General features: G+C 56.4%; 50 protein-coding genes (1 of these 50 running past the window's edge). 24 read left to right on the forward strand and 26 right to left on the reverse strand.

Annotation, left to right across the window (positions count from 1 at the left end; translation table 11 throughout):
* Positions 1-224: 224 nt before the first annotated feature.
* Positions 225-1,007 (reverse strand): YiiX/YebB-like N1pC/P60 family cysteine hydrolase, encoded by a 783-nt coding sequence (locus A3GO_RS0106610; RefSeq protein WP_029132734.1) that lies wholly within the window; start codon positions 1,005-1,007, stop codon positions 225-227.
* 477 nt (positions 1,008-1,484) lie between these two features.
* Between A3GO_RS0106610 and A3GO_RS0106615 the strand changes: the two genes are divergently transcribed.
* The 9 genes from A3GO_RS0106615 (at position 1,485) to A3GO_RS0106655 (ending at position 11,252) form a co-directional block, all read left to right on the forward strand.
* Positions 1,485-3,248, forward strand: a complete 1,764-nt coding sequence (locus A3GO_RS0106615) for a SulP family inorganic anion transporter (protein WP_029132735.1) — start codon at positions 1,485-1,487, stop codon at positions 3,246-3,248.
* A 274-nt stretch (positions 3,249-3,522) separates the two neighbouring features.
* Complete coding sequence (locus A3GO_RS0106620; protein WP_029132736.1) at positions 3,523-4,959, forward strand: DNA-3-methyladenine glycosylase 2 family protein; 1,437 nt, start codon at positions 3,523-3,525, stop codon at positions 4,957-4,959.
* Between the two features lie 6 nt (positions 4,960-4,965).
* The gene (locus A3GO_RS0106625) at positions 4,966-5,463 is read left to right on the forward strand and encodes a methylated-DNA--[protein]-cysteine S-methyltransferase (RefSeq protein ID WP_029132737.1); all 498 of its coding nucleotides are present in this window, start codon (positions 4,966-4,968) and stop codon (positions 5,461-5,463) included.
* 237 nt (positions 5,464-5,700) lie between these two features.
* Positions 5,701-6,291 carry a hypothetical protein gene (locus tag A3GO_RS0106630; RefSeq protein WP_029132738.1) on the forward strand — a complete coding sequence of 197 codons (591 nt, stop codon included), beginning with the start codon at positions 5,701-5,703 and terminating at the stop codon, positions 6,289-6,291.
* A 408-nt stretch (positions 6,292-6,699) separates the two neighbouring features.
* Positions 6,700-8,685 carry an SLC13 family permease gene (locus A3GO_RS0106635; protein ID WP_029132739.1) on the forward strand — a complete coding sequence of 662 codons (1,986 nt, stop codon included), beginning with the start codon at positions 6,700-6,702 and terminating at the stop codon, positions 8,683-8,685.
* Between the two features lie 369 nt (positions 8,686-9,054).
* A complete protein-coding gene (locus A3GO_RS0106640; RefSeq protein ID WP_029132740.1) occupies positions 9,055-9,552 on the forward strand; it encodes a retropepsin-like aspartic protease family protein in 498 nt (165 codons plus the stop codon).
* A gap of 276 nt (positions 9,553-9,828) precedes the next feature.
* Complete coding sequence (locus tag A3GO_RS0106645) at positions 9,829-10,389, forward strand: PRC-barrel domain-containing protein (protein WP_029132741.1); 561 nt, start codon at positions 9,829-9,831, stop codon at positions 10,387-10,389.
* 146 nt (positions 10,390-10,535) lie between these two features.
* Positions 10,536-10,712 (forward strand): hypothetical protein, encoded by a 177-nt coding sequence (locus A3GO_RS26060; RefSeq protein WP_157606744.1) that lies wholly within the window; start codon positions 10,536-10,538, stop codon positions 10,710-10,712.
* Between the two features lie 267 nt (positions 10,713-10,979).
* Positions 10,980-11,252, forward strand: coding sequence for an EH domain-containing protein (locus tag A3GO_RS0106655; protein ID WP_029132742.1), 273 nt, complete (start codon positions 10,980-10,982; stop codon positions 11,250-11,252).
* Positions 11,253-11,456: 204 nt separating this feature from the next.
* Here A3GO_RS0106655 and A3GO_RS0106660 read toward each other — a convergent pair whose 3' ends face one another.
* From A3GO_RS0106660 to A3GO_RS26065, 3 genes are all read right to left on the reverse strand, one after another.
* Entirely contained in the window at positions 11,457-11,723 is a 267-nt protein-coding gene (locus tag A3GO_RS0106660) for an RNA recognition motif domain-containing protein (RefSeq protein ID WP_029132743.1), read from the reverse strand.
* A 108-nt stretch (positions 11,724-11,831) separates the two neighbouring features.
* Positions 11,832-12,032 (reverse strand): cold-shock protein, encoded by a 201-nt coding sequence (locus tag A3GO_RS0106665; protein WP_029132744.1) that lies wholly within the window; start codon positions 12,030-12,032, stop codon positions 11,832-11,834.
* A gap of 278 nt (positions 12,033-12,310) precedes the next feature.
* Positions 12,311-12,991 carry a hypothetical protein gene (locus A3GO_RS26065; protein ID WP_051301908.1) on the reverse strand — a complete coding sequence of 227 codons (681 nt, stop codon included), beginning with the start codon at positions 12,989-12,991 and terminating at the stop codon, positions 12,311-12,313.
* Positions 12,992-13,234: 243 nt separating this feature from the next.
* On the opposite strand from A3GO_RS26065, the gene A3GO_RS0106675 reads away from it, so the two are divergent.
* Together A3GO_RS0106675 and A3GO_RS0106680 are read left to right on the forward strand one after the other, a co-directional pair.
* A complete protein-coding gene (locus tag A3GO_RS0106675) occupies positions 13,235-13,636 on the forward strand; it encodes a phasin family protein (protein ID WP_029132745.1) in 402 nt (133 codons plus the stop codon).
* Between the two features lie 286 nt (positions 13,637-13,922).
* Positions 13,923-14,642, forward strand: coding sequence for a ZIP family metal transporter (locus tag A3GO_RS0106680; protein ID WP_029132746.1), 720 nt, complete (start codon positions 13,923-13,925; stop codon positions 14,640-14,642).
* Positions 14,643-14,683: 41 nt separating this feature from the next.
* On the opposite strand, the gene A3GO_RS0106685 is transcribed toward A3GO_RS0106680, so the two are convergent.
* The 7 genes from A3GO_RS0106685 to A3GO_RS22865 all read right to left on the reverse strand — a co-directional run bounded on the left by A3GO_RS0106685 (position 14,684) and on the right by A3GO_RS22865 (position 22,929).
* Positions 14,684-15,265 (reverse strand): DUF3501 family protein, encoded by a 582-nt coding sequence (locus A3GO_RS0106685; protein ID WP_211245086.1) that lies wholly within the window; start codon positions 15,263-15,265, stop codon positions 14,684-14,686.
* A gap of 65 nt (positions 15,266-15,330) precedes the next feature.
* A complete protein-coding gene (locus A3GO_RS0106690; RefSeq protein ID WP_029132748.1) occupies positions 15,331-15,618 on the reverse strand; it encodes an encapsulin-associated ferritin-like protein in 288 nt (95 codons plus the stop codon).
* A gap of 26 nt (positions 15,619-15,644) precedes the next feature.
* Entirely contained in the window at positions 15,645-16,976 is a 1,332-nt protein-coding gene (locus A3GO_RS0106695; RefSeq protein WP_029132749.1) for a heterodisulfide reductase-related iron-sulfur binding cluster, read from the reverse strand.
* Between the two features lie 81 nt (positions 16,977-17,057).
* Complete coding sequence (locus A3GO_RS0106700; protein ID WP_029132750.1) at positions 17,058-17,474, reverse strand: rubrerythrin family protein; 417 nt, start codon at positions 17,472-17,474, stop codon at positions 17,058-17,060.
* Positions 17,475-17,734: 260 nt separating this feature from the next.
* Positions 17,735-18,274 carry a DUF3750 domain-containing protein gene (locus A3GO_RS0106705; protein ID WP_029132751.1) on the reverse strand — a complete coding sequence of 180 codons (540 nt, stop codon included), beginning with the start codon at positions 18,272-18,274 and terminating at the stop codon, positions 17,735-17,737.
* Positions 18,275-18,452: 178 nt separating this feature from the next.
* Positions 18,453-21,020 carry an acyl-CoA dehydrogenase gene (locus A3GO_RS22860; protein ID WP_157606745.1) on the reverse strand — a complete coding sequence of 856 codons (2,568 nt, stop codon included), beginning with the start codon at positions 21,018-21,020 and terminating at the stop codon, positions 18,453-18,455.
* A 280-nt stretch (positions 21,021-21,300) separates the two neighbouring features.
* Positions 21,301-22,929, reverse strand: coding sequence for a methyl-accepting chemotaxis protein (locus A3GO_RS22865; RefSeq protein ID WP_051301909.1), 1,629 nt, complete (start codon positions 22,927-22,929; stop codon positions 21,301-21,303).
* Positions 22,930-23,463: 534 nt separating this feature from the next.
* Here A3GO_RS22865 and A3GO_RS0106720 point away from each other — a divergent pair.
* Positions 23,464-24,663: a hydrogenase small subunit gene (locus A3GO_RS0106720; protein ID WP_029132752.1), complete on the forward strand. Its 1,200-nt coding sequence runs from the start codon at positions 23,464-23,466 to the stop codon at positions 24,661-24,663.
* 10 nt (positions 24,664-24,673) lie between these two features.
* On the forward strand, positions 24,674-25,057 hold the full coding sequence (locus A3GO_RS0106725) for an EF-hand domain-containing protein (RefSeq protein ID WP_029132753.1): 384 nt from the start codon (positions 24,674-24,676) through the stop codon (positions 25,055-25,057).
* Here the strand turns inward: A3GO_RS0106725 and A3GO_RS22870 are convergent, their stop codons facing one another.
* On the reverse strand, positions 25,058-25,783 hold the full coding sequence (locus A3GO_RS22870) for a DUF169 domain-containing protein (RefSeq protein WP_051301910.1): 726 nt from the start codon (positions 25,781-25,783) through the stop codon (positions 25,058-25,060). It abuts the gene before it with no gap.
* A gap of 246 nt (positions 25,784-26,029) precedes the next feature.
* A complete protein-coding gene (locus A3GO_RS0106735; RefSeq protein WP_029132754.1) occupies positions 26,030-26,701 on the reverse strand; it encodes a cysteine hydrolase family protein in 672 nt (223 codons plus the stop codon).
* 208 nt (positions 26,702-26,909) lie between these two features.
* Here A3GO_RS0106735 and A3GO_RS0106740 point away from each other — a divergent pair, with 208 nt between their 5' ends.
* Positions 26,910-27,881: a calcium/sodium antiporter gene (locus tag A3GO_RS0106740; protein WP_029132755.1), complete on the forward strand. Its 972-nt coding sequence runs from the start codon at positions 26,910-26,912 to the stop codon at positions 27,879-27,881.
* A gap of 212 nt (positions 27,882-28,093) precedes the next feature.
* Here the strand turns inward: A3GO_RS0106740 and A3GO_RS0106745 are convergent, their stop codons facing one another.
* The 7 genes from A3GO_RS0106745 to A3GO_RS0106775 form a co-directional block, all read right to left on the reverse strand.
* Entirely contained in the window at positions 28,094-28,795 is a 702-nt protein-coding gene (locus A3GO_RS0106745) for an MgtC/SapB family protein (RefSeq protein WP_037374826.1), read from the reverse strand.
* 115 nt (positions 28,796-28,910) lie between these two features.
* A complete protein-coding gene (locus A3GO_RS0106750; protein ID WP_029132757.1) occupies positions 28,911-29,240 on the reverse strand; it encodes a hypothetical protein in 330 nt (109 codons plus the stop codon).
* 48 nt (positions 29,241-29,288) lie between these two features.
* Complete coding sequence (locus A3GO_RS0106755) at positions 29,289-29,627, reverse strand: hypothetical protein (protein ID WP_029132758.1); 339 nt, start codon at positions 29,625-29,627, stop codon at positions 29,289-29,291.
* Between the two features lie 143 nt (positions 29,628-29,770).
* Positions 29,771-32,827, reverse strand: a complete 3,057-nt coding sequence (locus A3GO_RS0106760; RefSeq protein WP_029132759.1) for an AAA family ATPase — start codon at positions 32,825-32,827, stop codon at positions 29,771-29,773.
* A gap of 1 nt (position 32,828) precedes the next feature.
* Entirely contained in the window at positions 32,829-33,974 is a 1,146-nt protein-coding gene (locus A3GO_RS0106765; protein ID WP_029132760.1) for an exonuclease SbcCD subunit D, read from the reverse strand.
* On the reverse strand, positions 33,971-37,072 hold the full coding sequence (locus A3GO_RS0106770) for an efflux RND transporter permease subunit (RefSeq protein ID WP_029132761.1): 3,102 nt from the start codon (positions 37,070-37,072) through the stop codon (positions 33,971-33,973). The genes A3GO_RS0106765 and A3GO_RS0106770 overlap by 4 nt, the downstream gene beginning before the upstream one ends.
* Before the next feature lie 9 nt (positions 37,073-37,081).
* The gene (locus tag A3GO_RS0106775; protein WP_245621682.1) at positions 37,082-38,317 is read right to left on the reverse strand and encodes an efflux RND transporter periplasmic adaptor subunit; all 1,236 of its coding nucleotides are present in this window, start codon (positions 38,315-38,317) and stop codon (positions 37,082-37,084) included.
* Between the two features lie 395 nt (positions 38,318-38,712).
* Here A3GO_RS0106775 and A3GO_RS22875 point away from each other — a divergent pair, with 395 nt between their 5' ends.
* Both A3GO_RS22875 and A3GO_RS0106785 read left to right on the forward strand, forming a co-directional pair.
* Positions 38,713-39,672, forward strand: a complete 960-nt coding sequence (locus A3GO_RS22875) for a diguanylate cyclase (RefSeq protein WP_037374828.1) — start codon at positions 38,713-38,715, stop codon at positions 39,670-39,672.
* Positions 39,673-39,795: 123 nt separating this feature from the next.
* On the forward strand, positions 39,796-42,792 hold the full coding sequence (locus A3GO_RS0106785; RefSeq protein ID WP_029132763.1) for an ATP-binding protein: 2,997 nt from the start codon (positions 39,796-39,798) through the stop codon (positions 42,790-42,792).
* A gap of 2 nt (positions 42,793-42,794) precedes the next feature.
* On the opposite strand, the gene A3GO_RS22880 is transcribed toward A3GO_RS0106785, so the two are convergent.
* Positions 42,795-43,505: a GntR family transcriptional regulator gene (locus tag A3GO_RS22880; protein WP_051301911.1), complete on the reverse strand. Its 711-nt coding sequence runs from the start codon at positions 43,503-43,505 to the stop codon at positions 42,795-42,797.
* 453 nt (positions 43,506-43,958) lie between these two features.
* Here A3GO_RS22880 and aceE point away from each other — a divergent pair, with 453 nt between their 5' ends.
* The 7 genes from aceE to A3GO_RS0106825 all read left to right on the forward strand — a co-directional run bounded on the left by aceE (position 43,959) and on the right by A3GO_RS0106825 (position 53,045).
* A complete protein-coding gene (gene aceE, locus A3GO_RS0106795; RefSeq protein WP_029132764.1) occupies positions 43,959-46,646 on the forward strand; it encodes a pyruvate dehydrogenase (acetyl-transferring), homodimeric type in 2,688 nt (895 codons plus the stop codon).
* Positions 46,647-46,674: 28 nt separating this feature from the next.
* On the forward strand, positions 46,675-47,994 hold the full coding sequence (aceF, locus tag A3GO_RS0106800; RefSeq protein ID WP_029132765.1) for a dihydrolipoyllysine-residue acetyltransferase: 1,320 nt from the start codon (positions 46,675-46,677) through the stop codon (positions 47,992-47,994).
* A gap of 34 nt (positions 47,995-48,028) precedes the next feature.
* Positions 48,029-50,113: a dihydrolipoyl dehydrogenase gene (lpdA, locus tag A3GO_RS0106805; RefSeq protein WP_084609866.1), complete on the forward strand. Its 2,085-nt coding sequence runs from the start codon at positions 48,029-48,031 to the stop codon at positions 50,111-50,113.
* Positions 50,114-50,130: 17 nt separating this feature from the next.
* Entirely contained in the window at positions 50,131-51,093 is a 963-nt protein-coding gene (gene lipA / locus A3GO_RS0106810; protein WP_037374831.1) for a lipoyl synthase, read from the forward strand.
* Positions 51,094-51,269: 176 nt separating this feature from the next.
* A complete protein-coding gene (locus tag A3GO_RS0106815) occupies positions 51,270-51,779 on the forward strand; it encodes a c-type cytochrome (RefSeq protein WP_029132768.1) in 510 nt (169 codons plus the stop codon).
* 76 nt (positions 51,780-51,855) lie between these two features.
* Positions 51,856-51,996, forward strand: a complete 141-nt coding sequence (locus A3GO_RS26070) for a hypothetical protein (protein ID WP_157606746.1) — start codon at positions 51,856-51,858, stop codon at positions 51,994-51,996.
* Between the two features lie 275 nt (positions 51,997-52,271).
* A complete protein-coding gene (locus A3GO_RS0106825; RefSeq protein ID WP_245621683.1) occupies positions 52,272-53,045 on the forward strand; it encodes a TSUP family transporter in 774 nt (257 codons plus the stop codon).
* A gap of 25 nt (positions 53,046-53,070) precedes the next feature.
* On the opposite strand, the gene A3GO_RS0106830 is transcribed toward A3GO_RS0106825, so the two are convergent.
* The 4 genes from A3GO_RS0106830 to A3GO_RS0106845 are packed head-to-tail and all read right to left on the reverse strand — an operon-like array spanning position 53,071 to position 56,122.
* The gene (locus A3GO_RS0106830; RefSeq protein ID WP_029132770.1) at positions 53,071-53,754 is read right to left on the reverse strand and encodes an ABC transporter permease; all 684 of its coding nucleotides are present in this window, start codon (positions 53,752-53,754) and stop codon (positions 53,071-53,073) included.
* On the reverse strand, positions 53,754-54,446 hold the full coding sequence (locus tag A3GO_RS0106835; protein ID WP_029132771.1) for an ABC transporter permease: 693 nt from the start codon (positions 54,444-54,446) through the stop codon (positions 53,754-53,756). Before A3GO_RS0106835 ends, A3GO_RS0106830 begins: the two co-directional genes overlap by 1 nt.
* Before the next feature lie 53 nt (positions 54,447-54,499).
* Positions 54,500-55,276 (reverse strand): ABC transporter substrate-binding protein, encoded by a 777-nt coding sequence (locus A3GO_RS0106840; RefSeq protein WP_029132772.1) that lies wholly within the window; start codon positions 55,274-55,276, stop codon positions 54,500-54,502.
* Positions 55,277-55,333: 57 nt separating this feature from the next.
* Positions 55,334-56,122 (reverse strand): ATP-binding cassette domain-containing protein, encoded by a 789-nt coding sequence (locus A3GO_RS0106845; RefSeq protein WP_037374833.1) that lies wholly within the window; start codon positions 56,120-56,122, stop codon positions 55,334-55,336.
* A gap of 189 nt (positions 56,123-56,311) precedes the next feature.
* On the opposite strand from A3GO_RS0106845, the gene A3GO_RS22885 reads away from it, so the two are divergent.
* The gene (locus A3GO_RS22885) at positions 56,312-57,199 is read left to right on the forward strand and encodes a DMT family transporter (RefSeq protein WP_037374835.1); all 888 of its coding nucleotides are present in this window, start codon (positions 56,312-56,314) and stop codon (positions 57,197-57,199) included.
* A 14-nt stretch (positions 57,200-57,213) separates the two neighbouring features.
* On the opposite strand, the gene A3GO_RS0106855 is transcribed toward A3GO_RS22885, so the two are convergent.
* A protein-coding gene (locus tag A3GO_RS0106855) for a DMT family transporter (protein ID WP_029132774.1) crosses the window boundary here: on the reverse strand, positions 57,214-57,671 show its 3' end. It continues 475 nt past the right edge of the window; the window shows 458 of its 933 coding nt (coding positions 476-933); its start codon lies off the right edge, out of view; its stop codon occupies positions 57,214-57,216.

Here is a 57,671-nt window from a genome sequence, read left to right on the forward strand (position 1 = left end):
GTAGCGGTAGGAGCGGCGCCCTCGCCGCGAATTCGGCCCGGGGCGGGCCTCCTACAGATCAAACCCACACCGGCGACCAAGCGTAGCGGTAGGAGTAGCGCCCTCGCCGCGAAGTCGGCCCGGGGCGGGCCTCCTACAGATCAAACCACTCCGGCGACCAAGCGTAGCGGCAGGAGCGGCAGCAAACCCTGGCCGAGTTTGGCGGGGAATCCGGAAACGATATATCAGGAATCTCCATGCTCATTGTCCGCGGGATCACCCCAGGTCAGGGTATGGGGATCGAACTCGATCTGCAGCATCGGCTTGATGATCTGAAAATAGGGCGAGATATCAAAATCCCGCGGTGCGAACAGGCTATGGTGACGAATGTGCAGCATCTCCTGGTAACAGTCCTGACACGCCTGGTCCGGCGATTTCATGAGAACGCTATCGGGAAGAATCGGATACTGTACCGACTGATACGCCAGGGCGATGAGTGAAGAGCAGATAGCCCGAGTGGGATCACCACTGCCCAGCGCCAGCATACGGCGGCGCCAGCGGGAAGGCACGGGAGGTGTCTGGATCAGATAGCGCGCCAGATCGAGAACATTCTTCAGATCGTACTGATGGCCGATTCTGGATACACCATACTCCACCACCGCATCGATCTCGGTCGGGGTAAGGCCGATCGGACGACAGATACGTGTGTGCAGGTTCCAATAGTCACTCAGCGGGACCAGCCGCACGCCCTCGAGCACATCCGCTTCCAGAAGCGTTCCGCCTTGTAGGATTGCATCCGGCGAATCACCGTCCGCCGAGATATAGAGAGCGGCATGCGACCAGGTTGACTGGGTCAGGTATTTAACCGCCGTACTGAAACGGCTGGAGCCCTCAACCAGCAGGACATCACCCTTACGCAGGACGGTTGCCAACTGATCGGTTGTACAGGTGGCGGGGCGGGCGCCGTGCCTGCTCGGTTGGTGCAGATAATGGGCCAAAGCACGGCCGATAAATTCCAATAGATGCACCTGACGCTCCAATTATGGTCCCGTGCCGGTCACACAATCATAACCATCAGGGTTAGAGTACAATCCCGCGTCTTCGTTGCGACCGTCGCTGTGAAGTGGCCGATGGCCTATCCGTCCACCTTAATCACTGCCCTACAAATCTGCAGCCGTCAGCTCCCCATCGTTCCTTTACTCGGACTGTTGTCAAACAGCAATGTATAAGCTGTGACTTACACTAACGGTAATATTAATAAATTAGAAAAACCTAATTGTTTATTGTATGGTAAAAGCCGAAACATCAGCACACGCAATAATCCGTTCTGGATGCTGAAGAATCAACAGCTTGCAACACCTATCTGCTTGACAGACCGCCGGTCCGGACGCTGAACCCGGTTTCCTTCCGGAATGCGCTGGGATGGCCACAGTGCACACAGCGGATGTACCAGATCCCGGCATCTCCAGGTGCCGGCTTTGACACGAGGTAATCACAAAGAACAGATGCGTATTACGGCACTGCATCCCGGCTTGAGCTTTCTATTCCCGTTCACCCACTGGCTTCCAAACATCGACAAGCGCGATCTGCGTGCCGATCTGATTGCCGCTCTCACCGGCGCCATCGTCGTGCTGCCACAAGGCGTGGCCTTTGCCACTATCGCCGGCATGCCACCGGAATACGGCCTCTATGCGGGCATGATCCCGGCGATCATCGCGGCCCTGTTCGGTTCATCCAAGCATCTGGTTTCAGGTCCGACCACCGCCGCCTCGGTAGTGTTGTTCTCCGCCCTCTCGGTCTACGCCACCCCGGGCACCGCCGATTACATCACTCTGGCCCTAACCCTCACCTTCATGGTCGGTGTGTTTGAGCTGGCGCTGGGTCTTGCGCGCATGGGTGCGCTGGTCAATTTCATCTCCCACTCGGTCATTATCGGATTCACCGCGGGTGCCGCCGTATTGATTGCAGCGAAACAGCTCAAGTACTTTTTCGGTATCGAAATGGACAGCGGCGGCCATCTGCATGAGATTGTTTTCAATTTCACGCAACATCTGCAGGAGATCAACCCCTGGGTAAGTGGTATTGCCTTGATCACCCTGCTCTCCGGTATCGCCTTCAAGCACTGGTTTCCGCGCATTCCCTACATGATCGCCGCCATGCTCACCGGCACACTGGTATCGCTACTGCTGGATTACACCTTTGGCCACGCCATCACTCATATTCCCACCGTCGGCGCCCTGCCGGCGGCGCTACCGCCGCTCTCGGCGCCGGACCTGTCGCTCCAGCATATCAAGGATCTGGCCCCCACCGCGCTGGCGGTCACCCTGTTTGCCTTGACCGAGGCCGTCTCCATCGGCCGCTCCATTGCGGCCCGTGGTGGTTATCGTATCAATGGCAATCAGGAGTTTATCGGCCAGGGTCTGTCCAACATCGCCGGTTCCTTCTTCTCCGGCTATGTAGCGACCGGCTCATTCAACCGCAGCGGACTCAATTATCAGTCTGGTGCCAAGACCCCGCTGGCTGCCGTGTTTGCCGCCCTGCTGTTGATGGTGATCGTGTTGCTGGTGGCGCCCTATGCCGCCTATCTGCCCAAGGCGGCTATGGCCGGTATCCTGTTCCTGGTGGCCTGGGGCCTGATCGATTTCAAGGCGATTGGACACGTCCTGAAATCCTCCAAGCGGGAGAGCGCGGTGCTGCTGGTGACCCTGTTGAGCGCCATGTTCCTGGAACTGGAATTTGCCATCTTCGCCGGTGTCCTGCTCTCCCTGGTGCTCTATCTGGAGCGGGTTTCCAAGCCCAATATCGTCACCCGGGTGCCGGATCCCCGTCTCTACAAGCACGCCTTTTCCAGCGACCCCGATCTGCCGGAGTGCAAACAGCTCAAGATTATCCGCATCGACGGTTCCCTGTTCTTTGGTTCGGTGAATCACCTGCAGGAGCAGTTCGATCGCATCCGCACCAACCATCCCGAAAAGAAGCACCTCGCCATCATTGCCAGCGGCATAAACTTTGTGGACCTGCAGGGCGGCCACGCCTTGGTTGAAGAGGCAAAACGACGCAAGGATGCAGGCGGCAGGCTCTACCTGATCGATGTCAAGGAGCGGCTGTGGGATGCCCTGGAGCGAAGTGGCGATCTCGAGGAGATCGGTGACCGCAATATCTTCCAATCGAAGAACGCGGCCATTCATGCCATCTACCACAAGCTGGACAAATCGGTATGCGCCGGCTGTCAGCAACGCATCTTCCAGGAGTGCGGCAGCAAGGCATAGCGCCCGGTAAGACCAGAGCCGGAGTATGAACCCGCTGTCTGGTAGGGTAGATAAGCCGGTAGGCGCATCCGCCAATGCCCGGTGGATGCACTGTCGCTTATCCACTCTACATTCACCTTCCTTTACGGACACTCTGTCGGGTGAGGAACATAGGGCTAGCGGGGCAGAACGATCTCCGACCATGCTGGAATAGAGGTCCGATTCCGGCTAGCACCGTGCCAGTCACTGCCCTAAGATAACCGAAACCGGTAATCCACAAAGGCAGACAGCGGCGATGGAGATCGACCTCACCACCTGTGAACAGGCCAGACAGACCCGGGACCCCCGCTTCGACGGGCGCTTCTTTGTCGGGGTAAAAACCACCGGTATTTTCTGCCGGCCGATCTGTCCTGTACGCCTGCCGAAAGCGGAAAACGTCATTTTCTTCAAGAGTGCAGCGGCAGCAATAGAAGACGGTTACCGTCCCTGCCTGCGCTGCCGTCCGGAATCAGCCCCCGGCACGCCGGCCTGGTGCGGCAGCTCGACCAGCGTCACCCGGGCGCTGCGGCTGATCCATGAAGGGGCACTCGACCAATCCTCGATCAGCACCCTCGCCGACAGGCTCGGCATAACCAGCCGGCATCTTAGCCGACTGTTTCAGCAGCATCTCGGCGCATCACCTATCGCTATTGCCCAGACCCGGCGACTGCAGTTCGCGAAAAAACTGATTAATGAGACCAGCCTCCCCATGACCGAGGTGGCGATGGCGGCGGGTTACGGCAGCATACGTCGTTTTAACGACCATTTCCGCAAGGTCTATGATCGACCACCCTCCGCACTGAGAGCCGGCACAAGGCAGGCTTCCGACGGCCTGCTCAGTATCCGCCTGCCCTACCGCGCCCCCTATTGCTGGGATTCAATCAGCGCCTTTCTGGCCAAACGGGCCGTACCCGGGGTCGAGTGGGTCAGTGATGGGCGCTGGCACCGACACGTCGAACTGGATGGTCAGGTCGGCCATATCGAGGTAAGCCACAGTGAATCCGAGCCCGCGCTGCAGTGCCGGCTCGATTTACCTTCTACGGCTCCCCTCTACACGCTGGTGGAGCGGATCAGGAATCTGTTTGATCTCAATGCCGACCCGCTGGAGATCAACGGCACCCTTTCACACGACAAGACATTGGACAAACTGCTGTCGGAGAATCCAGGCATCCGGGTACCCGGCAGCTGGGACAGTTTTGAACTGGCGGTGCGGGCGATCGTAGGACAGCAGATTTCAGTCAGCGGGGCCACCACGGTCATGGGCCGGATCGCAGAACGCTTCGGCACCACCGTGAACGGTGCCACCCTGTTCCCGTCACCAGAGCGGTTGATGCGGGCCGATCCGACGGACTTCCCCATGCCACAGGCGCGCGCGCGGGCCATTGTTGACCTGGCCCGCGCCGTTGCCGGGGGCGTGGTGAACCTGGACCGATGGGTCGAGCCGGACGCCTTGCGACAAGCCCTGGTTGCCATCAGGGGGATCGGTGAATGGACCGCCGGCTATATCGCCCTGCGCGTGCTCTCCGATCCGGACGCCTTTCTGCATTCCGATCTCGTTTTGCTTAAAGTAGCCAGGCAGCTGTACGGTGACCAGAGCGCGGCGGCACTGCTTGAACGATCCGCCAACTGGCGTCCCTGGCGCGCCTATGCAGGCATGTATCTGTGGCGCGCGGCGGCACAACTGAACGGATAACCTGACATGAAATACGACTACTACAACAGCCCTATTGGCTCACTGCTGTTGGCGGGCGATGACAGCGGCCTTCGATTCATCGGCTTTCCTGAAGGCAAGGGTCATCTCGAACCCGCAGCAGACTGGATACGGGATGGTCAGCCATTTGCCACGGTCAAGGCACAGCTTGCGGAGTATTTTTCCGGCGACCGGACTGAGTTTGATCTGCCGCTGCACCCGCATGGTACGGCATTCCAACTCCATGTACTGCAAGCCCTGCAGTCGATTCCTTATGGCGAAACCCGCAGTTACAGCGATATTGCGCAGCAAATCGGCAAACCAACCGCTGTCCGTGCCGTGGGGGCCGCCAACGGCCGCAACCCGCTGCCCATCGTCATCCCCTGCCATCGGGTAATCGGTGCCAATGGCAGTCTGACCGGATTTGGCGGCGGCATCCGCGCCAAGCGGTTTTTGCTGGCGCTGGAGCAGCAGTCGCACGACTGCAAGGGCTCTGTCGAATCGTAAAACGCATCTGCTGCCGATACCCCCGTGCCAGGCAGATCGGCGTCAAGACAGCACGGGGAAAACTGGATTGATATCCAACTGTTTATGATAATATTGTGCAAAGATACGATATAAGAGCAGCAGCCATTTACCTGTCGGATGGATGCTTATCCCAGCCGCGATCATAGCGTGTCAGCGCACCATTGTTGACCGCAATTAGTGCTGATCAAGATGAAGACTTGAAGTAAAGGACACCGTATGAAGTATTTGATTTTGTCCACAGGAGTGCTTACTGCCGCCGACCTGCCCACACTTGATCTATCCGATGTCCAGATAGCCGCCCTTGGTTTTGAGGCGGAGTCGTCCCTTGATCTATTTTCACTACTGTTGGCCAACATAAAAATCATCGACGAGACCATGGAAGATGATCACTCCCATGCGACAGACGTGCAGCTCCCGTCCATCCCCCATACGGCGCTTGTTTTTCCCGATGAGGCCTCTCAGGTCCAGGGCAAACTGGCCATACAAGGACTCTGCACGACTGAATGGGCCGAGCAGACCCAACTTACCCATCAGGTCAAAGTGGCCGTTCCGTTCACACAACAGCAAATGGATTTGGCGGCCTCCCTGGGTGAGAATTTCCAGCTCCTGGTCAAGGATGAAAACAAGCAAAAGCAAATACATGAAACACTGATTACCACCAAAACCGGTATCACGCCGACACACGAACAGGCTATCGCCGACAGCAGGCTCATCCTCAGTCAACTGGCTGAGGGGCGGATTAAACTCACCCGGGAGTTGATGGCCATCCAGCAACAGTTGGGGGTCTGCAATGTCTGCCGGTTTTAGCCTTAATAGTTAACTAACCTGATTACCCAGTTAGCTCAACGGGCAGGATGCAGCGGGCGATTTCGGTTAAGTCATAAGTAGCAGTTTGCGCTACCCGCAAATTAATAAATTAGAATGGCCTTATGATTTATAGTATCTTTTCCCCTCGGAACATCAGCTGCTGCTGATCACGCATTCCAGAAGCCCAATAATCAACAGCTCATAGCGTCAAGCTACCCGGCGGACTGTGTCACAGCGCTTGTCGGGCGCGGCTGCATGGAGAAGTTCGATCGGCCTTTGCCGCTTGGCGAGGGGTGACCGCATGCGCAGGCGTCGGAATATCAAATTTACTCAGTAGAGTGGCAGCACTATCCCGGGACAGGGAGTTTCACAAATCAAATATACAAGTTTTACTTCGGGAGCAGATACATGAACACACTGGCCGATGAGGAGCAGACAGTTCCCCAGACACGATTGCTGTCATTGAAACAGATCATCTCCGCCGGACTCTTCCTGCTCGGCGCGGTACTGTTGGCCATGAATGTCCCCTCTATCGAGATCGCCTGGGTCACCGCCCTGCTGCTGCTCACTATCTACCTGTTCGCCTTTGAGGTGGTAGGTGTGGATGTGGCGGCCATTATGATCATGGTCCTGCTTGGTCTCACATCACTGGCCGCCCCCCTGATGGGGTTGAGCGCCGGACTGGTGGATACCCAGCACCTGTTTGACGGGTTCAGTTCCAATGCGGTGATCTCCATCATCGCCGTAATGATCATCGGCGCCGGCCTGGACCGCACCGGTATCATGAGCCAGGTGGCCGCCTTCATTCTCAAGATCGGCGGCAAGACCGAGGGCCGCATCATTCCGATCATCTCCAGCACCGTCGCTATCATCTCTTCATTCATGCAGAACGTCGGCGCCGCCGCCCTGTTCCTGCCGGTGGTCTCCCGTATCTCCGCCCGGGCCGACCTGCCCATGTCGCGCCTGCTGATGCCGATGGGCTTCTGTGCCATTCTCGGCGGCACCGTCACTATGGTGGGATCGTCCCCGCTGATCCTGTTGAACGACCTGATCAAAACCTCCAATAGCGCCCTGCCCGAGGAAATGCAGATGGAGGCGTGGGGCCTGTTCTCCGTCACCCCGATTGGGCTACTGCTGGTGGCTACCGGGGTGATCTATTTCGTATTGGCGGGACGCTTCGTTCTACCCGCCACCAAGAGCGAAAGCAGCACCACTGCCGCCGGCGCCATGCAGTATTTCCGTGATCTCTATGGGGTCAGTTTCAGCCTGTTTGAACTGGTGGTTCCCGATGGCAGCGAGCTGGTCGGCAAAGAGCTGGATGATATCGAAACGCTGTATAAAGTGCGCGTCATCGCCAACAAGCGCCCGGGTGGTGAGAGCCAGGTAGGCCCAGGCACGCTGGCACGCGATACCGCCATTGAGAACGGCATGGTTTTGGGCGTCATCGCCGAGTCTCGCAACATCGATCATTTTGTCGACACCTTCGGCCTCAGGAAGCGCAATGAACTGCGCACCTTCACCGAATCCCTGGCCGCCACCAAAGCCGGCATTGCCGAGGTGCTGATCCCTCCCGGCTCCAAGCTGATAGGCAAGAGCGCACGTGATGTTTGGATGCGCAAAGTCTATGGCATTGCCATGATCGCGCTGCACAGAAACGGTGAAACCATGCGCGAAGGGGATGATATCCGCAGCATCCCGTTCGTCGCCGGTGACACCCTGGTGGTCCACACCACCTGGGAGGCCCTGGCCCGTCTGGAGAAGGATCGCAACTTCGTCGTAGTTACCACCGAGTATCCGCGAGAAGAATTGCGCCCGCACAAGGTGGGTTGGGCCGCCCTGTTCTTCAGCATTGCCCTCTTCATGGTGCTGTTTACCGATATCAGATTGTCGGTAGCCCTGCTTACCGGGGCCATGGGCATGATCCTCTCCGGGGTACTCTCCATTGAGGAGGCGTATGAGGCAGTCAGTTGGAAAACCGTGTTTCTGCTCGCCTCGCTAATTCCACTCGGACTGGCGGTAGAGAGTACCGGCACCGCCAAGTGGATTGCCGAGCAGACCCTCTCGGTGGTGGGCCAACAGCCGATCTGGGTCATCCAGTCGGCAGTCGCCATATTGGCCACCTTCTTTACCCTGGTGATGTCCAACGTGGGCGCCACGGTGCTGCTGGTGCCGCTGGCGGTCAACATCGCCATCGGCGCCGGCGCCGACCCGGCCATATTCGCACTCACCGTTGCCATCGCCACTTCCAACTCGTTCCTGATCCCGACCCACCAGGTAAACGCGTTGATCATGGGACCGGCCGGGTATCGGGTGCCCGACTTCATGCGCGCCGGCGGCATCATGACCGTACTGTTCCTGGTGGTGATGATGGTCGCCATGAATCTGTTTCTATAACACCCTGGCAAGCTGCGCCATACGACCCATGTTAAACCCGGAAACCACCGGCCCTGGCCGGTGGTTTCTACACCCCTGCACTCACCCTATCCTGTCGAAAAACAATACCCAATCGTTGGAATCAAAACCGATACTTAATGCTCCTGTCCAATCGCGCATCCAATAGGTAATAAACTCTCCTAAATATTTTCACGAATCTTCCGATAGTTAATCTGATGGAGTTATTTTGTTAGTTTGAGTAACCCAGGTTGTGGGAATCTATTTTCCCATGATCCTTTGCCGCATTATTTGATAACATCGGATCAAGTATGGGCCTGCCCGGGAAGGTGTGCTGTGCTTCATCTGCCACTGGACACGGGATATCAGACCATGAAAACAGTCATAACAACCTTCGCAGGATTCTGTGCCCTTCTTCTCGGCACCGCTGCCAGTGCCGGCGAATTCGGCACCAGCATCCCGATGCGCGCCGGCAATGCCACTACTTACTATGTAAAGGCAGTGGCCGGGGATCTGGAAGCGATGGATTTCATGGTGGATACCGGCTCCGGCTACACCACCATCAACGAGGAGACCCTGGGAGAGCTGCAACGCAACGAGCAGGCCGAATATCTGCGAGAGTTGCGCGGCATACTCGCCAACGGCACCGAGATGGTGGTCCCGGTCTATCGATTGTCAAATTTCAATATCGGTGGTGGATGCCAGCTGAGCAACGTCGAGGCGGCCGTGTTTCCCGGTAAGACGCGCCAAATTCTGGGCTTGAGTGCCCTCAAGCAGGCAGGCCCGTTTATTTTCTCCTTCGACCCACCCAACCTGATCCTCAGTAATTGCCCCAATAACGGAATGTTGGCCAGCGCCCCGGAAAAATAAGAGCCCACCGCTACGGCGATAATTCACCTTCCCCGCGCCTCCGGTTGGCACCTGTCGCCATCTGGCGACGGGATACATCCCCTGTATGGCGCCCTGATCATCCCTAGCGCCGATTTCCATTCGGCCTCCTCTGTCACCATCCAGACAAGACACTGAAGTAACGCCTTTTTTTATCTCCTGGCAAGAAAATTGCCCCGTTAATATCGAACCAATCACCACCCATCTGACTGATGCCGGTGGACTAACCCAAGCGCTGCCGAATGGCAGGAGGGATATATGAACAAGGAATATCGAAAATCATTGTTGGCGGGCACTATAGCCGCCCTGGTCACTCTGCCCGTTCTGAGTGCGCAGGATACCGCACAAACGCCCGGGACGACGGATGTCCCGGCCGGGCAATCCACCATGCAGGAATCACCGCAATACTCCACCAGTACCCCAAAACCCATGGATGAACCGGTCAGGACCGAGGCCAAGCCAATGGCTGGGAACAATCCTATGCTCACACTGACACCCGACGACCTCCATAGAAAGGAAGTGGTCGGCAGCGACGGAGAGACCATCGGGAAAGTCAGTGATGTTGTGAGCGGCAAGGAGAATGGCGACGTCTACGCCGTGATCTCCACCGGTGGGTTCCTGGGCCTGATTGGTGGCTCAAAGCATGTGGTGCCACTGAATGAGCTGCGACTGGAACAGGATAAGTTGCATATAGGGGTCACCCAGGAGGAGCTGTCCGCCCGTGAGAAATATACGGAAGAGCATTATCTGGTTGTAAAACCGGATGACCGCCCCATTATTGAATTCTCTGCATTCGAGCAGAAGAAAGAGCAAGAGTAGCTGGGCCTGATACTCCGCCTCTCGCTGGCAACGGCGCAGAGGTGGAGTATCAAGTTCAACGCAGGGTGATTCACTACAGGCGGGGGCATGGTCTCCCGCCTGTTCAATACCCACGCCATCTGTCTGGAACAGAGCGGAGAATTACGATGAGAAAAAAGTCATTCTATCTGGCTATTGGCATCCTGGCATTCAGCACCCTTATCCAGGGCTGTGCATTCGTGGTGGGTGCGGCAGTTGGGGGTACCGCTGCCTATATGTTGAAAGAGAAAGGCTACGAAGTACAATCCCCGGTCAAACGCCCATCACCCCAGGCGCCTGAATAGCACCAATAAGCAGCGCCACCCGGTGTCGTTCCCTCAGATTCATGCCGCTGTCGTCGATTTGCAACAGATAAATATCCCGTTAATTCAGATAGTTGAATAACAGGCATAAAAAGCCGTTGCCAACCAGCGACAGATTCGAGTCGGCACGCGATAGCCGCTCCAGCGAATTCCACATAACACATTGATTTTATGCATATTTATGCGCCTGGCATGGATGCTGCTTTATTCAGCATGTGGATCTACCACAAAGACTAATTGGAGGAAAAAATGAAGACTTCAACCTTGGTAAAACTGCTTGGTTTCTCAGTTATCACCATGTTATCCGCAGCCACCTATGCCGCAGATATGAACACCGTTCAGTTTGAGTCCCTGGATCAAAACCAGGATGGACAGCTGACTGCCGAAGAGGCCGCTCGGGACGCCACTGTGAGTGAGAATTGGACAACCATCGATAAGGATGCCAACGGTGCCATTGACCAGGCAGAGTTCAGCGCCTTCGAATCCATGATGGATAAGGGCGACAAACCAGCCTCTGAATAATAGGCTTGGGGACTTGTTTGGGCCGTCCGCGAAAGGATGCGCGGATGGCCTTCTGCTGTACTGCCGAATAATGGATAGGTATCCGGTGGTCCGGGCTTGGTACTGGTTTTCCGGCATAAATACCTGACTGAATGTCAGGTGCAATTGATGGCCGGAATGAAACAGCGGGGGCGCTACTGATACTTGGTATTTACCACCTTCCGGCTAGCGGCGTCGACGACCACCACCCGGTTTGGGGCTTTCAAAGTTAACCTTCAACGACTTGCCGTTGAAATCCCTGCCATTCAGTCCGGCAATAGCGGCACGCGCCTCATGGCCTTCCATTTCAATAAAACCGAAGCCTTTGCATTGGCCGGAAAAGACATCCATCACCAGCTTGGATGAACGGACAGTGCCGAACTCGGAAAATAGTGTCTGAATATCTTCTTCATTGGTGTCGGATGGCAGATTTCCGATAAATATCTTTTTCAATGCGGTTCCCTCTTTAACAATATTGAAGCTGTTACTGCGGTATTTCCAGCAATAAAGAACCCCGCCGAAGCGGGGTTCCTCATATCGGTTTAGCCGACGAAACGCTACTTAAGCGCTAACCTTGCTCGCCTGCAGGCCCTTGGGACCCTTCTCGACCTCAAAGGTGACCGGTTGACCTTCGGCCAGGGTTTTGAAACCCGAACCCTGGATCGCATTGAAATGTACGAATACATCGGGGCCGCCATCATCCTGGGAAATAAACCCAAAACCTTTGGACTCGTTAAACCACTTTACAGTACCTGTAGCCATAATCTTTTACCTGATAATAAATTGAACAATGTGCTTGTTGCTGACAGGTAATGAAACGAGGAATTGAGGGGGTAACAAGAATGGAACGACCAAAACTGCCGATAACAAAATCTGTAGCTGCGGACACTATAGGCCATGTCTTCTCAATTAGCCAGAAAATTTTTTATTTTTCAGTCAGATAATCCAGAACAATCCGTTAGCCCAATGAATTCTTGTGAAAAGCAGTGTCCGCCACCCCTCCAAATAACCAGCCACCGATTCAGCCCCACGCCGAGAAACTAACCTTTATCCTTTTTATCACGCTTCTTTTCCTTCTTTTTCTTTTTGTCGGATGAGTTATCTTTTTTATCCAACTTCTTTTTCTGGTCCGCTTTCTTCCCCTCTTTATCTTTCTTAGCGCCCTTTTTCTCCTTTTTCTCCTTTTTCTCCTTTTTCTCCTTTTTCTCCTTTTTCTCCTTCTTCTCCTTCTTCTCCTTCTTATCCTGCTCACTCAATTTATCTTTCTTTTTCCGTTTTTTCTTCTCATCACTCTTTGACTTCTTCTCCACAGATTCTTTTCCATCGAGAGTGGCGACGGGCGACTTGTTCTTTTTGCCTTTTTTGGTCTTTTTTGTTTCCCGTGCCTCATCCGGACGGGAGACCTGATCATCGACAACCGGGCGGCTCTCAACGACATCCGGGCGGCTCTCAACGACATCCGGGCCGGAATCAACCTGATATCCGGTTTGCGTTTTGTTAGTGGGAGCAGCAACCCCACCCGCCCGTTTGAGCAGTCTACGCGCTCCCTTTACAAAGGCTTCTCCCTTTTTCTCCAGTGATGGACAATTCAGTTTGAACTCTGCTATGGACATTCCGGCGAGCTGGTTGGCCGTGAGGATGCCATATTGCTTCATCCGTAACGCCGCGCTGGGTCCGATACCTCTGACATCCGTGAGGGGGAGGTGCTGATTGCTGGACATGAATACTCCTGAATTATTTGCTTGCCGAACAAGATATTAGAGATTTCCCGCATCCGCAATGGGCAGAACGGGCTGTAGCCTTTCAGAAAAGTTCCTTAGAGATGTAGATAATCTCTTATATTTCAAATATATATCACAGTTAACAAAAATTTAACCAGATTGTTATTGCAGTGCAGCATTGCCAGTGCTATGCTGCACTGCATCATCAACGTAACCCCCCCTCATCTAAGGAAGGCCATTGTCATGACTAACGAAATCTTTGAGAAATTCACCGCCCAGGTACAGACTGTTTTTGCACCTGTCCAGGAGCTTAACAAGCTCTATGTCTACAACATCGAAAAGCTGTTCGAAATCCAGTTGAACAGCGCCCGCGATTATACCGAAATCTGTCTTGAGCAGATGCGTTCCGCCAGCGAGATCACCGATCAGAAAGCACTGGAATCTTTCCTGAGCAAACAGGGTGAGACTTTCAAGACCATCGGTGAGAAAGTGATTGCTGATTCCCAGGCTGTTGCCAACATCGGCAGCCAGTTCTCAGCCGAAGCGCAGAAGATCGCGGAAAAGAGCGTTGAGTCTGCAACCACTGCAGTCAACAACCTCGCACCTGTTGCCAAGAAGGCTCCAGCCGCCAAGAAAGCCGCTTAATCACTGCTTTCTGATTGACCTGAACCGCTACCCGAAACTTCGGGTAGCGGTTTTTTTATGGTTGTGATCCAGGACGCTTGATGGGCACGCTGCGCTTCAGCGCGAAACTTGCCGATCTATCGGCCCCGCAAAACACCCTTCCTGCCGCAACGGCCAACTCCTGCTTGGCCTTTTTCATGTACGCATTACAAACCCAATCCGAACCAATATAATAACAACCGCTTCACACCGGTAAAGCAAACACCCTGACATTACCATCATCCTGTATCTACAGCAGCCATAAGAGATGTCAGAAATAATTACTATTCTGGCGCTGACCATCGCTTCGGGAAGCTGTATTTTCCTTGGCGGTCTGCTCGCCAGCTTTGAACACATCCGACCAAACTGGTTGGAGCGGGAGTTCCGTCATTTCCTGATCGCCTTGGGCGGTGGTATCTTGCTGGGCGCTGTAGCCGTGGTGCTGGTTCCCGAAGGCATTGCACGCATGCAGGATTCCCTGTTCGCAATTCCGCTGTTCTTATCTGGCGGCTGCACCTTCTTTCTGATTGAACGGGCCCTGGGGCTAAAACGCAGGGAGTCACCCCAGTTCATGGGCATGATTCTGGACTACCTGCCCGAAGCGATCGCTCTGGGCGGTATGGTTGCGGTTAATTCTCCGATTGCCCCCCTGTTGGCGCTGCTGATCGGCCTGCAGAATCTTCCCGAGGGCTTCAATAGCTACCGGGAACTGATCAAGCATGACCGCGGCAACCGACGAAAGATCCTACGGGTCATGGCTGCACTAGTGATTATCGGTCCGGTTGCAGGCCTCACCGGCTTTTTCTTTTTATCGGACCTTCCGACCATTCTGGGGGCGATTATGCTTTTTGCATCCGGGGGCATTGTCTATCTGATTTTCCAGGATGTGGCGCCCCAGGCGCGCCTACGGCGGCATTGGGCGCCTCCCCTGGGGGCAGTAGTGGGTTTTTCCGTGGCGCTGTTCAGTGAAATGCTGGTCACTGCCTGACAGTTGATCCGATGTCGGCACCGGCTGCCAGAAAATCTTGGCTAGTGCAGATCACCCGCCAGAGAGTTGCGTACATTCTCGCTCACTACCGTCTCTTCAGTGTACGCCGGGTGTGATATACCGGCCCGGATGGTCGCTCCCTGCTTGGCTGCCACCGCCATCTCCGGCGTGAGCTCGAAGCGGACAAAATGCACCGCCGAGGTCTTATCCTCGGTGGTGCGATCCAGGTCTTCATTGGCCACCGGATGCACCTTGTCAAAACCTTCCACCTGAACCCAGAGCGCTTTCTCAACGCCAATCAGGCGAGCCAGCGCATGTCGCCGCTCTTCCACGTCGGCATACTCCATCATGAAAGTGGCTTTCCAGTTCTGTCCATCCGGTATCAGCGGATTATAGACATCCAGTTCATCCTGAATCCCTTCCGCTTCAAAGATGCGTTCGATCCTGAGCATCTCCTGCACCTGGTATTGCATGGTGAGGGTGTCTTCAAAATAGAGTGCGGCATGCTCACCGATGGCTACCCGCCGATCCTTTTTATGTTCCATCACCTTGGCTCGAAACTCGGGTCGGATACGGGAATACTCCTCCAGACTGTAGAGATCCTGGTGTGACAATTTACTCATGATCGAAAACTCCTTGATAACGCTTATTCCATCCTCAGGTCCGTAAACGGTACATCCCTGTACCACTACTCGTGTGCAATCGGTTTTTCAGTGAACAGGTAATCCTTCAGTTCATGATCAAAGCGTGGATCATTCCGGCGTATCCACTCCAGCACCATAGAGGCGTGCTCTTTCTCCTCGTCCCGGTTATGGGCCAGAATCGCCTTCAGTTCCGGATCGTTGCAGGCATCCACCCGCTGGTTGTACCAGTCTACCGCCTCCAACTCTTCCATCAGTGACACGATGGCGCGATGCATATCCCGAGTCTCTGTCGAGAGCTCCTCGATCGGTTCGTGATAACCTTCACTTGCCATTGTTTCTCTCCTTTTTTTCAAACTATTTATATACCATAAGCTTTTCTGAGCAGACTCATAGGGTGCTCAGTCTGGCTACCGTCACCCATGCCGTGTTCGATGTGGTGACCCGCCATTGGGCAGTCGCTGCCATAGTGATCCGCGGCCGCCTGTTTTACCCGATTGACCACCGGGCGTACGATCTTCATCGAGGTCTCATGGAACTCTTTCTTTACCGCGTAGGTACCGTCATGGCCGGAGCAGCGTTCGATCACGTCCACCGTGGTATCAGGAACAAGCGATAGTACATCGCGGGTTTTGGAGCCGATATTCTGCACCCGCTGGTGACAGGCGGCATGGTATGCCACCTTGCCCAGGGACTGTTTAAAATCGGCTTTCAGTTTCCCGTGTTTATTGCGCAGAAACAGATATTCAAACGGGTCATAGATTGCCTTGCCCACCTTCGCTACTTCGGCGTTATCCGGGAACAGTAGCGGCAACTCCTGTTTGAACATCAGGGCACAGGAAGGTACCGGGGCAACAATATCCCATCCCTCATCAACCAGCTTTGCAAGCTCCGGAATATTGGCCTGCATTGCCTGTTCCACGGCATCCAGGTTACCCAGTTCCAGCTTTGGCATGCCACAACACTGCTCCTTTTGCGCCATCGTTACCGGAATACCGTTGTGCTCAAACACCGCCACCAGATCTTCGCCAATAATGGGTTCGTTACGATTGCCATAGCAGGTAGCAAACAGCGCCACCTTGCCCTGGGTCGGCCCGGCCGGGACACCTTCACCGGAAGCGCCCACATTCTGACGCAGGCGTTTCCGTAATGTATTGGAGTGATACTCCGGCAGTCTGGCGTCCGCGTGCACACCCAGGACTGACTCAAGCAGCTTGCGGGTCGGCTTCGCCTTGTTGGCCGCATTAACAATTCCCGCCACCACTGGAATGCCTGCCAGAGAGCCGACTCTGTCGGTACTGGTCAGTATCTTGTCACGAACAGGCATATCACCTTTTTTATATTTCACCGCCTTGGCGCGCAGCATCAGGTGCGGGAAGTCCACGTTCCATTCATGGGGCGGCGTATAGGGACACTTGGTCATGTAGCAGAGATCGCACAGATAGCAGTGATCCACTACCTTCCAGAAATCATCTTTATTTACCCCGTCGATTTCATAGGTCGGGGATTCATCTATCAGGTCGAATAAGGTCGGAAAGGCATTGCAAAGACTGACACAACGCCGGCAACCGTGGCAGATTTCATAAACCCGCTCCAACTCATCCATAAGCGAGGTTTCATTATAAAAATCGGGATTTTTCCAATCGATAGGATGCCTTGTCGGTGCCTCCAGATTGCCCTCTTTCACTGCCATGTCAGCTGTCTCCTGTAACCATTCTTTCCTGTGTGAGTGGACCGGGATTGGACCAATCCCGGTCCTGTTCCGTATGAGAGATCAGTCCATCTCGTCCAGTGCACGCTGGTAACGGTTGGCATGCGAGCGCTCGGCCTTGGCCAGGGTCTCAAACCAGTCGGCCACTTCATCAAAGCCTTCATCACGCGCGGTTTTAGCCATCCCGGGGTACATATCCGTGTACTCGTGGGTTTCACCCGCGACCGCACTTTTCAGATTGTCCGCAGTGCCTCCAATCGGCATACCGGTTGCAGGATCACCACAGCTCTCCAGGTATTCCAGATGGCCATGGGCGTGTCCGGTTTCACCTTCAGCAGTAGAGCGGAACAGTGCGGAGATATCGTTGTATCCTTCGACATCCGCCTTGGAGGCGAAGTAGAGGTAGCGACGATTGGCTTGTGACTCACCAGCAAATGCATCCTTCAGATTCTGTTCGGTCTTACTACCTTTCAGTTCCATATCTTTCTCCTCATCATAGTTCTGGTACTCGCGCACTTATCTCAGTGCGTGTAGAAAGGATAGATGATGAAAAATAGTTTATCTAATTGATTTTTTATTATTTAATAATCGTTTTTTTAGATTATTAATCTGGACAGTACGACCATCTCAGGGAAGAAAATCAACCCATGAATCGTTCCAGCAGGCAATGAACGACACTAATGATTAACTGATTATTTAGATCCACTGGTTTTCCCACATTCAACGCGACCCGACTTTGCCTACTCCACGTAACTTTTACCGATGGCAGACAAGGGTAGATTCAGCTCAAGTTCCGGCACCCGTTTGGCGATCCAGGCGGTAAAGGTATTGCTGTTGGGACCGGGAAACACGGTGTACTGGTTTTTCCATGGATACTCCCGGGCAGCCTGCTCCACCGCATCAATCAGCCGATCGACACCCGCTCCCCGGTATTCCTTTATAATCCGGGGTTTTTCCCCGTACCAATAGCGGTCTGGGGCATCCTGGGTAATCCGCATCACCGGCTGGCCGTTTCGACCCCGCCAACCGATCACGTCGAATACTGTGTAGGCATCATCGCCGGTTCGTTTGGCGGCGATCCAGGTGTGAATGGCAAACCAGCCACGCCAGCCCCAGGCGTCGGCACCATAGACCTGCAAAACGGCTTCATTGGTAGCTGAAGGATCGGGGGCGATTCCCGCCGATTCCCGACTGGCGGTACGCCAGTCCTTGCTCGAAGAGCAACCGGACAGTACCAGTCCAAGCAAAACAAATATCGATAATCGTTTCAAGACAGTCATCGGTCCCCACTTCCCTTTTTTATAAAGACAATAACAGTGGGACGACATGAACCCTGGTTGGTTCAGTGTACAGTTGAATCTCGAATGCCCCTAGCGCATGAAAAAGGGCAGAGCCGTCAACTGGCGATTCCAACCCAAATCCACGATCTTGCGACATTCTTGCTACATGACGGGTAAATCAATCGCCCTGCTTATCTTCGCGATCAATAACGGCCTTTTTAGGGACGGCTTTTTTCGCCACCTTTTTCTTACTCACTCGCTTCTTCGCCACCCGCTTTTTCGCAGGAGCCTTGGGCCTTGCTGCAGACGCCGATGCTTTACTTACCGCCAGTTCTTCAGAGGAAAAGTCATCCACTGCAATCAACGCCATTACCTTGGCATCGAAACTTCTCAACTGCTCGGCTTCGTCAGCAGTCAGGATACCCTTCTGTTCCGCCTCATTGATTTGTGACGGGGTGTCTTCCGAGACAAACTGGCCTTGCCGACGTGCATTGAACACCTTGCGCTCCAGGGGCTTGACCGACTCGGTCAGTTCCAGCGCCTCCTGCAGCAGCCCGAGCGGATTGTTGGGCTCGACAGCGGCATAAATCCCCTGGCAGAGCCGCTCACGGCTGCCGGTTGGCTTCATGATCAGTTCAACAATCTGCTGACCCAGTTCGTCCGACGGTGCCGAGTAGGTACGGCCCCGTGGAAACACGAACAGCCGCAGCAGCGCACTCACCCAGCGGTTAGGCAGATTACGCAACAGCCCGTGCAACTGCTCCTGGGCGTCGTAGAGCAGAGAACGGCAGGCCCACTCGACAATCGGCAGGTCCTCCTCCGGGCTGCCCTGATTGACGTGGTGCTTCAACACCATCGAGGCTAGGTAGATGGCGCTCAGCACATCACCCAGCCGGGCCGAAAGCAGCTCCTTGCGCTTGAGTGCCCCGCCAAGCGTCAACATGGCCACATCCGCCGCCAGGGCAAACGACGCGCTGTAGCGGGAGATATGCTGATAATAACGGCGTGTATCATCCCGTGTCGGGGCCGTCACGTAGCGCGCCTGGGTCAGTGCCATCACCAGCGAGCGGGCGGCATTACCGATGGCATAACCGATATGACCGAACAGCGCCCGGTCAAACGCCTGTAAACCCGCCTCTCCCTCGGTGCCGGCTGCTTCCATCTCTTTCAGCACGTAGGGGTGGCAGCGGATCGCGCCCTGTCCGAAGATGATCAGGCCCCGGGTGAGGATATTGGCCCCCTCCACCGTGATGGCGATGGGAATCCCCTGGTAGTTGCGCCCCAGATAGTTTTTCGGCCCCAGCATGATCCCCTTGCCACCCTGTACATCCATGGCATCGTTGGCGATGGCGCGACCCATCTCGGTATTGTGGTACTTGAGGATGGCGGCAGGAACAGCGGGCTTTTCCCCCGCATCAATGGCACCAATGGTCACATCGGCAGCGGCGGTCATGATATAGGTACGACCAGCCATCCGTCCCAGCACCTCGCCGACCCCGTGAAACTTGCCCACCGGCAGACCAAACTGGCGGCGAATCCTGGCATAGGCTCCGGAGGCATAGACCGCCGCCTTGCCGGTACCGATGGCGTTGGAAGGCAAGGTGATACCACGCCCGACCGAGAGCTGTTCCACCAGCATCTTCCACCCCTCCCCGGCCCGCGCCGGCCCACCGATAATGGCATCCAGCGGCACGAACACATCCTCACCCTGGGTCGGACCGTTCTGGAACGGGATATTGAGTGGAAAGTGGCGACGCCCAACTTTTACGCCAGGCAGTCGGGTCGGCACCAGCGCGGCCGTGATGCCGTATTCATCCTGCTCACCCATCAGGTGGTCCGGATCGTAAAGCTTGAAGGCAAGCCCCAGCACGGTGGCGATCGGCGCCAGGGTAATATAGCGCTTGTCCCAGTTGAGCCGGATTCCAATGATCTCCTGCCCCTCGTATTCTCCCCGGCAGACCACACCGGTATCGGTAATGGCCGTGGCATCAGAACCGACCCGGGGTGAGGTGAGGGCAAAACAGGGAATCTCATCGCCGGCCGCCAGGCGTGGCAGATAATAATCTTTCTGCGCCTCGGTGCCGTAATGCAGCAGCAGTTCACCCGGCCCCAGGGAGTTGGGTACACCCACCGTGGAGGCGGCAACCAGACTGCGGCTGGCCAGCTTGCTCAGTACCCGGGACTGAGCCAGTGCGGAGAACTCCAGGCCGCCATACCGTTTGGGTATGATCATGGCAAAGAACTTCTCCTGGCGGATATAGGCCCACGCTTCCGGTGGCATGTCCGCCAGTTCGTGGGTAATCTGCCAGTCATCCAGCATGCGGCAGAGTGTCTCGGTGGGACCATCGAGAAACGCCTGCTCTTCACGGGTCAATCGGGGTGCCGGCACTTGATGCAGTTTTTCCCAGTCCGGTGAGCCGGAGAACAGGTCACCCTCCCACCAGACCGTACCCGCTTCCAGCGCCTCCCGCTCCGTTTTAGACATGGAGGGCAGCATCTGCCGATAGATGGCGAGGAGCCTTCGGGAGACTGTGTCGCGTCTGAAGTCGTCGAAATTGAGCAGCAGCATGCCCAGAAAAATCAGCCAAAGCAGCAGCAACCAGAGCGCCCATCCACTCCCGAACAGGGTGTAGGCGAGCAACAGACCACCCATGATCAACGTGGAGCGTTTGAGGCTCTCGCGCCGATAAGCCAGGGTTATCGCCGCCCCCGTAAACAGCAGAAACCAGAAAAGAGTTGTAAGCATCCCCATATCCCCTAAACATCAGAATCGAGTTATATCCATGACCTACCCGTTATGGGTTCTATTGAACCTAGAGTAGGCCAGAACAGTTGGGAGGTAAATGCATATCGAATCCCGGTTTTACCGGCATTTCATCTACGGGAGGTCAGATAGTCAAAGCAGGAATAGAGATGTGGCGCGGCTGTTAGCTTCAGGCAGCCTATCGCACACAATGAGAAATTGTAAGGTGGAGGCCGCCCCGGTTGGCGACCTCCACTATTGGTGCGGCCGACTGCCAGACGCTTTAATCTCCGTCGGCAAGTTTGAAATGGGCACTTAATTCGACCATCTCGGTGGATAGTTCAGCAAGTTTATGGGTGGATTGACTGGTTGCCGCACCCGACTCATGCACCTGAACGGCGAGGTCATTGGCGCTGACAATGTTCCGGTTAATCTCTTCCGCCACCGCTCCCTGCTCTTCCGCGGCACTGGCAATCTGTATGTTGGCCCCGCTGATGATGTTGATCCCCCGGGTGATCTGACCCAGTGCCTTACCCGCCTCTTCTGCCAGCTCAACAGTGGATTCCACTTTTTTGGTGCCCTGTTGCATGGCGCTTGCCGCTTTCCGGGTACCCTGCTGCAGACGTTCAATCATCGCCTGGATATCCTGGGTGGACTTGCGCGTTCTGTCGGCCAGGGTACGCACCTCATCGGCAACGACGGCAAATCCGCGTCCCTGCTCACCGGCACGCGCTGCTTCAATGGCCGCATTCAACGCCAGCAGATTGGTCTGTTCGGCAATATTGTGGATCACCTCAACCACGGATCCGATTTCCGTCGAATCCGCCTCCAGCGCCTGTACCTCTCCCGCCAGTCCCTGTATCTCGTTCGACAACTGGCTGATCGCACCAATCACCTGAGAGACCTTCTGGTTCCCCTGCTCGGCGAGCTGATCGGCGTCCTTTGCCTGCTGGGCGGTTTCGGTGGCGTTTTTGGCTACCTCCTGGATCGTCATGGTCATCTCATTCATCGCTGTCGCAACCATCTCCATCTCGCCGCGTTGACGGGACAGCGCCTGCAGATTCGACTCCGTGATGCTGGAAACATCTTCAGACGATCCGTTCACCTGGCCCGCCACACTGACCAGGCGCCGAATCACTTCACCCAGATGTTTCTGTACTTGATTGACACTGCCGGCAATTCTCCCAAACTCATCGCGGCTTTCGATACTGGTGAACTGTGACAGATCTCCTGCCGCGATTTTTTCCAGCAGGTTTTGAATCTTGATCGCAGGTCTGACAACTTGTGCATTCACAAACAGAACAATAAAGGCTGCCGTCAATATAAAGACGACCACCAGAATAATCACACTCAGCAACAAATCATCCTTACTGTTGACAATGGTCAGATCAGCCGTATCGCTGGCCTGCCTGCTGATCTCTTTGGCCGCATTCTCCAACAGTTCTGTCGGCGCTCGATCAATACCGGCTACCGCCTTGTCGCCGGCATGATGATCAAATCCTGAACTTTTGAATACTTCCAGGCCCTTGCGATAGGCGACACCCATGGTCTTGTGCGCCTGCAAAAAATCCATAACCAGCTGTTTTGTCTGACCCTCAAGGCGTTGCTGTAATCCAGCTCCCGAACTCTGAATGGCTGCCTCGGTTTTCTCGAACTTGCCCCAGTACTTTTCCAACTGCTTGCTGTCCGCGCCACGCAGCAGGACATTCTTCCACTCCTGCACCTGCTTCTTGAATTCGAGCGCCATGTTGGTTATCTGGCGTTCATTGTCCACTTCCTGAAGAATAACCTGCTCGAAGAGCCCGATACTTTGCCATGCCGAGTTAAATCCATGAAGCACGACAGCCGCCACGATAATCATTCCAACGGATATGAGGACCAGCAATTTCCCCCGAATGCTTTTAAATTTCATCACACCTTTCTCCCATACTGCTCTCTGCTACTGCAAGTAGCTATATTATTTGGCCGCGGATACAAACACCGGTCGCCTGTTTTATTCATGTGGGTCGATTAATCATTTCCCGAACTCAGTTTTTCTTCCATCGCATATCAGCCAGCGGTTGTGAGACTCCACTATTTCAATATCGGCCATTTGTTCAAGACCTTGAGACATACTCTGGTATGGATATAGACAACTTGCGAAGTACCGGCATGCCCCGCCCTTCAGTGCAGAAAAGCCCGGCAAGGCGCTCAAACATGCTTGCGAATTAAAATTCATTTTGGACGCAATGAGCAGCGCTGCACCAGGCACCGGGACGCATGACAGAGACAGATCCAGGTTTGATCCAAATCAACATCACGGATAATATCCCACCGACAGATAGTGTAATGCTCAGCCTGTATACCCTAGAATGAGTACGCCACCCGATTCTGGAACGGGGGGATCCTAACCGACCTCACACCAGCCGTCTTCCACATTGTCGAGACAATCTAGGAAAGCACTACCATGCAGGGTCAAGGCATCGGAGAACATCCACTAATTCAACACGACATCAGCCGCCGGGGACTACTCAAATTCTGCAGCGCGATGGTATCTATGCTCGCCCTGCCTGCCGGGGTCGTACCCGTTTTCGCTGAACAGCTCAACAAGGCCCTCAGCCGCAGGCCGTCGGTGATCTGGCTCTCCTTCCAGGAGTGCACCGGTTGCACCGAATCCTTTACCCGCTCACACGCACCCACCATTGAATCACTGATATTCGATTACATCTCACTGGATTACCATCACACGCTGCAGGCCGCCGCCGGTGAAGCAGCGGAAGCCGCCCGAATGGAGGCGATGGAAAACCACTTCGGTAGTTATCTACTGATCGTAGAGGGTTCCATTCCTGTTGCCGATGACGGTATCTACTCCACCATCGCCGGCAAGACCAATCTACAGCTACTGCAGGAGTGCGTAGCCGGCGCCAATGCGGTAATCGCAATCGGCAGCTGCGCCACCTTTGGCGGTTTGCCGGCCGCCAGCCCCAATCCGACCGGCGCCAGCGGTGTGGCAGACCTGATGGAAAGTGGCCAGATTGAAACCAAACCGCTGATCAATCTACCGGGCTGCCCGCCCATTCCCATCGCCATTAGCAGCGTACTGGCCCACTTCCTGGTTTTCGAACAGTTCCCGGCACTGGACGCCTTGCGTCGTCCAATGAGCTTTTATGGCCGCACCGTGCATGAGCGCTGTTCCCGCTACCACTACTACGAGGAACAGAAGTTTGCCGAACAGTTTGATGATGAGGGTGCCCGCCAAGGCTGGTGCCTGTATAAACTGGGCTGTAAAGGACCGATTACCCACAATGCCTGCGCTGTCTACAAATGGAATGAGGGAACCAGTTTTCCGATTGAATCGGGCCATCCCTGCCTGGGCTGCTCAGAGCCAGGCTTCTGGGACAAGGGTGGTTTCTATATCAACCTGGACCAGATACTGCCACCGGTACCACCAGGCAACGAGATATCCGAGGCGGCCATAGAAGCCGGACAGCGACTCTATGAAGAGAACTGTATCTACTGCCATTCGGCCGACCCTTCGCAGTTTGCGACAGCGGCAGAAAAGATCCCCACTCTGCTGCGTTCAGAAACCATCCGCTCGCACAAGCGGCTGGACTTTTCTGACGACCAGCTCGATATCCTGGAAAAATACCTGGGCTCAAAAAAATGAGGGAGGGGCAATGAAAAGAGTCAATCCTCAATGGTCTTCACCACTGGCGGTGGCGCTGATACTGACTGGCGCCCTCAACCTGATGGTGGCGTTTGCCGCACCAGCGGAACCGTCACCCAACGCCGGCATTGGACCCCACACCGGTCCATTCTCCATCCATGACCTGGATCGGAACGGTGTGTTGAGCAGGGAGGAGTATCACCAGTTTCTTACCGCACTTGAACAGCGTCGAAAAGCGGCGGACGGGCCCGGCAAGAGTTACCCGCCACCTCTCCGTTTCGAGGAGATCGACCGTAACGCCGACGGTTATCTCAGCGAGGATGAGATGATCTCCGCGCTGAACAGACGGCTGGAGCGGCACAAGCGATACCGCAACCGCAGCGGCCGTTGGTGATTACGAGCTGAAACGCCTGGAATCCTCACTGGCATAGTTTGCCACCGTGCTGTCTATGACCGCCGTCGTTTTGATCATCTGCACCACCTCGGCCAGGCGGCTGCCCGGTATCGCACAGGTCATTTCGCTATTCGGCAGGCCGGTCCGCACGCGGCTGAGCATGCACCCGACACTGACGGCCACCGTCTCCTGCTCCTTGGCAATGGCGATGATGTGGCACTGCGGTTTGCCCTCAAAACGCAGGCCCGGGAGGGCGTCCGACAGGGTCATCGCCTGCTTGGCATTGATGCGTAGGAACACCACGTCGGGCTCTTCTTGTGAATCCTTTAACGGGCCATAGGTCACATAACGGAACCGCTCCTTAACAACCGGTATCTGCGGGAACATCTCCGCCGCCACCCATCCAGCTCCCACCAGCGCACCCACATCCGACTTGCTGCCGACCTCCTCCAGTGTCTTGAACCCATGGGTCACACTGCCCACGCTACAGTTGGCATGATCTCCCGCCACCGTGCTGAAGGTGTTAGTTGCAGCCTTCATCCAGAAAACACAACCGGCCGGAACACGCCCCGTACGACCATCTTCTGTTGGTGCTGGCATGGCGTCAGAAAAAAGGTCAACCCCGGGCACTGTTTCCTGGGTAAAACTGATCGCCAGCGGCTGGTGCTGCAACGCCAATGCGCTGACCAGATCCTCAGCCAGTTTTTGATTATTCTGTTGTGACATCGCTCTCTCCCTGACCAAGATTATTGGAGATGATCGCGCGGGTTGATGCCCTGAGCGCTCATTTCAGGTGTCATGAAGAACAACTTCACAGGACACTCCTTGGTGGAGTATAGGAGACACAAACAGTTTCATCCTTGACTGAGTACCCACCAGGACGGGGAACGAAGTATTGGCGGAATAACATTATCCGTGTTCATTTTCAGCCATTCACGGCTATTATTTTTTCCTGAATATGGCGGAGAACTGCTAGATGCCCATGATCTCCAGCAGTTCACCACTGCCAAGCACCTGACAATAGATCATGTTGATGATCTCCAGCTCCCGGTAGTGCAGTTCATCGGTACCGGCAGCACAGCCATCCTCGATCACGATCACATTGAAGCTTTCATCGGCCAGACTGCGCACTGTGGATGAGACACACTGATCGGTAAAAATCCCCGTCATCACCAGGTTTTTGACACCCATGTTGTGCAGTATCAGACGCAGGTTGGTGCCTGTCAGGGCGCTGTCGGTGGTTTTGGTGACTACCACCTCACCGGGCCGGGGGGCCAGCTCCGGAATGATCTGGGAACTCTCCTCATCCCTGGGCAACAGCAGGTAGTTCCAGCCCGGCTTTTTCTGGCTCAGGGAGCGGTCCCGCCCATCCGCCAGCAGACAGGCGATCCGGGCATGCAGCACATCCATGCCCTGTGCCCGGAAACGGGTCTGCAATTGCTGTACGGTCGGGATGACAACCTCACGCATGCGCTGAATAAACGGCGCCCAGCGCGTCCGCTGTGCCGGATCATCTGACAGTTGCATATAGATATTCTGGATATCTATAGTCAGCAAGACCGTCTCCTGTGGGGAGAGTATCAGATCCTCGGGCTCGGGTGCCCCCTGGTAATAGAATGAACGATAATCGGTTTTCCAACCCATACTTCCCCCGTTGGTGACTGTGCAGAGAACAGGCAGAGTGCACGCTGCCTGGTCAGACGTGGTACCACCGATTCACCGGTAAAAGACGACAGCCGGCATAAGCGGGTGGATAATATCCCTCGACAGCCAGGAACCGTATGCTTCGGGCCCGACGCTGGCAGATGGGGAAGATATTATCAGGTTTATTGCATCCAGATTTGGGAGATCCATGATTTCAGCAACACTTGCCATCACCTTTGGCCTGGCACTTCTCGTCTGGAGTGCCGACCGCTTTGTCGAGGGTGCGGCCGCCACTGCACGCCATTTCAGCATGCCGCCGCTCCTCATCGGCATGGTAGTCGTCGGCTTCGGCACTTCGGCCCCCGAGATGATTGTTTCGGCAATTGCTGCTTCTCAAGGGAATCCCGGGCTTGCTCTCGGGAACGCCTATGGATCGAATATTACCAATATCGGCCTCATCCTGGGTCTGACGGCACTAATCAGTCCCATCCTTGTGCAATCATTGGTGCTGCGCAGAGAGTTGCCGATCCTCAGTGCGGTCACGGCTTTGGCCGCCTGGCAGCTTTGGGATGGAGAGATCACCCGCAACGATGCCTTGGTGCTATTGGCCCTGTTCGGTGGATTGATGAGCTGGACTATTTGGCAAGGCATACGGAAGAAGGCCGATACATTGGGTAGCGAGATGGATAGGGAATTGAATATCCAAACCATGCGGATTGGCCAGGCAATTTTCTGGCTGAGCATAGGTCTGCTGCTACTGATTGTCAGCTCTCGTATCCTGGTCTGGGGGGCGGTAACGATCGCGTCTGGCTTTGGGGTCAGCGACCTGGTGATCGGCCTGACTATCCTTGCAGTTGGGACCTCCCTGCCAGAACTGGCCGCCTCAATCGTTGCCATCCGAAAAAAAGAACATGATATCGCACTTGGCAATATACTCGGATCCAACCTGTTCAATACGCTGGCCGTGGTGGGAATCGCCGGGATAATCCATCCCATGTCAGTGGACCCGGACGTCCTGGTACGGGACATACCGGTCATGGCTGTTCTGACCCTCTCACTGTTCCTTGTCGGTTACGGATTTCACGGCCCAGGCAGAATCAATCGATTTGAAGGTGCGATTCTGTTGTTCGGTTATATCGGCTACACCACCTACCTGGTGAGCACCGTCTTCAACCAGTGAAGGGGTTTAACAACAAGGCGAAGGTAATCAGCCACAAGGCCTAGGAACTCCACACTGCCAAGAGCTATATGCGAAATCTATATCACTGAATGACAGGGTTACCTTTACCGAAAACTGTGCATATATTTGTGTACCGAGCCACAAAGTTACTGTGTATTTCACCAAACAGCGGGAGCGAAATATATCGTAATGACGGAACTTGGAGCTCAGCTCTAGTCTCCGGTCGGCGAAATTTTGAATGAACACACATTGTCCTGTACCCGTAATGATTCTGCCAATGTGGCCATGTTTGCGGAATTCGTGGTGCGAATAATCATCCGATACTCGAATGACGATGTGTTGTCACCAACCCGATAGCTCATGTTCGCCACGGTAAAACCATGTTCCTGCAATACCCGCCTTATCTCACTTTCCGGCAACGCGGTATTGCGATCAAAACGTATGTGATAGTGCGCATAAAACTGGGAAGGCAGCTTGGTTTCAATCCAACGGAATACCGACAACGTCCCCAACGTCAACAAAGTAGCGACAACTGCCGGAAAGTAAAATCCAATGCCAATCAGAATACCGATGGCGGCCGTGATCCAGATCGACGCCGCTGTGGTCAGTCCCCTGACACTCAGCCCTTCCTTGAATATCACTCCGGCACCCAGAAAACCGATTCCGGTCATAATGCCTTGGGCCATGCGGGCTGGATCGGCACGCACCGTATCCAGGAGTGTCTGGGGCAGCCATTTCCACTGAAAATAGGTCACCAGCATCAATGTGCTGGACGCCATACAGACCAGCACATGGGTGCGGAATCCTGCCGGTCTGGCATGAAAACTCCGTTCAAGACCAATGGCGCCCCCGACGACCATTGCGCCCACAAGATGACCAATAATGATTAAGCCAGTGGTATCCAGGTCACTCATTTTTGCCGAAATAGTCCAGTTAATGTTGCGTATACCGAAAGTGTAGGCACACTTCCTGACAACGCAACCGTGCCGGGACAGTGCAGTTCAATCTACCAATTACACTCAACAACAGTTACACCAGGTAAAACCAGGCCTCGGCGTTTTGCCGGTCAATATGAATACTGATTTCACAATAGGCATGTTCCGACACCGGATCGTCACCACAACTGCAACCGGCAATGATCTCGCTGAAAAACACACCGACCTGAACGACAAGCTGTTGCGCAGTGGCTGATTTATCCAGCAGGGTGAACTCCAGATCGGAATCATCCACATAGCCACCCTGTGCAACCCCCTGCTGTAGCGGCAGGATGCCCGGCGCAAGGGCCAGCAGTTCATTTTTCAGTGACTGTTCAAATGATTTGGTCGGCCAGTCGTGCAGGGCTTGTTGCAGTTTTATCAAGGGGTATCCTGTTGTGCTCTTGATATACGGTTTATATGCACACCCGAATCACGGTTTCACATCAATGCATTCAGTCACCGGGTCCTGCTCACTACCGCTATCTTTACAATACCGCAACCGACCGTCGGCATGGCCGATCCAGGCGCGTCGATCACTGTTGCTGATATCGGTTACGGCAGAGCCATTCGCCTTGATTGCCGTGGTACAAGTTGTCCAGTACGGCACGGCGGTCCCACCGCCACCGTTGCAGAAACGCACGCTGCCGTCGCTATAACCAATCCAGGCACCGTTGACGCCATTAACGCTGATGACACTGACGCCGCTGGCAGCAATCACCGAGCCGGTCAGCAATGCCAGCAGGGGTAAACTTATCCATATTCTGCTCATGACCACTCCTCTGTCATTTTTATACACAGGATCGGTGGCTGGATTATTTGTCACCGACCACTCAGCACAAAACCAGTCAGGGATAGACCTGATTGGTTTTACCATTGTAGATCAGTTCTCCGGGTAGTTGGATACGGAAGCATTCAGGGAGTGACCAGCTTTACCCGGCTCCCCTCCCGACTGCTGCTGATGTCCAGGCGCAGCGGCATCTGCTCCTTCAGTTCAGCCACGTGGGAGATCACGCCGATCATACGGCCCGATGACTGCAGATCAATCAACGTGCGGATCGCCAGGTCGAGGGACTCGGGATCGAGTGAACCGAATCCCTCATCAATAAACAGGGTGTCGAGCCGGATACCACCGGAATAGGCCTGCACCACATCGGATAGGCCCAGGGCCAGGGAGAGCGCGGCCAGAAAGCTCTCACCACCGGAGAGGGTGGCCACCGGACGGCACTTGCCGGTGTAGGCATCCTCCACCTCCAGTTCCAGGCCCGATGCCCGGTTGCCCTTGGCCCGCTCACTCTTGCGCAACAATTGGTAGCGTCCCTTGCTCATCAATTGCAGACGCCGACTCGCCTCCACCAGCACATCGTCCAGCAACACGCTGAGCACGAAGCGCTGCAGGCTGACCTTGTCGCCGGTCTGGCCATTGGCCACATCGCTGAGGGTACCGATCAGGGCGTACTGCTGCTCCAACTCCACGCACTGGCGTTCGCTCTGCTGCAGTGTTTCCCTGGCATCCTGTAACTGGCCCTGCCGTTTATCCAGTTGACGCCACACCTGGTCGGCGGTGGCCCTGGTTTCGGTCACTGAAGCCAATTGCCGTTCCAGGGCTGGGATGTCCGGTGCCGCATGACCCTCCAGGGCTGCCTGTTGCTGTCGCAGCGCTCCACTGGTTTGTTGGACCGTCTGCTCATAGTCGCGCACCGTCTGCTGCAGCCGGGACCATTCGTCTTCGCTGAGCAAGGCCCCGAGAAACCCTGCCTCGTCGGCAATCGGGCTGCTCTTCAGGGCTTCCATCCATTGCTCCTCCGCCCGCTGTGCGGCAGCCTGCGCCGACACCTGGGACTCTTCCGCTGACTGGCAGGTGGCCTTGGCGGAGGCATGGGCACTGCTGGCCTGTTGGTGCCGGGAACGGGCCTCACTGATCACCCGATTCAGCCGCTCGATTTCCGCACCGGTCTCGCGGATCACACGGTCAAGCAACCCCGGCTCACGATAATCGGCGGGTAGTTCCTGCTCGGCACTCTTCAGCTCACTACTGGCAGCGGCCAACGCAGAACGCTGCGCCATTACCTGGGCATTGAGTCGTTCCAGACGGGCGCGGCGTTTCTCCTCGTCCAGTTTCTGTTCACCATCCCGGGTATCCAGGGACTGCAATTTTTGCCGGATGGACGCCTGTCTCTCCACGGCCTGCTGGAGTGTCTGCTGTTGCTGCTGAAGCTGCTGCAGCGACAAATCCTTCACCTCGCCCAACTGTTGTGCCAGCTCGTTGATGCGGTCATCCAGGCTCGCGATTTCACTCTTTTTTCGGGTGTAGTCATCACGCGCCGTATTCAGCCGCTCCTGAGCCGCCTGCACCGCCAGACGTGCCTGCTCCAGGGTTGACTGGCCCGGCAGATCGCCGGCGGACTCGGCCGGTGCCGGATGCTCCCGGCTGCCACAGACCGGGCAGGGTTGATCCGCTTGCAGCTCCCGGGCCAGCAGGGCCGCCTGTCCCTGATGCCAGGCCAGTTCGACGCGCTTGCAGGTATCGGCCTGGTCCTGAAGCTCCGCCGCCAACCGCTTGCCCGTCTGCCCGGCCTGATCCAACTCCTGCCGCTGTCGCTCACGCTGTCGGAACCAGCTATCCAGGGTGGTTTTATCCCTCACCTGATCGCTGATCTGCTTGAGCTGCAACGGGGCATCGTGCAACTGGTTGAGCCGCGCCTGCTGCCGACTCAGCTCATGCTGGAACTGCTCCCGCTGTTGGAGAATCTGTTGCAGTTCAGCCTGTACCTTCTGCTGTGCAGCCAGAACTTCCTGCTCAGCCGCTTCCGCCATTTTCAGCTGTTTAACCGCATGGGCCAGCCGCACAGCACGCTGTTGATACCCCTGCAGGGTAGCCAACTGCCGCTTCTGCTGATCCAGGGTTTCACTCAGTGCCTCGCTCTGTTTCAGCGTCGCTTCCGCGTCTGCCAGTGCCTGTCGGGCCTGTTCCAATACCTGTTGTGACTGCTGCCGTTTTTGTCGCGCCTCCTGCAGTGCCTCACGGGCTATCGACCAGCGATCGAACAGCGGCTTGAGTCGACCGGCCTGCTCTGCCCGCTGCAGTCGTTGCTGCATCAGCTTGATCTCATCCTGCCGCTGTTCGAGTCCGGCCTGCTGCTGTTGCAGTTTCGCCAACCGCGCAAACCCGTCTTGAAGATGCCGCGCCTGCTGCAGCGCCTGCACTGCCTCTGCATGTTGACTCTCCGCCACCCGTTGTCGCGCCTGGGCCTGTTCCAGCTCCGGTTGCAGTGCCTGCAACGCCTCATTCAACTGTGCCGGTGTCTCAAGACCGATCCCCTGCAGGATGCCCTGCTGGATCTGTCGTCCCTTTTCCACCTCACGCCGGATTCCGGCCGACTGTGCCTTCAACCGCTCTTCCAGTTGTCGGTAGGTCCGGGTCTGGAACAGTTGACTGAAGATCTCCTCCCGCTGCCTCGATTCGGCCAGCAGCAGCTCCCGGAACTTCCCCTGGGGCAACACCATTACCTGGCGAAACTGCTCCACGCTGAGACCGGTAAGCTGTTCAATCTCCCGGGTTGCCTCGCTCACCTTGCTTGGGACCAACAGGCGCTCGCTACCGTCCGGATCGATAGCCCAGAGCTGGGCCTCGGTTGACTGGGTGGTGGTCCCGTCGCCCCGCGCCTTGGGCCGTTGCTGTTCCGGCACCCGGCGGATACGGTAGCCCCGCCCCGCCAGCTCGAAACTGAAGATCACTTCGGTCAGGGTGTCGTCAGCGGCATAATCACAGCGCATCTGGCTCCCCTCCCGCTCATCACCGGTGGTGCGGCCATAGAGGGCGAAGCAGATAGCATCGAGGATGGTGGTCTTGCCCGAACCGGTGGGACCGTTGATCAGGAACAGGGGGTTTTCACCCAGCCGTTCAAACGGGATGGTTTCGGATGCCTGAAAAGGCCCGAAGGCACACATGGTGAGACTCAGAGGCCGCATCTCAGCCCTCTCCCTCTTCCCGGTGTATCTGCTCCAGCAGATCGGCAATCAGGGCCTGCTGTTCGGGTGTCAGCGAGTCTCCCCGCACCTGCCGGTAGAAGTCCTGGAACATGGCCAGTTCACCGCGCTTCAACTGATCCCGCTGCAGGGTGTGCTGTTCACTACTCGCCATCAGCCCCGGACGCTCCAGGTGCAGCACGTTGGGATAGACCGCCCGCAGCTTGCCCATGATGTCGAGGATGGCGTGACTGTCGGTCAGGCGTACCAGCAGGTAGTCATCGCGCTGCGGATCATCCTGCCCCTGCGCCAGCAATTGTTCCAGCTCGCCCTCCAGGATGCGCATGTCGTGCAGCGGCTGGAGATCCACCTGCTCGATCTGGCTGATGCCCGCCCCATCCAGATCCACCAGGGTCACCGACTTGTGGTGCCGGGCTTCGGAGAAGGAGTACTTGAGGATCGAGCCGGCATAGCGGATATGCTCCGCCCCCCGGAACTGGCGGCCATGCAGATGGCCCAAAGCGACATAATCGAAGGGCTGGAAATGGCCGGGTGAGACCCACTCGGCACCGCCGATGGAGAGAGGTCTCTCCGATTCAGAGACCTCGCCACCGGCCAGGAAGCAGTGACTCAGCAACACACAGGGAGAGCGCCCGGCATTATGCTCCAGGATCCGGCCGGTGAGAAAACCCATCGCCTCGTCATGGCTGGCGACCTCGTTATCGAACAGCTGTCGAACACTGGCCGGGTCGGCATAGGGAATGGCGTAGAAGGCCACTTCATCACCCGGTGGACCGAGCAGGATCGGTTGTGGCTCCGGCGTCAGATGGCCAACGATGTGCAGCCCGGCCCTGGTCAGGTGCCGGGCGCCGAACGCCAGCCGTTCCGGTCCGTCGTGATTGCCGGCAATCATGATCACCGGCACCTCCAGTTCCAGGCAGATGCGGTTCAGCACCTTATCCAGCAGTGCCACGGCGGCGGCCGGCGGCACTGAACGGTCATAGATATCACCGGCCACCAGCACCACATCCACCCGTCGGGCCTCGATCAGGTCGGTAATCTGCTGCAATACATGGCGCTGATCTTCCAGCAGGGAAAGATTGTGAAACTGTCGGCCGATATGCCAGTCGGCGGTATGCAGTATTCTCATTGCTCCATCAACCGCTTCCAGCCGGCTATACCCTGCTCCATCAACAGATAGTTCACCGGCACCAGTAGCAGCGTGATAAAGGTGGCAAACAGGATGCCAAATCCAAGCGAAACCGCCATCGGGATCAGAAACTGCGCCTGGGTGGACTGCTCGAACAGCAGCGGCATCAACCCGCTAAAGGTGGTCAGCGAGGTAAGCATGACCGGACGGAAGCGCGCCACGCCGGCATTCAGGATCGCCTCCTGCAAACCACCGGACTGTTTGTGATTGTTGATGAAGTCCACCAGTACCAGGCTATCGTTCACCACCACACCCACCAGGGCCATCATTCCCAGCAGACTGAGCATGGTGAGATCCATGCCCATGATCCAGTGTCCGGCCAGCGCACCGATGGCACCGAACGGGATAATCGACATGACAACCAAAGGCTGCAGATAGGATTTGAACGGGATAGCCAACAGGCCGTAAATGACAAACAGCATAATCCCCAGCCCGATGCCCAGGGAGCCGAACGACTCCTGTTGCTCCTTCATCTCGCCCTCAAAGCTGTAACTGACGCCCGGATACTGCAACAGCAGATTGTCGAGAAAATCGCTCAACTCACCCTGCAGTATGGTCATGTTGGCCGTTGCCTTGTTGATATCAGCGGCTACCTTGACGGTACGGTATCGGTTAATGCGGATAATTGAAGTGGGACTCTTGCCCGGCTTGAGTGTAACCACCTGGCCCAGAGGCACGTTTAGCCCGCTGGCGTTGGTGATGCGCAGATCCTCCAGATTGGCTACCGATTTGCGCTCGGATTCAGGGTAACGCACCATCACCCGGATATCCTCCCGACCACGCTGTATCCGCTGTACCTGAAAACCGTAGAAGGCATTACGGATCTGGTTGAGTACATCCGAACGGGTCAGCCCCAGGGCATGGGCCTCATCCTTCAACTCAATCTGCAACTCCTGTTTGCCATCCGACAGGGTATCGCTGATATCGAACACCGCCGGATAGAGCGCCAGCCGCTCCTTCGTCTTGTCCGCCACTTCCGAGAGCGCGGCAAAATCAACTCCGGAGAACTGGATCTCGATCGGGTCGGAGATACGGCCAATCTCCGCCCGGAAGGTGAGACTCTCGGCACCGGGGATCACTCCGATCATCTTGCGCCACTCCCGCACCAGTTCGATACTGGTGACCTGCGATATACGATCTTCCGGCGCCACGATCTCGAACATCACCAGACCGGTGTGGGAGCCGGAACCACGCGCACCACTGGAGCCGGTGGTGGACTGGATATCCAGCACCAGATCGACCCCCTCCCCATCGCGATACTTCCGCTTCAGGCTAAAGGCAGCATCGGTAATCTTGCGGATATAGCGATCGGTCACTTCAAACGGCGTGCCGGTAGGCATGGTCAGGGAGGCGCGCGCCAGTTCACTCTGTACCCGGGGCCAGAAAGTAAAGCGGGTCCAGCCGGTGGTGGCCAGGGTTACCATGATCAGCAGAATGCCACCGAACAGCACCAGGGTGCTCCAGCGGTGATCCAACGCCGTTTTCAACACTGGCCGGTAATAGCGCAGGATTGCCCGCTCAAAACCATCGGCAAAGCCCTGCTGGAATCGTTCCAGCAATCCGGGTTGATGGCGTTCCGAGCGCAGCTTGATATGTTTGAGGTGAGCCGGCAGGACAAACTTGGACTCGATCAACGAGAACAGGAAGATCGGGATCACCACGATGGGGATCTGGGCAAACAGCAGGCCCCGACGCCCCTCAATAAAGGCCAGCGGCAGAAACGCAGCGATGGTGGTGAGAATACCAAAGGTGACCGGCACGGCAACCTCCCGGGTACCCCGTATCGCCGCTTCCAGTCCATTCTCGGCATGCCGCAGGTGAGTGTAGACATTCTCACCGGTGACGATGGCGTCATCCACCACGATACCCAGCACCAGCAGGAAAGCGAAGAGACTGAACACATTCAGGCTGACATCAAAAAAGGGCATGGCCACGAACGCACCCATGAAGCTGACGGGCACGCCGATAAACACCCAGAAGGCGATGGATGGACGCAGGAACAGGGTCAACAGCAGCAACACCAGGACACCACCCTGAATGGCATTGTTGGTCAGGGTCTGCAGGCGCTTCTTCACAATGCGGGAACGGTCCCGCCAGGTGGTCATCTCAACCCCCTGTGGCAGTGAGGCCTGACGCTCCGCCACATAGGCCTTCACCTTGTCCGCCACGTCAATGGCGCTCTGATCCCCCACCCGGAACACATCCACAAAGCCGGCCATCTTGCCGTTGAAGCGGCTGCGCAGCGGCGACTCCTCGAATCCGTCATTGACCCGGGCCAGGTCCTTCACCCGGACAATACTGCCGTCCGGATGGGTCAGCACAATGATGCTGTCAAACTGATCGCGGCGGTAGGCTTGCCCCTTGGAACGGATCAGGATCTCTCCGGCATCGGCCTTGATATTCCCCGCTGAAAGATCCAGCGCACTGTTGGAAATCGCCTGCGCCACCTCACGCAGGCTGATGCCATACTGGCGCAAACTATCCTCGGACATCTCAATCGCGATTTCATAGGCGCGCACCGAATCCAGCTCTACCTGGGTGATGCCGGGGATACGCAGCAGATCATCACGTACCTGTTCCGTCAATCCGCGGATCTCCCGCTCCGGATAGTGGCCCGCTATCGCAACAGTGATCACTTCCCGTCGCCAGGTGGCCAGGCTGACCACCGGCTTCTCCGCATCGACCGGCAGGTTGTTGATGGAGTCGACGCGGCTCTTGATATCGGCCAGCATCTCCCGGGGATCATAACCGTTGTCAATCTCCAGACCGATGCTGGCAGTACCCTCGGACGAACGACTGGTGATCTCCTTGATCCCTTCCAGATCCTGTACCGCCTCCTCGACCAGAATGGCTATACCCTGCTCCGCGTCCTCCGGGGTGGCGCCGGGCAGGCTGATCTCCACATTGACCTGCTGCGCCTCCAGGGTCGGAAACACTTCGAGCGGGATACGAAAATAAAGCGACGACAGCCCCAGAATCAGCAGACTCACCATCAGCAGATTGGCGGCCACATGGTTACGTGCAAACCAGGCGATCATGGGCGAAACCTAGTTAACTGTAGCGGCATCGGATGATCGCCCGGTGGATTTATTACCCTGCTCGGCAGTCCTCTTGACGTTATCCGGTTTGCCGCCTGCCATGTTTTTTACCGGCGTGCCACTGCTGACCTGACCAAGCGGGGTCAATACCAGCTGATTGCCGGGTTTGAGACCACTATTGATCAGCGACTCATGGTTGTTCTGCCAGGCCACCTCTATCTCCGTGCGCTGTAACAGCCCTTGGTCAAACAGATAGACATAGCTGCCCTGATAAATGGCCGAGTTGGGGATGACAATGGCTCCCGGCAGGGTGCGCCCCTGGATCTGCGCAGTGACATACTGTCCGATCTTCAATGGCCGCCGCCCATCCTTGTTCACCAGATAGGGGTTTTCGATCTGCGCTGTCACATAGAGCTGTTGACTCTGCTCGTCGATGGCGCCGGCAGTGCGTACCAGGGTGGCAGGCCACTGTTCCGGGGCGGTACCCAGATTGTTAATAATAGTCACCGAGGGCAGATGACTCTGGCCGGAGCCTTCATTGCGATAATTTTCCGGCAACTCCACATAACCGAGTTCACTGTTTTTCAGCGGCAGCCGCACCTCCACCCGGTCGGTAGCGTAGATTCTCGCCAGCGCCTGGTTATTCGATACCACCACGCCACGATCCACACTACGGGAGAGAATCCGCCCGGCGTAGGGCGCCTTGATCTCGGTTCTTTCAACCGCCAGTCTGGCCTGGGCCAGTTTTGCCTGGGCGGCGTCGATTTGCGAGCGGGCCGCTGCGAGTTGCGGTTTGCGCAAGGCGTAGTCCGATGCCAGCCCCTGTTTGTTGAGGATCGCCCGATCCTTTATGGCCTGATCCGCCAGTGCCTGCTGTTCCTCAAGATTCACCTTGGCATTGGCCAGCTCCGCCGCGGCAATATCCACCTGAATCTTGTAATCACGGGGATCGATGGTGATCAGGGTCTCCCCCGCCTCAAAAAAACCCCCATTACGAAAGTTGGGGCTGACATCGATAATCTGTCCGGACACCTGGGCCACCAGTTCGCCCTCGGTGCGCGGTTGTACCCGGCCAAAGGAGTTGACCACTACGGTATAGTCGCGCGGCATCAATTGCGCGGTCTCTACGGTAATGACGGGGGTGGGAGGCGTATCACGTATTGCCGCAACCGGTTTGAAGTGGGAGATCAACTGTGTGACGCCAATAAACAGGGCCAACAAAAGCAGCGGCAATAGCTTGCGCATTATCATACTCAACAGATAGATATTATTGTATTTGTGACGCTACAACGGATTGTAACGGTCCGTGTACACACACCCGCCGTCCAGGCAGCATGGCACACGGCGCTAAACAGGCCATTCTAGGCCCTTCCTCCTCCCATGAAAAGACACCGGCTTTCCACTTGGGTTCCACGCCTGATGACAAATGAGCACAGCCTGCCCGGCCATTAAACCGGGGATCGTAACCACTTTTCGCCCCAAATCCTCAATCAGCCTGTAGCCGTAATCCCGGCATATCGCTTAATCGATAGATTATTTCCTATTTTTCCTATTCCTTTCTGCCGCCACATATTTTTACTATTCTGTGAGATGGGGGGAATGGAATATCAATCATCTTAATCCAAAGGTTGCCACCCGATATGCAGACAGAAGTACGTAAGGAAAAGACCGTTCTGATTATTGACGACAGTCCGATCAATATCGAGTACCTGGCACAGGTGCTTAAGTCGGAATACCATATCAAGGTGGCCAATAGTGGTGAATCCGGTATAGAGGCGGCGCGTAATCAGCAGCCTGATCTGATACTGCTGGATATTGTCATGCCGAACATGGATGGATACGAGGTTTGCCGCCACCTGAAGGCCAGCGATGGGACGCGTAAAATACCCATTATTTTCATCACCACCAAAAATGAGATAGAAGACGAGACGCGCGGACTCGAACTGGGTGCTGTCGACTACATCACCAAGCCCTTCCGGACACCCATCGTAAGAGCACGTGTAAGAACGCATATTCAACTGAAGCACAACAGCGATCTATTGGAAAAACTGGCGCTGATCGATGCCCTGACCAATTTGCCGAATCGCCGACGTTTTGAGCAGATACTGAAGCGTGAGTGGGCCCGCTGTCGTCGGTCGCAAGAACCGATATCGATCATCATTCTCGATATCGATCACTTCAAACAGTTTAATGATCACTACGGCCATCTGGCGGGAGACCGCTGCCTGAGCCGGGTCGCCCAGGCGCTGCCGATACCGCTGAAACGACCCGCCGACAGCATCTTCCGATACGGCGGAGAAGAGTTCATCGCGGTCCTGCCCGAAACCGAACACAGCGTGGCGCTGAACCTGGCTGAAAAGATGCGCGTCCAGGTCGCCAAATTGTTGATTCCCCATGCCCGCGGCATCAGTACCCACCCTTATATCAGCATCAGCCTCGGGGTGACCACGAACACACCCAATTCCCGGAGCACTCCGCGCACCCTTGTGCAGCTGGCGGACAAAATGCTCTATGCCGCGAAAAACGCCGGACGAAACTGCGTCAGGGGCAAAATATTCAGCAATGAAACAAGTTTCCAGACAAATCCGGAAAGCGTCTAGTATGACGCTATTCACGGCAATACGTTTAACAATCAACTATACAATTAACCAAGCTGTCGCACGTCTGGAACTGTCCACCGTCCTTTATTGATCCATGCACCACACCAGGACCCTGCGTATTGTATGAGTATCAAGTTGAAGTTCATCCTGTTCACTCTCAGCATGGTCATTATGCTCATGCTACCAGTTGCCACCGGCGGCTACTGGATTATCAACCGGATTGTTTTCCATCTGTATGAAGACAGCTTCACACGAGAAGTGGCAAACATTAACAACACCATCAGGGAGAGCGTAATCCGACTTAAACCCACTGGCATACTTTCGCAGGAGGACTATCTCAAGGCCGAAAAAGAGCACCTGATTTCCAAACTGAAGCGCTACAGGTTTGGTGAAACTGGCGGCCTGACCATCCTGGATAGCGAAGGCAATGTGTTGTTGATGTCGCTCGCCAATAGACACGCACCACCTGCTGTCGACCTGATTACCGAATCCCTGTCGGACCAGGGAACAGGCAGTTTAAGCTACCACTCCGGCGGCGACTCCATGTTTGCGGTATTTGCCAAATCGGCATGGGACTGGACATTGATCCTGACCATCACTCAGGCCGAAATGTTTATGCAGCGCAATTTCTTCGCCCTCCTCGCCCTGCTGCTGACATTGATCCCGCTGGTCAGCGTCAGCCTGCTTTTCCTGATCTTCTATGAACGCTTCTATAAACAGATCCAGCAAACACTGGAGGCCTTGAAGCTGATCGAAAAGGGTCGACTGGACACCCGCATTGCCAATCCCGCGAACAACGAGCTGGGTCAGGTTCAGTCCGGCATCAACAGCATGGCCAACACGCTGAACGACCTCATCTCAAACCTGGAGCAGCGCGTCGACCGTCAGACCCACGACCTGCGTCACTCAAAAGAGCTGGCGGAGGCTGCCAATCAGGCAAAGAGTGAATTTCTCGCCAATATGTCACACGAAATCCGCACACCGATGAATGGTGTACTTGGCATGTGTCAATTGCTGCAGTCGACCCCGCTTACCCAGAAACAACAGCTCTACCTCAACACCATCAGCGCGGCGGCCAATTCACTGCTGGTCATTATTAATGACATCCTGGATTTCTCGAAAATTGAAGCTGGAGAATTGAAATTCGAGCACAGCCCCTTCAATCTGAATCAGGTACTGGAGGAGATTGCCGACCTGATGATTCCGGCGGTGGCGCAAAAGCGCTTGAAGTTGGCGTATGACATTTCACCCGACATTGATGATCAGATTATTGGAGACAGCCTGCGGCTCAAACAGGTACTGACCAACCTGATCAACAATGCGGTAAAATTCACGCGACAGGGACATGTAATGTTGCGTGTAAATATTCAAAACCGTGATCGGAACCAACTGATATTGGCATTTGCAGTCGAGGATACCGGACCGGGAATTCCGCCGGATCAAGTGGAGCGACTGTTTCGCCCCTTTACCCAGGCGGACGCCTCAACCACCCGCCGCTTCGGCGGCAGTGGACTGGGACTCAGTATCTGTCAGCGTCTGGTGAGAAAAATGGGTGGTGAAATCAGCGTCACATCACAACCGGGCGGCGGCAGCTGCTTTAGCTTCTACGCATCTTTCGAACGACTTGAGCAATCCACTGACACCCCGGAGACAAGCCCGTCGGCATTAGTGGGAAAATCCGTTACCCTGCTCTCCGACGATCCCTTTATTAACCAAACTGTCCTTAGATATCTCGAGGATTTTGGCTGCACCACTCATCACTTCAATAGCATGGAGCATTTTGAAGACGCACTCATAGAATCAGATTCACGTGCTGCACCCGATATTCTGATTGTCGACACTTCCGCTATCGGTGATTCAGATACCACATTGAAAAAAACCGTCAACACCTGCCCAACAACCAACAAATGCCAAATCCTGCTGCTATACAGCTTTGAGGATGAGCGTAATGGGTTACTCGATAATGTAATACAAAAGCCACTGACCCAGGACAAGCTGGAAGCGACACTGCTGAAGATGCTCAACCCCGACCTGCCGCACAAACACTTAAAACGCCGTTCATCACAACTGGAGGAGATTGATCAACTGGCCGGCATGCACATACTGCTCGCCGAGGATACGGCATTGAACCAACAGGTGGTTACCGAGCTGCTGAATCAGCTGGGCGTCTCGGCCTCCCTGGCAGACAATGGAAAAGATGCACTGAAAATACTTGAGGAATTGGGTATTGAGGAGTTTGATGCCGTCATGATGGATATTCAAATGCCGGTCATGGACGGTTTTGAAACCACACGCAGAATACGCAAACATCCACTATTAAAATCCATACCGGTCATTGCCATGACCGCCAACGCCATGACCGGCGACCGTGAGCAGTGTCTGGCTGCCGGTATGGATTTATACCTGACCAAGCCGATAAATCGGGACGATCTGATCAAGGCACTGAGCCAGTCCCTGCAACTCACCGGCGAAAACACCGAGATCGCGGATACAAGTGTACAACCGCAGCCACACACCCTCCCGGCTATTGATCTGGAGACGCTACTGGGTCGTTTTGAGGGTGATCATGCGCGTGTACTCCGTTTATTGTTACAGGCTGAAGATAGCTTCCAGTCCGACCTGATGCAGATCAGACACTCCCTGGAAAGCCAGGATTGGCAGTGTCTTGCTCAGTCCCTGCACCGGCTCAAGGGCGTCGCCGGCAATATGGCCACGATGGGGCTTTACCATCGCTGCGCCGCCATGGAGTCCGCCCTTGCCGGGGGTGAAACCGATCAGCTGATAGCCAACTACCAGGAACTGGAGACCGAGCTGGACCGGGTTATCAAACGCATCAGCATCCTCTCTGAGCAACTGGCGGCGAAAAACGCCCAGCTAAACAGAGCATCTGCCAATCACGCCATTATCGATCTGTTACCGATATTGCGGCAATTGCGGGAGCAGATAAGTCAGCACGACCTTGTAGAGAGCGTTACTGTTGATACTCTCGAGCGGGAGATCGATAACTCCAACCATCCAGAAACCATCACGCTGCTGGTACAGCAATTACGGGCATTCAACTACCCGGCGGCAATCAAGCCGCTGGAACAGCTTATCGCGCAACTGGAGAGCGACCATTAAGGTCAGCCTGCTCCCCGCAGGCATTTTCCGATGTAGGCCAGATGCTCATGGGCGGCATGCCGTGCCTGGTTGGAGTCACCGGAAAAGATCGCCTGATAGATTTCTCCATGCTGGGCATGGATCGCCTGATAACTCTCCTCCATGGTGTAAATTTTCTCCCAGTTATGCAGCACCATATCACCCAGCAGATCGAACAGACTTTGGGTAAGGTGGATCAACGCCACATTGTGGGAGGCATCGGCAATCGCCATATGGAAGGCGGCATCCGCCTGTGCCTCCAACTCCAGATCACGCCGCTCATGGGCCGCCTGAAGCGCCTGGAAACGTTCCCGAATAACTGCACGGTCCATTTCGGTCGCCCGGGCCGCCGCATAACTGGCCGCCAACTCCTCCAGACCGTGTCGGCACTCCATCACATCGGAGAGCGCCTCCGGGTTATCTTTCAGCAGATTGGCCAATGGGTTGGTAATGGTGGTACCGAGTGCATCCAGCACAAAGGTACCCTCGCCCTGTCGACTGTAAATCAGACCCTGGGCCTCCAGCTTCAGCAGCGCCTCGCGCACCGAGGGGCGGGACACCTTGAGCTGCTCGACCAGCTCCCGTTCTGCCGGCAGCTTGTCACCGGGCTTTAACACCCCTTTGATAATCTGGGTTTTCAGCTGCTCGACGATCGAGTCCGAGACCCTGGCCGGTTTGATGGGTTGTAACTGCATGGTACTTCTCCGGATTAATTGGCGGTAGATGCCCCTGTCCCGGGACGCCACCTCCAAGGAATCGGAAAAAAACTGTTCCGATCCCTGATTTATCAACTGCCCGCGGCCGTAGCCCCAGTGGCAATCGAAAACAGTTTGGCATCCATGCACTACACTGAATTTCTACCGTCTTCACCCGAACAACGGAGAAACATTTACATTATATACAACCAATTATTTGTCTGACCATTGTTATAACACTAATCAGCATAAATAACGAAATAATAATAAATATTTGTTTTTTAAATATTTAATTTCATTACCGCTGTAACTTCTTAAATCCTTGTTATACATACCATAAAATTATTTGACATGTTTATTAACATACCTTTTAATGGTCAGACCATTAATACTACTAACAATGTGCCACCAATAATCCGAGCACAGCACTAAACCAGTCGAGGAAGAGATCAAATGAGCGATCGTTCAAGTGAATACCGGGACGTGGACCCCCAGGAGACCCTGGAGTGGATGGAAGCAATCGATGTGGTACTGGAGCGGGAAGGCACGGAACGTGCGAAATTCCTGATCAAACGCACCATCGACAAGGCCACGGCCGCCGGCGTCGAGCCACCCGACTGCTCCCGAACCCCTTATCTAAACTCAATCCCGGTCAGCCGCGAGCCGAGCCTGCCGGGAGACCCCGCAGTTGAAGCCAGGCTGCGTGACATCGTCCGCTGGAACGCCATGGCCATGGTGGTGCGGGCCAACCGCAAGCCGGCCGCTCCGGGTGGGCACATCGCCAGCTTCCAGTCCTCCGCTGTGCTCTACGAGACCGGCTTCAACCACTTCTGGCGTGCCGCCAGTGATGCGCACGGCGGCGATCTGATCTACTTCCAGGGCCATGCGGCACCGGGCATCTACGCCCGCGCCTTCCTGGAAGGCCGCATCAGCGAAGAGCAGTTGGACAACTACCGAATGGAGACCGGCGGCAAGGGCATCCCCTCCTACCCCCATCCCTGGTTGATGAAGAACTTCTGGCAATTCCCTACCGTTTCCATGGGCCTGGGACCGATCATGGCGATCTACCAGGCACGCTTCATGAAATATCTGGAGAATCGTGGCCTGATTCCCAAATCCAATCGCAAGGTGTGGGTATTCCTGGGTGACGGCGAGACCGACGAGCCGGAGGCGCAGGGCGCCATCGCACTCGCCGTGCGCGAAAAGCTGGACAACCTGATCTTTGTGATCAACTGCAATCTGCAGCGACTGGACGGCCCGGTACGCGGCAACGGAAAGATCATCCAGGAGCTGGAAGGCAACTTCCGCGGCACCGGCTGGAATGTGATCAAGGTGATCTGGGGTGCGGCCTGGGACAAACTGCTGGCACAGGACCACAACGGTCTGCTGCGCAAGCGCATGGAAGAGTGTGTGGATGGCGAGTACCAGAGCTTCAAGGCGAAGGACGGTGCCTATGTGCGTGAGTACTTCTTCGGCAAATACCCCGAGCTGAAGAAGATGGTAGAGCACATGACCGACGACCAGATCTACCACGACCTGATCCGTGGTGGCCACGATCCACAGAAGGTGTTCGCCGCCTACTCCGAGGCGGTCAATACCGAGGGCCAACCGACCCTGATTCTGGCCAAGACCGTCAAGGGTTACGGCATGGGTGAGGCCGGCGAAGGACAGAACATCTCCCACCAGCAGAAGAAGCTGGGTAATGATCAGCTAAAGAAATTCCGCGCCCGACTCGATCTCGATATCTCCGAAGAGGATGTCCTGGAGGCCAACTTCCTGAAACCGGCCGATGGCAGCCCGGAGATGCAGTACCTGCACAACCACCGCCAGAAATTGGGCGGCTACCTGCCGGAACGGCGCACCCAGGGTGATGTCCTGACCATTCCCGATCTCTCCATGTTCGACCTGCTGCTAAAAGGCACGGGACAGCGCACCATGTCCACCACCATGGCGCTGGTAAGGGCCATGGTCGCCATCTCCCGCAACAAGGAGATCGGTCCGCGCCTGGTGCCAATCGTACCGGACGAGGCGCGCACCTTCGGTATGGAGGGCATGTTCCGCCAGATGGGCATCTACGCCCCTGAGGGACAGCTCTACACGCCCATGGACTCCGGCGACATCATGCCCTACCGAGAGGATAAAAAGGGCCAGCTGCTGCAGGAGGGCATTAACGAGGCCGGCGCCATGTCGTCCTGGATTGCCGCCTCCAGCGCCTACAGCAGCCACGGCGTCACCATGATTCCGTTCTATATCTACTACTCCATGTTTGGTTTCCAGCGTGTGGGAGACCTGGCCTGGGCCGCCGGCGACCTGCAGGCCCGCGGCTTCCTGGTGGGCGGCACCGCCGGTCGCACCACGCTCAATGGCGAGGGACTGCAGCATCAGGACGGCCACAGCCAGCTGTTCGCCAGCTTCATCCCCAACTGCGTCTCCTACGACCCCACCTACCACTATGAAGTGGCGGTGATTGTGCACGAAGGCATGCGGCGCATGTTCCAGGAGCAGGAAAACGTCTTCTACTACCTGACCACCATGAACGAGAACTACAGCCACCCCGACATGCCGGAAGGCGCCGAGGAGGGCATTCTCAAGGGGCTCTACCACCTGCAAAGCAGCGAGGCCGAGAAGAAGGGCAAGAAGAAAAACCCACGGGTACAAATGCTGGGTTGCGGCACCATTCTGAACGAGGTGATCGCCGGTGCGGAACTGCTGAAGAACGACTTCAACATCTCGGCCGACATCTGGAGCGCCACCAGTTTCAATGAACTGTGCCGCGACGGGCAGGATGTAGAGCGCTGGAACCGGCTGCATCCGGAACAGACCGCACGGGTCAGCCACGTTGAGGCGTGCCTGAAGGACCGCGAGGGTCCGGTGATCGCCGCCAGTGACTATATGAAGGCCTTTGCCGAGCAGATCCGCCCCTTCGTGCCCGCCCGCTATCACGTTCTGGGCACCGATGGATTCGGCCGCTCCGACAGCCGTGAAGGCCTGCGCCGCCACTTCGAGGTGGACCGCTATTATGTCGCCGTCACCGCCCTAAAGGCACTGGCTGATGAAGGCGTCATACCGGTCAAGCTGGTCAGTCAGGCGATCAAGCAGTACGGCATCGACGCCGACAAACCCAATCCGGTAACCGTTTAAGCCGCGCACAGAACAAGGAGAAACAGACGTGACTATTAAAGAAATTCTTGTACCGGATATCGGTGACTTCAGCGACGTTGAATTGATCGAGATCCTGGTAGCCCCCGGTGACACCATCGCCGTGGATGACCCGCTGATTACCCTGGAGAGTGACAAGGCCTCCATGGAGATCCCCTCCTCCGATGCCGGCGTGGTGAAGGAGCTGAAAGTATCCCTGGGAGATAAGGTCTCCGAAGGGAGTCTGATCCTGTTGCTGGAGGTTGAAGACGCCGCAGCGGCAGACAAACCAGCGGCGGCGGAACCGGCTCCGGCAGCGGCCCCGGCGCCCACAGCCGCTCCGGTTGCAGCGAAGCCGGCACCCGGCAGCGCCGCCCCGGTCACCGAACCCGCCGCCGATTTGCGCCATGTCTCATTCGAGCGCACCCATGCCAGCCCGTCGGTACGGCGTATCGCCCGTGAAAAGGGCATTGATCTGAATACCCTGCAGGGTACCGGCCGCAAGGGCCGTATCACCCAGGAAGATCTCTCCAATGCGGGTCAGCGGGTACTGCAGGCACTGGCCAGCGGACAATTTGAAGAGCCCAGGCCGGCAGCCGCCGCACCGGCCGGGTCCGGCATTCCCGCCATTCCGGAGCAGGACTTCTCCAGGTTCGGCGAGGTGGAGTTCCAGCCACTGAGCAAGATCAAGCGACTCACCGGCATCAATCTGAGTCGTGCCTGGCTGAACGTCCCCCACGTCACCCACCACGACGAGACCGATATCACCGAAGTGGAGGCGTTCCGCAAATCACTCAAGGCGGAGACCGAGAAACAGGGCGTGCGGGTCACCCTGCTGAGTTTCTTCATGAAAGCGTGTGCCGCCACCCTGAAGGCCTATCCGACCTTCAACTCATCCCTGGATGGCAGCGGCGAAAACCTGATCCTGAAGAAGTACATCAATATTGGTGTGGCAGTCGATACACCGAACGGGCTGGTGGTGCCGGTGATCCGGGATGTGGACCAGAAGAGCATCTTCGAGATTTCTGCCGAACTGATGGAGATGAGCGCCAAGGCACGGGACAAGAAGTTGAAACCCGGCGACATGCAGGGTGCCACCTTTACCATCTCCAGCCTTGGGGGCATCGGCGGCACTGCCTTTACCCCAATCGTCAACGCGCCGGAGGTGGCCATTCTCGGTCTCACCCGTTCGCAGATGAAGCCGGTCTGGAACGGCAGTGAGTTCATCCCCCGCCTGATGCAGCCGATGTCACTCTCCTACGATCATCGGGTTATCGACGGCGCCCAGGCCGCGCACTTCGTGCGTCACCTCGGCGTGCTGATGAACGACGTGCGGCGGTTGCTGCTCTGAACATCCCCAACACCAAAACAAACGGAATAAGACCATGAGCAACATAGAACAGATTCACGTCCCCGATATCGGGGAGTTCGAAGATGTGGAGATTATCGAGATCCTGGTGTCGGTGGGTGATGCAATCAATATTGACGACCCCCTGATTACCCTGGAGAGCGACAAGGCCTCCATGGAGATCCCCTCGCCGCTATCGGGTACGGTGCAGGAAATTCTCGTCAAGCTGGGTGACAAGGTATCCAGGGGCAGTCTGATCCTGAGCCTGGATAAAGCGGTTGAACCCAAGGTGGCGGCACAGGAACCGCACCCACTGGTACAGGGCAGCGCCAAAAGCGGTGCGGCACCGGGTGATGCCGGCAAAACCGTGTTGCAGGATGTGTACGTCCCCGATATCGGAGACTTCCAGGACGTGGATGTCATTGAAGTGCTGGTGATGCCAGGGGACAAGATCAATGTCGAGACACCGATGCTCACGCTGGAGAGCGACAAGGCTTCCATGGAGGTCCCCTCCCCCAGCAGCGGTACGGTCCACTCGGTGCATGTCAAGGTGGGCGAGCAGGTATCCCAGGGTGATCTGGTGCTCACCCTGGAGGTAGCGAGTCCCGGCGGCGCCGGGGCCAAGGCCGCATCGACGGCTGCCAGTCCGCCACCGGCCGCCCCGAAGGTAGCCGCCAGCCAGGAGCCGACAGCCTATATAGGCAATGCCGATATCCAGGCCGACGTGGTGGTGCTGGGCGCGGGTCCCGGCGGTTATACCGCCGCCTTCCGTGCCGCCGACCTGGGCAAGAAGGTGATCCTGATCGAACGCCACAGCAGCCTGGGCGGGGTCTGTCTGAATGTAGGATGCATTCCCTCCAAGGCGCTGCTGCATGCCGCCAAGGTGCTGGAGGAGTCGCGCGATTTTCGCAAACACGGTCTCAAGTTCATTGAACCGGAGGTGGATCTGGATGCCCTGCGCGACTGGAAGAACGGTGTGGTTACCCGCCTCACCGGTGGCCTGATGGGACTGGCCAAACAGCGCAAAGTGCAGGTGGTGAACGGCTACGGCAAGCTCATTGACCAGAGCAATATCGAAGTGATCGATGCAGAGGGCAACAGCACCACGGTTGGTTTCACCCAATGCATCATAGCCGCCGGTTCGGCACCGGTGAAACTGCCGTTCCTGCCGGACGATCCGCGCATCATCGACTCCACCGGTGCCCTGGCGCTGAGGGAGATACCCAAGCGCATGCTGGTGATCGGCGGCGGCATCATCGGCCTGGAGATGGCCACCGTCTATCACGCCCTGGGCAGTAAAATCACCGTCGTAGAGATGCTTGACAGCCTGATCACCGGTGCCGACAAGGACATCGTCAAGCCGCTGCACAAGAAGCTGGAGAAGCAGTACGAGTCCCTACTCACCCAAACCCGCGTAACCCGGGTGGAGGCCCTGAAAGAGGGGCTGCGCGTCACCTTCGAGGGTGCCAAGGCCCTTGAACCCCAGCTCTATGACGCGATCCTGGTGGCGGTGGGCCGTTCACCCAACGGCCACAAGATCGACGCCCGGAACGCCGGCGTGGCGGTGGATGATCACGGTTTTATCCATGTGGACAAGCAGCAGCGCACCAATGTACCGCACATCTTCGCCATTGGCGACGTGGTGGGTCAGCCGATGCTGGCGCACAAGGCAGTGCATGAAGGCAAGGTGGCGGCCGAGGTGTGCGCAGGACTCAGCACCTTCTTCGACGCCTGGGTCATCCCCTCGGTCGCCTATACCGATCCGGAAATCGCCTGGGTCGGCAAGACCGAGGCGGAGGCCAAGGCCGAAGGGATCAAATTTGGTAAAGGGGCCTTCCCCTGGGCCGCCAGTGGCCGCTCCCTCTCCCTGGGACGTGATGAAGGGCTCACCAAGATGATCTTCGACGAGGAGAGCGGACAGGTGATCGGTGCCGGCATTGTCGGCCCCAACGCCGGGGATCTGATTGCCGAGGTCTGCCTGGCTATCGAGATGGGTTGTGATGCTTCCGACATCGGACTGACAGTGCACCCGCACCCGACCCTGTCGGAGACGGTGGCGATGGCAGCCGAGGCATTTGAAGGCACCATCACCGATCTGTTTATCCCGAAACGCAAGAAGTAACGGACAAGGCCAGCCAAATGACAGACTCCAGTGTAAAACGCAAAGTGGTGGCGGGCGAGAAGCTGCGCGATGCCGACAAGGTATCGCGCATCCCGATCAAGGTGGTGCCTGCCGCCGCACCGCTGCCGAAGCCGGAATGGCTGCGCATCAAGCTGCCCGACCCGGCGCAGCGGCGCCAGGTCGAAGCACTGGTGGCGGAGACCGGTCTGCACACGGTCTGTCAGGAGGCGGCCTGCCCCAACCTGGCGGAGTGCTTTCACCACGGCACCGCCACTTTCATGATCATGGGGGACATCTGCACCCGCCGCTGTCCCTTTTGCGATGTGGCGCACGGCCGGCCCCTGGCCCTCGATCAGGACGAACCGGCGCGCCTCGCCGGCGCGGTCCGCAAGATGCGCCTGCGCTATGTGGTGATCACCTCGGTGGACCGGGATGATCTGATGGATGGCGGTGCCGGTCACTACATGGCCTGTATCCAGGCCGTGCGCGCGGCCAATCCCGGCATCAAGGTGGAGATCCTGGTGCCGGATTTCCGCGGCCGTATGGAGCAGGCCCTGGAGATGCTCAGCGCCACCCCGCCGGACGTGCTCAACCACAACCTGGAAACCGTGCCGCGACTCTACAAATCGGTACGCCCGGGTGCCGATTACCAGTGGTCACTCGATCTGTTGCAGCGGTTCAAACAGGACAACCCCGGGATACCGACCAAGTCCGGCCTGATGCTGGGACTGGGAGAAACCCTGGAAGAGATCCGACAAGTGATGCAGGATCTGCGTCTGCACGGCTGTGAACTGCTGACCCTGGGTCAGTATCTGCAACCCAGCCCGCACCATCTGCCGGTCAGTCGCTATGTCACCCCGGCGGAGTTTGAACAGTTAAAGGCGTTCGGCGAATCGCTCGGCTTCTCCCACGTGGCGAGCGGGCCTTTTGTACGCTCCTCCTATCACGCAGACATTCAGGCCGCCGGACTGGTCGAATAACGCCTGTCGATTGTTCAGCAGGTAGAGACAGCTGTCTCCAATCAGAAACGGTTCAGCGGTTTTAACGACCTGAATCAAGGCGGCCGACTATAGTTGGATGTAGCATTAAACCAAGACGGCTGGACAGCTCACCGGCTTCAGTCACGGACTCTTTTCCAACATCGGAATCAAATACCATGCACCGATTCGGTTTTACACAACAACTGCTGTTTGCCCTGTTCGGCACCCTGATGGCCTGGGGTGCGGCGGCTGTCGATCCGGGCCCGGAAAAGACCCAGCCGCAGCAATACAACCTCGGTCTGGGACGGGCGGTTTTTTCCGGTGAGTGCATCAAATGCCATGGTGAACCCGACTCCGGCGCCCCCCAGTTGGGATCCGTGAATGACTGGGAGGAACGTCTGAAGACTCCGCTGGCGACCCTGATCAGCCACGCAATTAACGGACATGGGAAGATGCCTCCAAAAGGCGGGCTTGAGGATCTTACCGAGCGTGACGTTTCCGCCGCCGTCGCCTACGTGGTTGACCGCAGCCGGCTGCTGTTTGTCGAGTATGACGGGCAATCCGTCCTGCTGTTCGACAAGATCTGTCACGAAGAGAAGCAGCTCGAAACCTGCCAGCAGTCGCGTCTCGACAATACTCTGTTACTGCAGATGCTGTGGATGATTACCGGGCAGAAAAAAGAGTAGTCCTGACTCTGTCATCAAGCTGACGCATTCGTCGACTAGCCTGTGCCCTGAAACAGCAACTACAGGAGACAGGACAATGAATGACAAACTCGCTATCGGCTTTTCCGAAGCCTGTTTCGAACATGACGAGTTCGACTACAGTTATCTCGATCTGGACGACCTGGATGATCTGGATGACGAACAGGTACAGGATTATTTCGAATCCTTGAATCAGTAGCCCCCTCGCAGTTCAAGCCATAGGGCAGGCGGTGCTCGCCGCAGGACATGCCGGTGCCGGATTCAATCCGCCTGCGTTCGGGATCCGCTTAATACATGCCTGGCCGGTTTGACTCCGACCCCCACCCCGAAACATTCCCGACCTGTTGCGGTTGCTCCACGGTCGGTGTGTTGTCAGAATAGCCACCCAGCAGGACGATGCGCATCAGTCGCCACCGATGCAGTTCATCCAAGTCACCACATCCTGCGAAATCACCTGGAAATATTCGCGGCTATTTGCCATTCGGGGACAGCATCATCGAACTCTCATTACAACTACTGGCACTGCTGGCCCTGGTCGGATTCAGCGCCGGATTCGTCAGCTCAATCGCCGGTGCCGGCGGCCTGATCGCCCTGCCGGTGCTGCTTTCCATCGGCATTCCACCGATCAACGCACTGGCCACCAACAAATTCCAGAGTGTGTTCGGCACGCTCTCCTCCACCATCAACTATTTTCGTAAGGGACATATCGATTTTTCCCGACTCTATCCGGCCCTGCTGTGCGCCGGTGTGGGGGCGGCGGTCGGCACCTTTGCAGTGCAGAACATGAGCGCCGATTTTCTGCAACAGCTTATTCCCTTCCTACTGATCGGCATCGCCCTCTACTTCTGGTTCTCACCCCGGGTGGATGATCACGATTCACACCCCAGGATCAGCCAGGGCAAGTTCAACTGGACAGTGGGTGGCGGCATCGGTTTCTACGGTGGATTTTTCGGCCCCGGCATTGGCTCTTTTTTTGCCTTCGCATTCACCAGCCTGCTGGGTTACAACATGCGCCGAGCCACCGCCAACACCAAACCCCTGGTGCTGATGACCAACACTACGTCGCTGGTGATTTTTCTGTGGAGTGGTCAGGTGATCTGGAGTGCCGCCATCGTCATGGCATTGGGACAGATTATCGGCGCACGCCTGGGCTCCAGCATGGTGATCCGCCGTGGCGCGGCGCTGGTGCGACCCGCAATCATCCTCGCAACCATCGCCATGGCGGTGAAACTGCTTTTAAGTCAGTAGCGGGAACCGGTTGTCGGGCCGGCCTTCACGCCAGATGGCGATTAAGCCGCCGCTCAATCCTCTTGAACAGGAATACAATAACGTAGGTTATGACCAGGTAGAGCAAGGCCGTGGCGATATAGATCTCATAAACGGCAAAGGTTTTGGAAATGATGCGTCCGGCTACCCCGGTCAGATCGAGCAGGGTGATCACACTGACAAGGGAGGTCGCCTGCATCAGAAACACCACCTCGTTGCCATACATGGGCCAGGCGAGTCGCATCGCCTTGGGAAGGATGATTCGGCGATACATCAAGGCCCTACCCATGCCGCAGGCGCGGGCCGCTTCGATATCGCCTGACGGCACCGCCTGAATCGCACCGCGCAGTATCTCAGCCGTGTAGGCACCGGTATTCAGGGTCAGAGCCAGGACGCCGCAGAAATAGGCATCGCGAAAGAAACCCCACAATCCCAGATCACTCAACTCGGCGCGAAATTGCCCACTCCCATAATAGATCAGAAACAACTGCACCAGCAGGGGGGTACCGCGAAAGTAGAGGATATAGGCATAGGCCGGCATCCAGAATACGGCGTGCTTGGACAACCGCATCAGCGCCACGGGTACTGCGATCAGCAGGCCGATCAACAGACTGGTGACGGTAATCTCCAGGGTCAGTTGTGCTCCCTGAAGCAGCTTCGGCAGATTTTCCCAGACCACTTGCAGATCCATCACGGCTTCCCGGCGATGCCCCGATTCGCCCACTTTTCCGCTCTGTGTTGCAGTAGCATGGAGACGACGGTCAGGCCAAGAAAGATAATGGACGCGAGCAGGTAGAAAGTGAATGGCTGGTGCGTTGCATTGGCAGCGATCTTGGTCTTGCGCATCAGCTCATCAAGTTGAATGATCGATATCAGGGCGGTCGCCTTCAGCAACACCATCCAGACATTGCCCAGTCCCGGCAGGGCAAATCGCATCGCCTGCGGTAGCAGGATACGCCGGAAGGTGAGTATCCGGCTCATCCCCATTGCCCTGGCCGCCTCCAACTGTCCTGACGGGATGGAGATAAACGCCCCTCTGAACACCTCGGTACTGAACGCCCCATAAATGAAGCCAATTGCCAGAGTCCCGGCCAGAAACGGGTCCAGGTCTATGCGGATATCATGACCCAATCGTTTGGCAATATCCTGCAGCAGGGTGGGCACGCCAAAGTAGACCAACAGCAGCAGGATCAACTCCGGAATGCCGCGCACCACAGTGGTATAGGTGTCAGCGATAAAGTTGGCCAGTCGGTTTCGGGAGAGCTTGCCCCAGGACCCCAACAGGCCGAGCAACACGGCCAGCAGCATTGAACTGAGCCCCACCGCCACGGTTAGCCAGAGCCCGTCCAGCAGCATGCCGCCATAGCCTTTCAGATCAAACATGCGCCCGCCGGGAATGGGTTCGACCGGTCCGGTAACCGCCTGTCAATCCGGCGTTATTCACCATACACATCGAAATCGAAGTATTTGGCATTGATCCGGGCGTAGGTGCCATCTGCACGAATCTGTTTGATCGCCTGGTTGAGCTTCTCCAACAGGGCCGTATCTTCCTTTCTCACGGCGATACCAATCCCTTCGCCCAGATATTTTTTGTCCGTGAAGCCGGGTCCGACAAACTCAGCCGGCTGGCCACTCTCGGATTTCAGGAACTCACCCAGCACGAAGGAATCGGCCAGCAGCAGATCAACGCGACCGGAGAGCAGATCCAGATTGGCCTCATCCTGGGTTCCGTAGGCGCGCACCTCTACAATCTCACCAAAGCGGCCCCGTAAAAAGTTCTCGGCGACGGTTGAGCCCTGCACGCCAACGATTTTGCCTTCCAGAGCCTTCTCCGAGATCTCGAAGTCGGTTCCCTTGGCACGGGCGAACCGGACCGGGGTGGTGTAGTATTTATCGGTGAACGCGACTTTCTCCTTGCGCTCGTTGGTAATCGACATGGAGGCGATAATGGTGTCGAATTTTTTCGCCAGCAGGGCGGGAATGATGCCATCCCAATCCGAGGTCACCCACTCACAATCTGCCTTCATCGCCTCGCAGAGGGCATTACCGATTTCGATATCAAACCCGGCCAATTCGCCATTCTTATCAATAAGATTGAATGGGGGATAGGCTCCCTCGGTACCCATGCGGATCTTCATCGAATCGGCTGTCGCCCATCCGCTGGTACAGAGAAGCAGGGTGAGAAGTATTGCGCGCATGCTGATCGGTTTCATAAGCGTTCCTTGTTTAGGGTTGACTGTGTCGTGTGTGGTATCACTCGGCGATAATCTTCAGAGATGACTTGTGAGAAATTGACGGCAACGTTCCGATTCCGGGTTGTTGAATACCTGGCCGGGGGTGCCCTGCTCTTCGATCTGACCCTGGTGTAAAAACAGGACTTTTGAAGAGACCTCCCGGGCGAACCCCATCTCATGGGTTACCACCAGCATGGTGCGCCCCTCTTCGGCCAACTGGCGCATGACCCGCAACACTTCCCCGACCATTTCCGGGTCCAGTGCGGATGTGGGTTCATCAAACAACATCAATTCCGGCTCCACGGCCAGTGCCCGTGCAATCGCCGCCCGCTGCTGCTGACCACCGGAGAGCTGTGCCGGGTAGTCGTTCAGTTTATTTCCGATGCCGACCTTCTCCAGCATCGCAATGGCCCGCTCCCTGGCTTCCTTTTTCGGCACCTTAAGGACGTGCACCGGGGCCTCCATGACGTTTTCCAGCACGCTCATGTGACTCCAGAGATTGAAGTTCTGAAATACCATCCCCAGACGTGAACGGATACGATCGACCTGTCTCGGATCCGAAGCCAGCGGCTCACCACGGCGGTTCCGGGTCATCTGAATCAGCTCACCATGAATGTAGACCGAGCCGGCATCGGGTATTTCCAGAAGGTTTATACACCGAAGGAGCGTGCTTTTTCCGGAACCGCTGGAGCCGATCAGCGAGATCACATCACCCTCGTCAGCAGACAGCGTGATGCCCTTGAGAACTTCCAGACTGGAAAAACGCTTGTGGAGATCCTTGACCACCATAACAGGGTCATTATTACCAGCTGTCACATCAGGCATCAACAAGTCCGGGGTCTGGTTAACGGTAATTACTCAGTATCACTGGATGACACGGATACAACTTGTGAGCAGTCATGCAGATCCACTTCGCCGGGATTATAGAACAAAGCCACTATAAACTGTAGAATTGTTGCTACTGTAAGCATCTGCCAGGCAGACTGCTCACCACTGCTTTCGCGAGTCCTCCTGATGAAATCAAATACCTGGCAAGCCGATGGCCTGCTGCTGGTCACCGCTATTATCTGGGGACTGGCCTTTGTAGCCCAGCGCGCCGGCATGGAACACATCGGCCCGTTTGTATTTAACACGGCCCGCTTCGCGCTTGGTTGCCTGTCACTATTGCCACTGGTCTGGTTGCGCAGGCCGGATCGTCATCAACCCTTGCTTCCCCTGCTGGGCGGCAGCCTGGCCGCGGGCATACTGCTGTTTGGCGGCTCATCACTGCAACAGATCGGACTCATCTACACTACGGCCGGCAACGCCGGATTTATCACCGGCCTCTATATTGTTCTGGTACCGATCATCGCACTGTTTTGGAGACAAAAAACAGCACCCTATACCTGGTTCGGCGCCACTCTTGCGGTTATCGGATTATTCATTCTGAGCATGACAGACGACCTGACACTGGCTTTTGGAGATCTGTTGGAACTGATCGGGGCCCTGTTCTGGGCGGGGCATGTCCTGTTGATCGGCTGGCTGTGCCGTCGGATCGATGCCATTCGTCTGGCGCTGGGGCAATTTCTAGTCTGCACCCTGCTCAGCCTTGGCTCGGCACTGATCTGGGAACGGTTTGAAATAGAGGCCATCACAACCGTCTGGATTCCCATCGCCTATGCCGGTGTTCTGTCAGTGGGTGTCGCCTATACCCTGCAGGTGGTGGCGCAACGCCATGCACCGGCGGCCCATGCCGCCATTATCCTCAGCCTGGAATCGGTTTTTGCAGCGCTGGGAGGCTGGCTTCTGCTGGACGAATCCCTGGGGCCGCGTGGACTGCTGGGCTGCGCGATCATGCTGGTGGGTATGTTGATATCCCAACTGCCGGCGATGCACAGAAAGCCCCCTCCGGAAGCGGTGTAAACAGGAAGCCGGAGTCAGGGATGCTCCTCCGTCGGGTCGATGCGGCGCGGTGAAACCAGGCGCAGCAGCAACCGTTTCGGCATAATGATCAGCACATTCCCCGCCAACACCAGGGCCACGCCGCCGGCCGCCACCAGGTTCCAGTGATAGTTTTCAAACAGCGTCGAGATACCCAGTGCCACCAGGGGGAACAGCACCGTGGCATAGGCGGCCTTTTCCGGGCCGATCCGTCCCAGCAGGGTAAGATAGCTGCCGAAGGCGAGTACGGAACCGAACAGGGCCAGGTAGAGCAGCGAAAGGTTATAGGGGATCGACCAATCGTAGGTGAGCCCCACCCCTTGAAACGCGGCATACAGAAACAGAATCAGCGCTCCATAGGCCATGCCGAAGGCGTTGCTCTGAATTACCGGTAGGCGCTGCTGCTGGTTTCTGGCCGAAATCATGTTGCCCAATGAGGCGATAAAGGTCCCCA

The organism is Sedimenticola selenatireducens DSM 17993 (assembly GCF_000428045.1).
GTDB classification, from domain to species: domain Bacteria; phylum Pseudomonadota; class Gammaproteobacteria; order Chromatiales; family Chromatiaceae; genus Sedimenticola; species Sedimenticola selenatireducens.

Excerpts from the sequence above, each read along its gene's own strand:
- A3GO_RS0106760 (WP_029132759.1), bottom strand. The coding sequence starts at position 32,827 with ATGCGGCCTCTGAGTCTCACCATGTGTGCCTTCGGGCCTTTTCAGGCA.
- A3GO_RS0106775 (WP_245621682.1), bottom strand. The coding sequence starts at position 38,317 with ATGCGCAAGCTATTGCCGCTGCTTTTGTTGGCCCTGTTTATTGGCGTC.
- A3GO_RS22880 (WP_051301911.1), bottom strand. The coding sequence starts at position 43,505 with ATGCAGTTACAACCCATCAAACCGGCCAGGGTCTCGGACTCGATCGTC.
- A3GO_RS0106735 (WP_029132754.1), bottom strand. The coding sequence starts at position 26,701 with ATGGGTTGGAAAACCGATTATCGTTCATTCTATTACCAGGGGGCACCC.
- A3GO_RS0106845 (WP_037374833.1), bottom strand. The coding sequence starts at position 56,122 with ATGCCTGATGTGACAGCTGGTAATAATGACCCTGTTATGGTGGTCAAG.
- A3GO_RS22885 (WP_037374835.1), top strand. The coding sequence starts at position 56,312 with ATGAAATCAAATACCTGGCAAGCCGATGGCCTGCTGCTGGTCACCGCT.
- A3GO_RS0106700 (WP_029132750.1), bottom strand. The coding sequence starts at position 17,474 with ATGGAACTGAAAGGTAGTAAGACCGAACAGAATCTGAAGGATGCATTT.
- A3GO_RS0106665 (WP_029132744.1), bottom strand. The coding sequence starts at position 12,032 with ATGGCTACAGGTACTGTAAAGTGGTTTAACGAGTCCAAAGGTTTTGGG.
- A3GO_RS22860 (WP_157606745.1), bottom strand. The coding sequence starts at position 21,020 with ATGCTTACAACTCTTTTCTGGTTTCTGCTGTTTACGGGGGCGGCGATA.
- A3GO_RS0106770 (WP_029132761.1), bottom strand. The coding sequence starts at position 37,072 with ATGATCGCCTGGTTTGCACGTAACCATGTGGCCGCCAATCTGCTGATG.
- A3GO_RS0106745 (WP_037374826.1), bottom strand. The coding sequence starts at position 28,795 with ATGAGTGACCTGGATACCACTGGCTTAATCATTATTGGTCATCTTGTG.
- A3GO_RS0106840 (WP_029132772.1), bottom strand. The coding sequence starts at position 55,276 with ATGAAACCGATCAGCATGCGCGCAATACTTCTCACCCTGCTTCTCTGT.
- A3GO_RS0106630 (WP_029132738.1), top strand. The coding sequence starts at position 5,701 with ATGAAGTATTTGATTTTGTCCACAGGAGTGCTTACTGCCGCCGACCTG.
- lipA (WP_037374831.1), top strand. The coding sequence starts at position 50,131 with ATGACAGACTCCAGTGTAAAACGCAAAGTGGTGGCGGGCGAGAAGCTG.
- A3GO_RS0106830 (WP_029132770.1), bottom strand. The coding sequence starts at position 53,754 with ATGGATCTGCAAGTGGTCTGGGAAAATCTGCCGAAGCTGCTTCAGGGA.
- A3GO_RS0106620 (WP_029132736.1), top strand. The coding sequence starts at position 3,523 with ATGGAGATCGACCTCACCACCTGTGAACAGGCCAGACAGACCCGGGAC.
- A3GO_RS0106705 (WP_029132751.1), bottom strand. The coding sequence starts at position 18,274 with ATGACTGTCTTGAAACGATTATCGATATTTGTTTTGCTTGGACTGGTA.
- lpdA (WP_084609866.1), top strand. The coding sequence starts at position 48,029 with ATGAGCAACATAGAACAGATTCACGTCCCCGATATCGGGGAGTTCGAA.
- A3GO_RS22875 (WP_037374828.1), top strand. The coding sequence starts at position 38,713 with ATGCAGACAGAAGTACGTAAGGAAAAGACCGTTCTGATTATTGACGAC.
- A3GO_RS0106765 (WP_029132760.1), bottom strand. The coding sequence starts at position 33,974 with ATGAGAATACTGCATACCGCCGACTGGCATATCGGCCGACAGTTTCAC.
- A3GO_RS0106690 (WP_029132748.1), bottom strand. The coding sequence starts at position 15,618 with ATGGCAAGTGAAGGTTATCACGAACCGATCGAGGAGCTCTCGACAGAG.
- A3GO_RS0106725 (WP_029132753.1), top strand. The coding sequence starts at position 24,674 with ATGAAAAGAGTCAATCCTCAATGGTCTTCACCACTGGCGGTGGCGCTG.
- A3GO_RS22865 (WP_051301909.1), bottom strand. The coding sequence starts at position 22,929 with ATGAAATTTAAAAGCATTCGGGGGAAATTGCTGGTCCTCATATCCGTT.
- A3GO_RS26065 (WP_051301908.1), bottom strand. The coding sequence starts at position 12,991 with ATGTCCAGCAATCAGCACCTCCCCCTCACGGATGTCAGAGGTATCGGA.
- A3GO_RS0106815 (WP_029132768.1), top strand. The coding sequence starts at position 51,270 with ATGCACCGATTCGGTTTTACACAACAACTGCTGTTTGCCCTGTTCGGC.
- A3GO_RS0106615 (WP_029132735.1), top strand. The coding sequence starts at position 1,485 with ATGCGTATTACGGCACTGCATCCCGGCTTGAGCTTTCTATTCCCGTTC.
- A3GO_RS0106835 (WP_029132771.1), bottom strand. The coding sequence starts at position 54,446 with ATGTTTGATCTGAAAGGCTATGGCGGCATGCTGCTGGACGGGCTCTGG.
- aceE (WP_029132764.1), top strand. The coding sequence starts at position 43,959 with ATGAGCGATCGTTCAAGTGAATACCGGGACGTGGACCCCCAGGAGACC.
- A3GO_RS0106640 (WP_029132740.1), top strand. The coding sequence starts at position 9,055 with ATGAAAACAGTCATAACAACCTTCGCAGGATTCTGTGCCCTTCTTCTC.
- A3GO_RS0106755 (WP_029132758.1), bottom strand. The coding sequence starts at position 29,627 with ATGAGCAGAATATGGATAAGTTTACCCCTGCTGGCATTGCTGACCGGC.
- A3GO_RS0106720 (WP_029132752.1), top strand. The coding sequence starts at position 23,464 with ATGCAGGGTCAAGGCATCGGAGAACATCCACTAATTCAACACGACATC.
- A3GO_RS0106655 (WP_029132742.1), top strand. The coding sequence starts at position 10,980 with ATGAAGACTTCAACCTTGGTAAAACTGCTTGGTTTCTCAGTTATCACC.
- A3GO_RS0106675 (WP_029132745.1), top strand. The coding sequence starts at position 13,235 with ATGACTAACGAAATCTTTGAGAAATTCACCGCCCAGGTACAGACTGTT.
- A3GO_RS0106645 (WP_029132741.1), top strand. The coding sequence starts at position 9,829 with ATGAACAAGGAATATCGAAAATCATTGTTGGCGGGCACTATAGCCGCC.
- A3GO_RS0106785 (WP_029132763.1), top strand. The coding sequence starts at position 39,796 with ATGAGTATCAAGTTGAAGTTCATCCTGTTCACTCTCAGCATGGTCATT.
- A3GO_RS0106680 (WP_029132746.1), top strand. The coding sequence starts at position 13,923 with ATGTCAGAAATAATTACTATTCTGGCGCTGACCATCGCTTCGGGAAGC.
- A3GO_RS0106625 (WP_029132737.1), top strand. The coding sequence starts at position 4,966 with ATGAAATACGACTACTACAACAGCCCTATTGGCTCACTGCTGTTGGCG.
- A3GO_RS26070 (WP_157606746.1), top strand. The coding sequence starts at position 51,856 with ATGAATGACAAACTCGCTATCGGCTTTTCCGAAGCCTGTTTCGAACAT.
- A3GO_RS0106695 (WP_029132749.1), bottom strand. The coding sequence starts at position 16,976 with ATGGCAGTGAAAGAGGGCAATCTGGAGGCACCGACAAGGCATCCTATC.
- A3GO_RS0106685 (WP_211245086.1), bottom strand. The coding sequence starts at position 15,265 with ATGAGTAAATTGTCACACCAGGATCTCTACAGTCTGGAGGAGTATTCC.
- A3GO_RS26060 (WP_157606744.1), top strand. The coding sequence starts at position 10,536 with ATGAGAAAAAAGTCATTCTATCTGGCTATTGGCATCCTGGCATTCAGC.
- A3GO_RS0106740 (WP_029132755.1), top strand. The coding sequence starts at position 26,910 with ATGATTTCAGCAACACTTGCCATCACCTTTGGCCTGGCACTTCTCGTC.
- A3GO_RS22870 (WP_051301910.1), bottom strand. The coding sequence starts at position 25,783 with ATGTCACAACAGAATAATCAAAAACTGGCTGAGGATCTGGTCAGCGCA.
- A3GO_RS0106635 (WP_029132739.1), top strand. The coding sequence starts at position 6,700 with ATGAACACACTGGCCGATGAGGAGCAGACAGTTCCCCAGACACGATTG.